This is a genomic window from Mesorhizobium sp. M8A.F.Ca.ET.207.01.1.1 (genome assembly GCF_004794715.1).
Lineage (GTDB): Bacteria > Pseudomonadota > Alphaproteobacteria > Rhizobiales > Rhizobiaceae > Mesorhizobium.
On sequence record NZ_SRUS01000001.1, the window covers coordinates 450,667 to 506,246 of the forward strand.

A 55,580-nucleotide genomic window follows, 5' to 3' on the forward strand; every position below is an offset into this window, starting at 1 on the left:
GGCGGCGCGGCAGGCGGAGCGGACTTAACCTTCTCCACAAGGGAAGCTACGCCATTTCAAGCAGCGGGTTTTCGGTGGCAGCTCGGCGAATTCGTTTTCCTATGCTGCGCTGGTCGACCCCCCACTCCGTCGAGCTTCGCTCGACACCTCTCCCCCGATCGACGGGGTAGAGGAAAGGCGCCAAGCCTTTTTTTGTCAACGCTCGTCGAGCAAGGCTCCCTTCCTTTCCCTCCGGAGGGGGGAAAGGTGGCGCTGCGAAGCAGCGACGGATTGGGGGAACCACGTGGCAATCAGCATCGCGCCGATCAGTCACGCCAGTCGCACAAGATCTGTGTCTAGCTTGGCAGGTGGAAAGGGAAGGCCGCTCACCCCATCCGCCCCCTTGCCGCGACCGGCAGCGTTTCCAGCACTTTGTCGCCGTCGATGAGATGCACCTGGTCGAACAGGTTCGTCACCACGCAGCAATGGTCCGGCAGCACGCGGACGCGCTCGCCGATGCGCAGCTTGCCGTCGCCGGAAAGCGTGACCGTGCCGTGCTCCTCGCTCAGTCCCGTCACCAGCGCTCCCGGGACGCCCATCAACTCTCCGAAATCCTTTAGCCCCAGCGTATCGCTGGACAGGGCCTTGCTGCCGCTATCGAGGATCGCGCGCGTCGCTGTCGGATGGCTGACCACGGTTGCCAGCACGGTCAGCGCGCAATCGTCGAGGCCGCCGACGCCTTTGGCGACCTGGTAGCGGTCGAGATAGATATAGGTGCCGGGCCGGTATTCGGTGACGACGGAGGCATCGGCGGAACGCCACATATCGGGCGTGCCGCCGCTGGAGACACGCTCACAGGCGAGCCCTGAAGCGGCCAGCGCCTGTTTGGCGTCGGCAAGCCAGGTCTCGGCCTCCGCTGCCCGGCCGGCTGCCGGATAGGTCATCAGCCCGCCAAAGACAAGGCCGCCCGCCTTGTCGATCATCCTCGCCAGCGCAACCGCTTCATTGGCCGTCTGCACGCCGCAGCGCCCCATGCCGGTGTCGCATTCGACCAGCACCGACAGCGGATGCCCGGCATCGGTGAAGGTCGCAGCGAGCCCTTCCAGCGTCTGCGCGCTGTCGGCCGTCACCGACAGCGTCACGCGGCCGTGCAGCGCCTTCAGCCGGGCGAGCTTGGCGCGGCCAAGGATGTTGTAGGGAAGAAAGATATCCGTCAGCCCGGCGTCGGCCATCACCTCGGCCTCGCCGATCTTCTGGCAAGTGATGCCGACGGCCCCGGCTGCCACCTGCTTCTTCGCCCAATAAGGCAGCTTGTGGGTCTTGATGTGCGGCCTGAGCTTCAGCCCGTTCTTGTTGGCATGGGCCTGCGCGCGGGCGATGTTGGCTTCGGCGCGTGCGGCATCGATCAGGATCGACGGCGTATCGAGATCATGGATGGTCGGCATCGGCTATCTCTTTGAAAATTCGCAGGGGTTATGAGCCGGAAAGCACGCGATGTCACGCCGCACGCCAACCCGATCGGTGGGCCATGGGCGGGAACGCGCAGGGCTCGAACAGGCAGAATGGATCGACACCGCACCGGCGTTCGGCTATGCGATTTGTCGGCAAAATCGACACGAAGGGTCACGATCATGAAACGCTCCGCCATCAACGACATCATCCGCGAAGCCGACGCCTTCATCCGCTCGTTCGGCTATATCATGCCGCCCTTCGCCTACTGGTCGCCGGAAGAGATGAAGGCGCGCCAGGTCGATTCCTCGGCCATTTTCACCTCACGGCTCGGCTGGGACATCACCGACTACGGCCAGGGCAAGTTCGACGATCTCGGCCTGTTCCTGTTCACCGTCCGCAACGGCCGCTACGAGGACATGAAGAAGGGCATGGGCATGCTCTACGCCGAGAAGATCATGATCTCGCGCAAGGAGCAGATGTCGCCGATGCACCGCCACAACATCAAGGCCGAGGACATCATCAACCGCGGCGGCGGCAAGCTGGTGCTGGAACTGTTCATGCATGACCGCGACGGCGGCATCGACCCCAGGGCCGAGGTGTCGGTGCCTGTCGACGGAACCATCCACAGGCTGCCGGCGGGCGGGCTGTTGAAGCTCGACCCGGGCCAAAGCGTCACGCTTTTGCCTGGCGTGTGGCACGCCTTCTGGGCAGAGGGCAAGGACGTGCTGATCGGCGAGGTATCGACTGTCAATGACGATCGCACGGACAACGTCTTCCGTGAGCCGATCGGCCGTTTCGCCGATATCGAGGAAGACACGCCGCCGCTGCACCTGCTGGTGGCCGACTACGACAAATGGCTGGGTTGAGGCTTCCGCCCTTTATGCCGATTCGCCCCCTGATTTGCCGGCCAGCAACCAAGTCCGACGAGGAATAGATCTTGAAATCAGCTCTAGTTCTAGCCATTGCCGCCTTGGCGGCGGTCAGCTTCGGTATGCCGGCCCAGGCGGCCGGCTTCGCCAACATCATCCTTTCCGCGACGAAGGACGGCGCTACACCTCAGAGCAGCTTCCCCGTCGACACACCGGTGATTTACGTGTCGGCTGACTTGGTGGATATCGCGCCCACATCGAAAATCACATTTTCCTGGGTCTCGGTTGATTCCCACGGCGTCGCACCGGAAAACTATACTATCGACAAGGTCGATCTCGACGTCGGAGCGAACAATCAGGCTGATTCTCAGCTCACCAAACCCACGGCGGGATGGCCGGCGGGCACCTATCGTGTTGATTTGGCCATCGACGGAACGGTTGAGGATTCGGTGCCCTTCAGCATTCCATGATGGAAATGAACTGCCCTGGAAGGGCGTAGGCTCAATGACAACAGCTGAGTCCCGATTGCACGCTCGTCCGGCACAGGCAGGACGAGCTGATCGGCACATCCGCCTTTGCCATCGCCGTGGCAAGCCTTGCCTGCAGTGCCGGCAGTTCTTCGGTCTCGCCACGCCGGCTCAAACATTCCACCAGACCGTGCAGCGCCCAGACATTGTCCGGGTGCTGGGCACAGCGCTGCACCGTGGCGCTCAGGCCGAGATCGTCGCGATAGACCTGCTCGGCTTCCGCCGCATGCCCCTGGTCGAGAAGCAGTGCGGCCAGCGCATGGCGCGGCGGGTGCATCCACGCCCACGGCTCGGTGTAGGAAAGATTGTCATCCAGCTCGACCGCGTGCCTGAGATGGCCATAGGCCTCCTCGTGCCGGCCCTGGTGGTAGGCAAGCTCGCCGTCGAGCAAGGCGGCACCGACGGCGAGCGAGGCGCGGGTCGGGTTGCTGAGGAAACGCCGCTCGGGTGCAATGCCTTCGAGGTGCTGGTGAAACAATTCGCGCTCGCGCTCGGCTTCGGCGAATCGCCTCAACGTCGCATGCGCGACGCCCCTGGCGTAGTGCTGCATGGCCGCCGTCAGCACATAGAGGCCGGGCTCGGCGACCCTTGGTTCATCGATGATCTCCTGCCAGCGACCGAAGCGCACCAACACGTGCGATTTCATCGCATGATAGCCTTCCACGGTCTGGGTGAGTTTGGGCCGGTCCTGGATGGCGACCACGTCACGCGTCACCAGGCTGCGCACCTTGTCGGCGGCCCACAGTGCCGGCTGGTACTGGCCTGACAACATGCAGGTGAACATCATCAGGTGCAGATCGTGACAGCAGCCGAGCAGATAATAGGTCGGCTCATCAGCATAGGCGAGATAGAGGTCGTTGGCCCGAACCGCCTTCTCGCTGGCAAGCTTGGCTTTTTCATATTCGCCGCACAGCACATAGATATGCCCCGGCATGTGGTTCATGTGTCCGGCATCGGGGCACATCTCGCCAAGCAGATCGGCTGAGCGCATGCCGCGTTCCGGCATGGTGGACATTTCCAGGAGATGGATGTGCAGATGGACGATCGCCGGGTGCTGCGCGATGCCGGCCTCATCGGCGAGCCGGATCGACCGCTCGCAAACCTCCAGTGCCTCGATCACGTCTGAATTTGACGCCGGTTTACCGGTCTTGAGGTTCCAGAGCCGCCGCACCGTGCGCATCATCAGCGCTTCGACGAACAGCGCCATGACGTCATGGTCGTCGGGAAAGTTTTCATGGACCCGCCGCATCGCAGCGGCATAGGCATCGTCCCACTGCTCGAATTCCTGGGGGCTTACCCGGTGCGGCTTCTGGAAGCGGCAGGCCAGTGCCTCGATCAACCGCCTTTCGACCTCGCTGGCTGACGCCGCATTGGAGCGCGCGAGCTGGACGTGCTCGAAACAACGCTTCGTCGCGCTGTCAGCCTCGGCCTCGCCATGCTCCTTCCAGGTCAGATTGTAGAAAGGCCCAGCCGCATAGGCGATGCCCCAATGAACCATCGGGCAGTCCGGATCGGTCTCCAGAGCCTTCTCAAAGCACTTGATGCCTTCTTCGTGGTTGAAGCCGTAGCACCAGTTCAGGCCAATATCGAACCAGCGCTGGGTTTCTGCCGAGCGGGTAGAGATGGGGCGGCGGTAGACGCCAAGATTGAAGCGGTCCATGTGGTCTCATTCAAGCAGGTTGGCCGCGAGCCTAGCCCTGGCCAGATTCTTCGCCATGAATGTGTGCCAAAATCTGCAGGCATGGCAAACGCGATGAGGGCCATCGTTGTTCTGGCGTCGGTACGATCTGATCGGCGACCGGCGCCGCGTTACTCGCCTTCGAACGGCGCGTCGCTCTGCCAGCCGGCTAGCTCCGGCAGGTCGTCAAGCCAACTTTTCTCGGTCATCACGGCATCGCCGGCCTGCGGTGCAGCCTCCGTGGCGTTTTGAATCAACCAGTCCGCCCACTTCCGATAGGCAGCCGGATCCATCTGAGGCGGCAGCACCTTGCCCTTGAGCAACATCTTCTTGCGGAAACTGGTTTGCCTGCGCAGCTTGGTCGTGGTGAACTTGATTGCCTTGCCTTGGTATTCGACAGTCCAGCGGTCGTCCCCATGGCTGACAAGCCTGTCGATGGCGAAACCGGCATCGACCGGTCTGTCCCGCCAGGGAAGCTCGATGGCGTTCTTCCGCAGATCGATAGCCCATCGCCTGTAGTTGGCCCCGGGACGCTGGGGCGGCAGCACGCCGGCCTGCTCGAGCATCTTCCTCCGGAAGGTAGGCTGCTTCTTGAGCTGGCCGGTCGTGAACTCGATTCGATGTCCACGAAACTCGACGTGCCACCGGACTCGCCCGTTGCCGACATACTTCACCAGCCGGTCGATCAAAAACTCGCTATCGGCAAGCATCGCGCAGCCTTGGCTGATGCTTTCGCGGATGAACTCGGTGTCAGTGACCATCAGGCGGCCTTATGCAGGATTTCGTGGACGAAGCCGGGAGCGATGTGCCGGACTGCATCGGAAAGCGTTCCAATTCCGATTTCTTGTTTAGCTGGGTGCTCTCATTGAGAGGTGCTGGCTGGGGAACCTGGATTCGAACCAGGACTAACGGAGTCAGAGTCCGTGGGTCTACCGTTAACCTATTCCCCAGCAAGCGCGGTCATGGACCGCGCGGGCCGAACGGCTGAGCCGCTTGAGCGCTGCCTTGTAGCCGCCAGCGGAAAATAGTCAAGCCTGCTCCGCGGTTCAATCGCCAGCTTTTATCACCGGTTTCAAACGCCACCTTTTTCCAGCGGCGTGAGAACTCCGGGCTCAGCTCTCCTTGCGGCTGAATTGCGAGCGTTCGAAGAACAGCACGATGCCCAGGCCCAGAAACAGCGGGATGATCAGATAAAACAGCCGGAACACCAGCAGCGCGGCCAGCACGCCGACCGGGTCCATGTCCGAAAGCCCGGCCAGGAACACCACCTCGAATACGCCCAGCCCACCCGGCGCGTGCGAGATCTGGGCGACGGAAAAGGAGACGAGGAAGACGCCGAGCACGACGAAATAACCGGGATTGTGCATCTCGGGCAGGGCGAAGAAGATGATCGCGGCCGCCGCCAGCAACTCGATCGGACCGATCAGCAACTGCCTGGCGACGATCGGCAGCGCCGGATAGTGCAACTGGAAGCTGCCGATCTTCAGCGGGCGCAGATGCAGCCAGCTGCCGAATATATAGGCCGCGACGAGGACCAGCATCGCAATGCCCGCAGCCTCCGACAGGCCGTGATGGGCGATGCCGGAGAAGCGGTCGATAATCTGCGGCTCGAACACCAGCACGAGGCCTGCGGCGAGAATCGTCGACAGCACGAAGGTTATCCAGCAGACCGCCACCAGCACGCCGACCTCCTGGCCGGTCAGGCCCCTGGTGCCGTAGGCGCGGTAGCGGATGACGGCGCCGGAAAACACCGAGCCGCCGATATTGTGCGACAGCGCATAGGTGGTGAAGGAGCAGAGCGTCACGAACAGCCACGACACGCGCCTGCCGATATGCAGCAGCGCGATGTGGTCGTAGCCGGCGAGCGCGGCATAGGCGACGACCGAACTCAGGCCTGCCAGCATCCAGCCGCGAGCCGGAATGGCCGCCAGCCCGTCCCGGACGTCGTCGAGCGAGATGCCACGCAATTCATGCCAGAGCAGGAGCAGCGAGAAAATCACCGCGCCGATGCCGACGACCGGCCAGAAATAGCGTTTCCAGTTCATTGCTCGACTGCCATACGTTGCGTATCCGCTTCCTTTCTGTCGAGAGGCTGACCGCGCCCCGAATTCCCCATTCATTTCAGAAATGCCTCATTGAAGCCGGCTATTCAACCGCGAACACTTGTCGCGCCTGACGCCGGCAGGGCCTGCCTGCACCGGACGCGGCGCAAGAACGCCTGCAAGGGGCGGAGGCATCGGCCTTTACGGGCGCGGTCTCCGCTGGCGTCATGTTATCAATCCAGCCTTGCGAGTACATTACGGCGACGCAGCGAAAAGGCGGTTCGCGCACCCAGCCGGCAAAATTCGGCATGGGCTCTTGGTGATCGGGCGCGGCACTGTTAGTCTGGCGGCAACTTGAAACATGCCAAAGCGCCTGCTGCGTCCGTCACCGGTTCGCGCGGCGCCGGAAGGAACGACAGTGGAAGACCGCGACACCGGCGCAGGCGCGCCGGAGGTGGGCGCGTCCAGCGCTTCTCCGGGGTCATCAGGCCCGGGGACGGCCGGTTGGCAGCAACGCCGCCCGACGGAGCCTCGTTCCGTGAATGGGCAGGTGGGCGACGCAACCCAGAAAGGCAAGCCCAAGAAACGGCGCAAGCGAAGGCGCGGGCGCAAGGTTTTTGCGCGCGACGATGTGCGCCCCGAGGACAATCGATCGCCGCTGCAAGGCAAGGCCGCTACCGCGGCAGTCGACCTGAAGCCTGTTGCCGCTGCGGCGATCTCGCCCGTCGTTCCAGCGCCACGCCCCGAACAAGGCAACCGCAGGCCGCCGGTGCACGAGCTTCCGGTTTTCGCGGCGCTGGATCTCGGCACCAACAATTGCCGGCTGCTGGTCGCCGTTCCCACCCGTCACGGCCAGTTCCGCGTCATCGACGCCTTCTCGCGCATCGTCAGGCTGGGCGAGGGGCTCACCGCCAATGGCCGGCTCGGCCAGCCGGCGATGGACCGCGCGGTCGAGGCGCTGAAGGTCTGCGGTGACAAATTGCGCGGCCGCAAGATCAGGAAGGCAAGGCTGATCGCCACCGAAGCCTGCCGCACCGCCGAAAACGGCGTCGAGTTCCTCGATCGCGTCGAACGCGAAGCCGGCCTGAAGCTCGAGATCATCGATCGCCAGACCGAAGCCCGCCTTGCGGTTTCCGGCTGCGGCTCGCTGGTCGAGCGCGACACGCAAGGCGTCGTCCTGTTCGACATCGGCGGCGGCTCCTCCGAGATCGCGCTGATCGATCTCAGCGGCCGCCGCTCGCCGCGCCTTGCCAACCATATCGTCTCATGGACATCGCTGCCGGTCGGCGTCGTGTCATTGGCGGAACGCTTTGGCGGCCGCACCGTGACGCGCGAGATCTTCACCGCCATGGTCGACGACGTCGCCGGCAGGCTGGCTACTTTCGATGGCCGCGACCGGCTGAGCCATCTCAAGGCCAGCCCGAATTTCCATCTGCTCGGCACTTCGGGCACGGTGACGACGCTGGCCGGCGTCCATCTCGATCTCGAGCGCTACGACCGCCGGCGGGTCGACGGCCTGTGGATGGACCGCGACAGCGTCGACCGAATGGTGGAGAGACTGGTCGGCTGGGATTTCCAGCAGCGCTGCGCCAACCCCTGCATCGGCGCCGACCGCGCCGATCTGGTGCTTGCCGGCTGTGCGATCCTCGAAGCGATCCGCGCCGTCTGGCCGTCGGAGCGGCTGCGCGTCGCCGACCGTGGCCTGCGCGAAGGCATATTGAGCGAACTGATGGCCGATGACGGCGTCTGGCGCAACGATGGGCGTGCTAGGGCATGATCATGCTCAAACAAGAAATCAGGCAATGACCAAGAAACCGGAAAAACCAGGTTCGGCGAGCATTCGCGTGCTGAAGACGCGGATCAAGAAGAAAAGCGGCCTGAAGGAATCGTCACGCCGCTGGCTGCAGCGCCACATCAACGATCCCTATGTCCAACGCTCGAAAGCCGACGGCTATCGTTCCCGCGCGGCCTACAAGCTGATCGAGATCGACGACAAGCACCATCTCTTGAAGCCCGGCATGAAGGTGATCGACCTGGGTGCCGCCCCCGGCGGCTGGTGCCAGGTCGCGGCCGCGCGCACGAAATCGACGGCCGAAAACCCGCATGTCATCGGCATCGATTATCTGGAAATGGACGCCGTGCCCGGTGCGCCGGTGCTGCTGATGGATTTTCTCGATCCGCAGGCTCCGCAAAAGCTGGCCGAGGCGCTGGGCGGAGACCCGGATGTCGTGCTGTCCGACATGGCGGCACCGACAACCGGCCACAAGCGGACCGACCATATCCGTACCATGCATCTGTGCGAGGTGGCGGCCGATTTCGCGCTGTCGATCCTGAAGCCCGGCGGCCATTTCCTGGCCAAGACCTTCCAGGGCGGCGCCGAAAACGAACTGCTCTCGATGCTCAAGAAGAATTTCCGCTCCGTCCACCACGTCAAGCCACCAGCCTCGCGCGATGAGTCGGTGGAGCTTTATCTCTTGGCCAAGGATTTTAAGGGGCGAGAGGCTGGTCCGCCGTCAGGCGGATCGGAACGTCCAGTGGACGTTCCGAAGGGCTCGAGCGCCCGGAGCCATGGCGAAGGGCCGGGGGACGCAGACGGCTGAGTTGGCCGCTTCACTCTCCCGGCGATCTCACCGGTTCCAGCGTCTTGGGCGTCGTCAGCCGGCCATGGCCCGACACGGCGTTGCCGGCATCGGGTGCCAGCCGCATGAACGACAGTGACGCCGCCGCCGATACCGCCGCCACGATGAAGAAGGCGGTATGGAAATCGCCCAGCGTCAGCGGGCCGCCATGGATCGAGGTCGAGACTTCCAGAACACCGCCGGCGAGCGCCACGCCGAGCGCGATCGAGAGCTGCTGGAACACCGCCGTGATCGGCGTCGCCTTGCTGGTATCCTCGGCCGAAACCTCGGCATAGGACAGTGCGTTGACACCGGTGAAGAACATCGAACGGATAAAGCCGCCGACCAGCAAAATGGCCAGCATCAGCGCGTAAGGCGTTTCGGGGGTGAAGAGGCCGTAGATGGCGATCGATGCGGCGGCGACCAGCGAGCCGGCGATCAGCACGCGGCGGAAGCCGACGACACGGAAGATCAGCGCGGTGACGAATTTCATGCCGATGGCGCCGATCGCGGAGACGAAGGTGATCATGCCGGACTGGAATGGGGTCAGCCCGAAACCGATCTGGAACATCAGCGGCAACAGGAACGGCACCGCGCCGATGCCGATGCGAAACAGGCTGCCGCCAAGCACCGACGAGCGGAACACCTGGTTGCGGAACAGCTCAAGCGCCAGCAGCGGATTTCTGGCGCGGCGCGCATGCATCAGGTAGAGCGCGCCCGACAGCAGCCCCACCGCGACCGTGATGAAGCCGGTGGCCGGCGGCAGATAAGGCAGGCTGACCACCGACAGGCCGAACACGACGCCGGATGCGGCAAGCCCGCTCAACACGAAGCCGATGAAATCGAGCGGCGGCGTCTCGGTTGCTTCGGTTTCCGGCAGGAAGCGTGTGGCCAGCCAGATGCCGATCAGGCCGATCGGCACGTTGATCAGGAAGATCCAGTGCCACGTAAAATAGGTGGTGATAAAGCCACCGATCGGCGGACCGACCAGCGGGCCGACGAGTGCTGGAACGGTCAGCCAGGACATGGCGGCGACCAGGTCGCTCTTGGGCGTGGCGCGCACCAGCACCAGGCGCCCGACCGGGGTCATCATGGCGCCGCCAATGCCTTGCAGGAAGCGCGACACCACGAAGGCCGGCAGCGAACCGGACAGCGCGCAGGCAACCGAACCGGCAATGAACACCGCGATCGCCGCACGAAAGATGTTCTTGGCGCCGAAGCGGTCGGCCATCCAGCCGCTGATCGGAATGAAGATCGCCAGCGACACCAGATAGGCGGTCAGCGCCAGTTTGAGCGCGATCGGGCTGGTATGGATGTCGATGGCGATCGCCGGCAGCGATGTCGCGATGACGGTCGAATCCATGTTTTCCATGAAAAGAGCGACCGCCAGTATGAGCGGAATGGTGCGGTTCACAAAAACGCGTCCGGGCTTGATTCCAGATGTTGCCGACCTTGCCGGCACGCAGGGCGGGTATCACGGCTGGACACCGATGTCGCATTAATTTGCTTTCACTTTTGTGCGATCGCAACCAGGGGTGGCGTTGCCGGGCTCGTCGTGATCCTGTTGTGCAACGCAATGATCGGCTTTTCATCCGTCCCGGGACGTGTTACCAGCCACCGCCAATCCTGAAAGGGAATAACGAGTCGGCGCTGCCCATTCCGGTCCAGCGCTTTTTCGCATTCAAAGGGCTGGCTATGGCAAAAATCATCGAAACGTCCACCGGCGCACTGGCGCTGACCTTTGACGACGTGCTTTTACAGCCCGGTCATTCCGAAGTGATGCCCGGCCAGACCGACATCCGCACCCGCATCGCCGGCGACATCGACCTCAACGTGCCGATCCTGTCGGCGGCGATGGACACGGTCACCGAGGCAAGGCTTGCCATCGCCATGGCGCAGGCCGGCGGCATCGGCGTCATCCACCGCAATTTCTCGCCCGCCGAACAGGCGGAGCAGGTGCGGCAGGTCAAGAAATTCGAATCCGGCATGGTGGTGAACCCGGTCACCATCGGTCCCGACGCCACGCTCGCCGACGCGCTGTCACTGATGCGCACCTACTCGATCTCGGGCATTCCGGTGGTCGAGAATGGCGGCGCCGGCGGCCACAAGACCGGCCGGCTGGTGGGCATCCTGACCAACCGCGACGTGCGCTTCGCTTCCGATCCTGCGCAAAAGGTCTACGAATTGATGACCCGGGAGAACCTGATCACGGTCAAGGAGAATGTCGACCAGGACGAGGCCAAGCGGCTCCTGCACCAGCACCGCATCGAGAAGCTGGTCGTGGTCGACAAGGCGGGCAATTGCGTTGGGCTGATCACCGTCAAGGACATCGAGAAGTCGCAGCTCAACCCGCATGCCACCAAGGATGCGCAGGGGCGACTGCGCGCCGCGGCCGCCACCAGCGTCGGCGATGACGGCTTCGAACGCGCCGAGCGTCTTATCGAGGCGGGCGTCGACCTTTTGGTGATCGACACCGCGCATGGCCACTCGCAGCGCGTGCTGGACGCGGTGACGCGGGCCAAGAAGCTTTCCAATTCCGTGCGCATCCTGGCCGGCAACGTCGCCACCGCCGAAGGCACGCAGGCGCTGATCGACGCCGGCGCCGACGCCGTCAAGGTCGGCATCGGTCCGGGCTCCATCTGCACCACCCGCATCGTGGCCGGGGTCGGCGTTCCCCAGCTTTCGGCCATCATGTCGGCGGTCGAGACGGCGCATAAATCCGGCGCCTCGGTGATTGCCGACGGCGGTATCAAATATTCCGGCGATCTCGCCAAGGCACTCGCCGCCGGCGCCAGCGCCGCCATGATCGGCTCGCTGCTTGCCGGGACCGACGAAAGTCCGGGCGAGGTGTATCTGCACCAGGGCCGCTCCTTCAAGGCCTATCGCGGCATGGGCTCGGTCGGCGCAATGGCGCGGGGCTCCGCCGATCGCTACTTCCAGGCCGAGGTGCGCGACACGCTGAAACTGGTGCCGGAAGGCATTGAAGGGCAGGTTCCCTACAAAGGACCTGTGTCTGGCGTGCTGCACCAGCTTGCAGGCGGGCTGAAAGCCGCTATGGGTTATGTTGGTGGCCGCGACCTTGCCGATTTCCGCGACCGCGCCACCTTTGTGCGCATATCCAACGCCGGACTTCGTGAGAGCCACGCCCATGACGTCACGATTACCCGCGAAAGCCCCAACTATCCCGGCGGAGCCTGATTCTTCCGGGCTTTGGCGCAACTTGGCCGCCATGGTGCTGCGCCTGTCGCGCCATGTCGGAGCGCTCTGCTTTCTCTCGGCAGCGGTTTTCATCGCCATGACCGGGATGGAGTTCTTCTATTTCCGCCAGTTGAGCGGGGGCTTGGCCTCGCTCGACATGCGCTATTTCGGATTCACGCCCGACGAAGGCATGGCCTGGCTGACGGCGCTTGGCCGGCGCGGCAGCGAGATCATCCTGGTCTGGCATTACCTGACCTTCGATCTTTTGTTTCCTGCGCTGTTGTCGCTGACGCTAGTCAGCCTGATCGTGGTAACTGGCCGGCGCTTGAAGGCTTTCCGTGTGCTGCCGGGGCAGATGCAGGCGATCTTCGCCTTGGTCCTGGTGCTGCCCTACACGCTCGCCGACTATGTCCAGAATATCGCCGTGGCGCGGCTTCTGTCCGATTTCCTCTATGCCAACCCGGACTCGCTGTCTTTCGCCTCGGCGCTGATCGTCACCAAATTCGCGCTTCTCGCCCTCCCGGTCATCGTCATTGCCGCTTTCTGGCTGGCGGGCCAAAGACGTCAGAACTGAAGCCGAAAAGGGCAGGGGCCACTTCATGAACCAGACCACCATCTTCTGGCCGGTCCTGGCGCATGTGCTGCTGATCTACATCGTCTACTGCGTCCTAGGCCGTCGCCGAGACGGTGCGGTCAAGTCAGGCGAAGCCAAGACCGGCCAATACAAAGTGCGTTCGACCGAGCCGGCGTCCAGCGTCACGGTCGCCGCCAATCTCAACAACCAGTTCGAATTGCCGGTTCTTTTCTACGTGCTGTGCCTGGCGCTGCACGTCACCAACGGCGTCAATTACCTGACCCTGGCGCTGATGTGGATCTTTGTCGCCTCGCGCTACTTCCACGCCTGGGTTCACCTGACCAGCAACGAACTGCGCCTGCGCAGGCGGTCTTTCTTTCTCGGTGCGGTCATTATCCTGTTGGGCTGGATCTGGTTCGCTCTTCACCTGCTCCAGGTGGTTTGAGCAGAAGCGGCGTTGGCGCTCTTTTCCCGAGGCGGAAGAAGAGAGGCCGATTTCTACAGATCGAACACGGCTATCTTGCGCTTGTCGAACTTGATGCCGATCTCACCGCGCACCAGCTTCAGCGCCTGTTCGCCGAACACGGCGCGCCGCCATCCCTGCAGTGCCGGCACATCGGCGTCCTCGCCCTCGGCGGCGATGCGATCGATATCGTCGCTGGACGCCAATACTTTCGAGGCCACGCCCTGTTTTTCGGCGACGATCCTGAGCAGCACTTTCAAGAGTTCCGCGGCCGCATTCGAGCCTTCGGGCGGCTGGAAGTTTTTCGGCAGTTTCGGCATCTGCTCCTTGGGCAAGGCGAGCGCCGTGTTGACCGCGCCGAGCAGTGCGGTCGCCGTCGAGGAGCGTTCCCAGCCCTTTGGCGTGGTACGGAGTTTGGCAAGGGCTGCCGCATCGCGCGGCCCTTGTTGCGCGATCTCGTAGATCGCGTCGTCCTTGAGCACGCGGCCGCGCGGCACGTCGCGCTCGCGCGCTTCGCGTTCGCGCCATGCCGCCACGGTCTGCACGATCGCCAGCTCCTGTGGTTTGCGCAGTCGCATCTTCAGCCGCTTCCAGGCATCCTCGGGGTGCGGATCGTAGGTCTCGCGCGAGGTCAGGACGTCCATCTCCTCATTCAGCCAGTGAGCGCGGTTTTCCCGCGCCAGCTCGGCGTTGAGGTGCTGATAGACCTCGATCAGATGGGTAACGTCGGCCAGCGCATAGTCGAGCTGCTTGTCGGACAGCGGCCGATGGCGCCAGTCGGTGAAGCGCGACGACTTGTCGAGCCGCGCCCCGGTGATGCGCTGCACGAGTTGATCGTAGGAAACGCTGTCTCCGAAGCCGCAGACCATCGCCGCCACCTGGGTGTCGAACACCGGGTGCGGAACGAGATCGCCGAGATGGACGATGATTTCGATGTCTTGCCGGGCGGCGTGGAAGACTTTGACCACCGCCTCGTTGGCCATCAACTTGAAGAACGGAGCCAGGTCGATGTCTGATGACAGCGGATCGATCAGCGCCGTCACGCCGGGCGCGGCCATCTGGATCAGGCACAGGATTGGCCAGAAGGTCGTTTCGCGGATGAATTCGGTGTCGACGGTGACGAAATCCGACTTTTCGAAAGCGGCGAGAACGGTCTCGAGTTCTTTCTGGGTGGTGATGACGTGCATCAAATCGCTTTTGGCAGGAGTAGGGTCTTCCTAGATTTCAGCCGGGAAGGCTTTCGTCAAGCTGTGCTGCCACCGTCACGGCCCTTCCGGACTGTCTGGATCACTATTTCTCCTGGCCAGACGCGCGAAAATGGTCGAGGTGCGCAACAGCGCGGTGAAGCGGCTGCGCTTGCCGGCCGGCACGCCGGACCGGGCCTGCATGCGGTAGAGGATAACGGCGATGAACACCGCGTAGACCACGGCACTGAAGACAAACAGCGCGCTTGGCCCGAAATACTGCATCGCCGTCGAGGCCGCGAAAGGGCCGCCAATAGCGCCGAAGGAATAGAACAGCATCAGGGCTGCATTGATCAGCACGAACTCGCCGGCATCCGCGCGATCATTGGAATGCGCCGCCGACAGTGAATAGAGCGGCATGGCGAAACAGCCGAAGATGAAGACGGCGATGAAGTTGAGCAGCGGATTGCTGCCGGCAATGAACACCAGCGCCAGTGCCGAAAGCATCGCGCAGCAAGTCGTCATCAGCAGCACCCGCCGCCGGTCCCAGCGGTCGGAGAGATAACCGAGTGGATACTGGATGATCGCGCCGCCGAAAATGCCGACGCTGACGAAAGTGACGACGTCGGCGACCGACATGCCGATCTGCTCGGCATAGACCGGCGACAAGGTGCGAAAGGCGCTGTTGGTGACGCCGACGGCGATGCAGCCGAAGCAGCCAAGCGGCGAAATCCGCCAGACGCGTGCCAGATCGAGCTTGACCTCTTCCGGCGGCGTCGGGTTGGAACGGTCGCCAAGCGAGACCGGCACCAGCGACAGTGTGATCATGATCGACATGATGGCGAAGATGCTGAAGCCGCCGGCACCGAAGACCGGAATCAGGAACTGGGCTGATGTCACCGATCCGGTATCTACCATCCGGTAGATGGCCAGCACACGGGCGCGGTCGCGGTTGGTGACGCCTGAATTCAGCCAGCTTTCGACGATGGTGAACAATCCGGCGAAACAGAAGCCGCCGGCAAAGCGCACCGCGCACCACATCACCGGATCGAGGACCAGTACCAGGAGCAAGGTGCCGACCGAGGCGATCGCCGCCAGCGCCGAGAACGCCCTGATATGGCCGACCGCCTTCATGATGCGGGTGATGGCCAGGCAGCCGAGCAGGAAGCCGGCGAAATAGAAGGTGCCCATAAGACCGATGTCGGACGCCGAAAACCCTTCCTGCGCGCCGCGCAGCGCGATCAGCGTGCTCTGCAGCCCATTGCCGCCGAGCAGGATGCCTGCGGCGAGAAGGAGCGGAATCAGCGGGCGGATGGAGGACATGAAGCGGCGATCACGTATCGGTGATCCCTTCTTGAACCAAAGCGACCGTCAATGCCAGCGGACAATCCTTAGTTCTTGCGGGGCGACTCCCTTGGGCAGGCCGCGCCAGCCGTCCGGTGGACGGGTAGGCGAGCCGCCTATGCCTCGTTGGCCCGCGCCAATGCCTCCTCCCTCGTCCCGTTGGGGCCTGCGCTTGCGGAGGTGGCGGAAGAAGATCGCCTGGCGCCAAGCGAGCCGACGGTCAGCAGGCTGAGTATGACGAATGGGATGCCGATGCCGAAGGCCGAGCGGATGCCCCAATGGTCCGAGACGAAGCCAAGCAGCGGCGGGCCGAGCAGGAAGGCAGTGAAGGAGATCTGTGACAATGCCGCTACGTTGATCGCCGCGGGGCGATCGCTTCGCTGAGCGGCGGCCGAGATCGCCAGCGGGAAGATGGCGCTGCTGCCAACGCCCAGAAGCGCGAAGCCGAGCATCGAGATAAATGGCGCGGGCGAGAAGAAGACCAGGAAAACGCCGGCAGCCATCATCGCCAGGAGGACGCGCGCCACGCCGCTTGGCGAATGGCGGTCGACGAAGCTGTCGGCGAAGAAACGCGTCGTCGCCTGCGAGAATGCAAACAGCGCCACTGTGAAGCCGGCGACAAAGGGGCCGGATTCGAACACGGTGCGCATGTAGATTGCCGACCAGTCGATGCTGGCGCCTTCCAGCAGCATCGCCGAAAGCGTCACCGCGACGAGAACGAGAATCGGCAATGTCGGACGGGCGAACATGGGCGCCTTGTCGCCGGTAGCGGCGAAGCGGGCAGGGGCCGGCTCGTAGCCGCCGAGAAAAATCGCCATCGAGATAGCCACTATAGGCACGACCAGCGCCAGATGGAGTTGCGGCGACAGGCCAAGATGCGCCATCGCGCCGCCGAACAGTCCGGCACCGAAGAAGCCCGCGCTCCAGAACGAATGAGCGCGGTTCATGATCCGGCGTTTGAGTTGGAATTCCGTCCTGTCGGCTTCGACATTCAGGATGATTTCGACGCTGCCGATCATCAGGCCGATGGGAAACAGCATCAGGAACAGTGCGACGGGTTCCGGCGCATGTACGGCGATGGCGTAGAGAAGCGCCAGCAGCGGAACCAGCGTGAGCAGCGCGCGGCGAAAGCCGATGCGCTCCAGGAGGGGCGTGGCCAGCGTCAGTGCGGTCAGGGTGCCGATCGGTGTCCCGATCAGGCTGAGCCCCAGCGTGCCGTCCGCGATGCCCATGGCATGCTTGATGTCGGGCAGTCGCGGGAAGATGTTGCCCATGGCGAACGAATAGGTCGCAAACCCAGCATAGACCCGGTGTTGAGGGGCAAGGTTGAGGCCAAAGCTCATCGCGGTGCTTTCAATGAAAAACGGGCGGCTGCCTTGTCCAGCAGCCAGACATGTCGACTTCTTGCATAAACGTGCAAAACATGCAAGAACGTGCAGAACAAGAAAACAGGGTTCGGCAATGCTCACCGATCAACGGCACCAGCTCATCCGTGACCGCCTTGCGGCGGAGGGGAGTGTCCTGGCCGGCGAACTGGCAAGCCGCTTCGGTGTTTCGGAAGACACCGTACGCCGCGACCTGAGGGAGCTGGCTAAGGCCGGTGAATGCCGTCGCGTTTACGGCGGTGCGGTCGCTTCCGCGCCCCTTGCAGCGGCAACGATCAGCCAGCGGGGCGGTCATGCGATCGAGGAGAAGGCGCGTCTGGCAAATGCGGCGGTGGCGGTGCTCTCCGCTGGACAAAGCCTGTTCATCGATGGCGGCACGACCAATGAGGCGATCGCCAGGGCCATCCCGCGCGACATCGAGCTGACCGTAGCCACCAATTCGCTTGGCGTCGCCTCGGTCCTGTCGGATCACCCCTTGGTCGAACTGATCGTGCTCGGCGGCAGGTATGTCCGCGACCTTGGCACCTGTGTCGGCGCCGATACGCTGGCTGCCGTGGCACAGCTTGGCGCCGACCTGTTTTTCCTGGGATCCTGCGGCCTTGATGCCACGCGAGGCGTGACCGCCTTCGATTCGTCCGAGGCCGAGGTGAAGCGGGCCATGGCGGGGAATAGCGCCGGCATCCTCATTGCCGTCACCAATGACAAGCTGGCCACCGCGGCGCCCTATCGCGTCGCTGCTGCCGGGTCGATCAGCCATCTCGTCGTCGAGAAGACCGCGCCCGCTGCCATCCTTGCCGATTTCGAACGTCAGGGCGCCCAAATCCACTTCGCGTGAACGGTCGAAGCCGCGAGCCTGTATGACCGCTTGCCTTGACAAATCCGGCCTCCCATGCGCTTTTCGCGCAAATTTTGAGGCCGGGCCGTAATGCTTCGGTCTGCCACCCAGCACCCCGGACTTTATCCATGACAATGCATCGTTACCGCAGCCATACCTGTGCCCAGTTGAGAAAGAGCGACGTCGGCAATTCCGTCCGGCTGTCGGGCTGGGTGCATCGCGTGCGCGACCATGGCGGCCTGCTCTTCATCGACCTGCGCGACCACTACGGCCTGACCCAGATCGTCGCCGATCCCGATTCGCCTGCCTTCAAGGTCGCCGAGACCGTGCGCGGCGAATGGGTGATCCGCGTCGACGGCGAGGTCAAGGCGCGCCTGCCGGAGACCACGAACGCCAATTTGCCGACCGGCGAGATCGAGATTTTCGCCCGCGAGATTGAGGTGCTGTCCGCCGCCAAGGAGTTGCCGCTGCCGGTGTTCGGCGAACCGGACTATCCCGAGGACATCCGTCTGAAATACCGCTTCCTCGATCTGCGCCGTGAGACGTTGCATCGGAACATCGTGGCGCGCACGAAAATCATCGCAGAGATGCGCAAGCGCATGGGCGAGGTCGGCTTCACCGAATTCTCGACGCCGATCCTCACTGCGTCGTCGCCGGAAGGTGCGCGCGACTTCCTGGTGCCGTCGCGCATCCATCCCGGCACGTTCTACGCGCTGCCGCAGGCGCCGCAGCAGTACAAGCAATTGATTATGGTGTCGGGCTTCGACCGCTATTTCCAGATCGCGCCCTGCTTCCGCGACGAGGATCCGCGCGCCGACCGTCTGCCCGGCGAATTCTACCAACTCGACCTCGAAATGAGCTTCGTCGAGCAGGACGACGTGCTGTCGACCATGGAACCTGTGATGCGCGGCGTCTTCGAGACCTTCGCCAACGGCAAGCCGGTAACGCAGAAGTTCCAGCGCATCCCTTATGATGTCGCCATGCGCAAATACGGCTCCGACAAGCCCGATTTGCGCAACCCGATCGAGATGCAGGCCGTCTCGGATCATTTCCGCGATTCCGGCTTCAAGGTATTCGCCAACATCTTGGCCAACGACCCGAAGGCGGAGGTTTGGGGCATTCCCGCCAAGACCGGCGGCAGCCGCGCCTTCTGCGACCGCATGAATAGCTGGGCGCAAGGCGAGGGCCAGCCGGGGCTGGGCTACATCTTCTGGCGCAAGGAGGGCGACAAGCTCGAAGGCGCCGGCCCGCTCGCCAAGAACATCGGCGAGGAACGCACGGAAGCGATCCGCCTGCAGCTCGGCCTTGCCGACGGCGACGCCGCCTTCTTCGTCGCCGGCGATCCGAAGAAGTTCGTTTCTTTCGCGGGCGCTGCGCGCACCCGTGCCGGCGAGGAACTCAATCTTGTCGATCGCGAACGCTTCGAATTGTGCTGGATCGTCGACTTCCCGTTCTTCGAATGGAATGAGGAGGAGAAGAAGATCGACTTCGCCCACAATCCGTTCTCCATGCCGCAAGGTGGCATCGATGCGCTCAACGGCGAGGACCTGCTCGGCATCAAGGCGTTCCAGTACGACATGGTCTGCAACGGTTTCGAGATCGCCAGCGGCGGTATCCGCAACCATTTGCCCGAAACCATGGTCAAGGCGTTCGAGACGGTCGGGTTGGACCGCGCCACGGTCGAGGAACGCTTTGGCGGCCTCTATCGCGCCTTCCAGTATGGCGCGCCGCCGCATGGCGGCATGGCGGCCGGTGTCGATCGCGTCGTCATGCTCCTGGTCGGTGCCAAGAACCTGCGCGAAATCACCATGTTCCCGATGAACCAGCAGGCCTATGATTTGTTGATGAGCGCGCCGTCGGAAGCCTCTCCGCAGCAGCTTCGCGAACTGGCGCTACGCGTCGCGCCGACCAAGAAGGACGCCTGACCGGAGCTTCGGGCTTCACTTCAGGAACTTGCTCGAACCGGTTCTTTCGATTCGGCAATCCAACAAAAAAGCCCGGCATCGCTGCCGGGCTTTTTTCGTCTTGAGGCCGTTTCGATCAGTCCTCGTTCGCCTTGACGCTGACGCCGAGTGTCTTCGGCAGATCGAGCGGGTTGGACATGGCGCCCGCCATGATCAGCGCGAAGGGCACCGATGCCGGCGGCTCGGCCGAGATTTCGAGGCTCTTCGGATCGTCGAGATATTTGCTGACCGCCGCGGTCACCTGAGCCGTCAGTTCCGGATTGTTGAGCTGTGCCATGCCGAACGGCACGATCGCCTTGGCCTGGTTGGCGATGTCCTTGGCCGACATGCCCTGCTGCTTGCCGACATAGTCCAGCACCTTGCCGGTCAGCGAATCGTCGTCGAAGCGGATCGAGGCGCTGTTGAACGAAAGCTGCTGCAACAGGCCGAGCATGGCCATGCCTTGTGCCGAATTGTCGGCACCTTCGGGCTGTGCCGCCATCTTCTTCTGCATTTCCTGCAGCGACTTGATGAAATCGATCGTGTAGCCGCCAAGGTCGAAGGTCATGCCGAGCGTGCCGGCGTTCTCGACGGAGATGTCGTATTTCGACAGTTCCATCTTGCCGTCCGATGGCTGCCATGTGCCGGCCATTTCGAGATTGCCCGAGATGTTCTGGTAGCCCAGCGCGTCGATGACTTCCTTGGACTTGGGGTCGTCGACCAGCGACAGATCGGCGGTGAACTTCTCGGTATTGGCGGTGAATTCCATCGCCTTGCCGTCGGCGGGCGGCGTGATCTCGATGGCAAGGCCGTCCATCGAGAAGGCGGTCTTGTCGGCGACCTTGACCGTCATGTTCGACAGTTCGGCGGATTTGTACATCATCAGCGAACCAAGCGGGCTGGTGGAGCCGTCGGCCGGTACCGTCATGTCGTGGATGACGAAGGGACTGAGATCGAGGGTGACGCCGTCCTTGCTGTGTTCGAAGGCCGAGGTCGACACGGTGCCGATATCATAGCCGCCATTGGCTTCGGTGACGTTCTCGAGCTTGACGTCGCCGATCGCCAGCGCTTCCTTTTCCGCGGCCGGTTTCACCGACACGCCCTGCAGCACCATGCTGGTGTTGTCGCCGGTCACGCCGGTCCAGGAGATGTCGACACCCTGTGCGGAGAGCGCTGCCTTCAGCCGGTCCGCGACCGCGGCGTCCTGGGCAAGGGCCGCATTCAGCGGCAGTGTGAGCAAGAAAGTCGAAAGAGCGAATTTCCGGAGAGTTGAGCGTTTGATTGTCATCGCAAGGTCCCTGAGAGTGTCCTGAAATTGTTTTTCAATTCTTTGCGCCATCACCATTCCGTGACGAACTGGACGGGAAAAAGGCGTGTTCCATTACAATGGTCAAAAATCGCGGTGAAAGGCAAACCCGATCCGAGCGCTATTGGAGAATGCAGTGAATTTGGCATGAAGGTCGGGCCGCCAGCGTGCATCGCAATAGATGCGGCATGTAACAGATTGATGTTGGGCGGCAGGCTCGACCTTGCGGGTTCCTGTTGCGGAAACGAGCGCAAATCGATTGGTCGGGTGCGCGCCTCTTGCCGCGAATCACCCGCTCGGCTAGTCCCAGCCCATGGGAAAAAGGCTTTTGCCGCCTGACAATGGCGGTGGCGATCATATCGAACCGGTCGATCTGAAGAAGGCGCTGGAAGAGCGCTATCTGGCCTATGCGCTGTCGACCATCATGCACCGGGCGCTGCCGGACGTGCGTGACGGGCTGAAGCCGGTCCATCGCCGCATCATGCACGCCATGCGCCTGCTGCGCCTCAATCCCGACCAGGGTTTTGCCAAATGCGCCCGGATCGTCGGCGAGGTGATGGGCAAGTTCCACCCGCATGGCGACCAGTCGATCTATGACGCGCTGGTGCGGCTGGCGCAGGATTTTTCGATGCGCTACCCCCTGGTCGACGGCCAGGGCAATTTCGGCAACATCGACGGCGATAACGCGGCCGCCATGCGCTACACCGAAGCGCGCATGACCGACGTGGCGACCGAATTGCTTGCCGGCATCACCGAGGACGCGGTCGACTATCGGCCGACCTACAATGAAGAGGACGAGGAGCCGGTCGTGCTCCCCGGTGCCTTCCCCAATCTCTTGGCCAACGGCTCGTCCGGCATCGCGGTCGGCATGGCGACGTCGATCCCGCCGCACAACGCGGCCGAGCTTTGCGACGCCGCACTGCATCTGATCGAGCATCGCGATGCGCCGGTGGCGAAGCTGATGGATTTCGTCCAGGGCCCGGATTTCCCGACCGGCGGCATCATCGTCGACAGCCGCGCCTCCATCCTCGAAGCCTACGAGACAGGTCGCGGCGGCTTTCGCGTGCGGTCGAAGTGGAGCCAGGAAGACCAGGGCAGGGGCACCTGGAGCATCGTTGTCACCGAAATCCCCTATGGCGTGCAGAAGGCGCGGCTGATCGAGAAGATCGCCGAGCTGTTGATGGCTCGCAAGCTGCCGCTGCTCGAGGATATCAGGGACGAAAGTGCCGAGGACATCCGCGTCGTGCTGGTGCCCAAGAGCCGTTCCGTCGACCCAGGCATCCTGATGGAATCGCTGTTCAAGCTGACCGAGCTCGAAAGCCGTTTCCCGCTCAACATGAATGTGCTGTCGCGCGGCAAGGTGCCCAATGTGCTCTCGCTGAAAGGCGTGCTGCAGGAATGGCTGGATCACCGCCGCGATGTCCTCATCCGTCGCTCGAAACATCGCCTTGGCGAGATCGAGAGGCGGCTGGAAATCCTCGCCGGCTACCTGATCGCCTATCTCAACATCGATGAGGTGATCAAGATCATTCGCGAGGAGGATGAGCCCAAACAGGTCATGATGGCCCGCTGGTCGCTCACCGACACCCAGGCCGAAGCGATCCTCAACATGCGGCTGCGCGCTTTGCGCAAGCTGGAGGAATTCGAGATCCGCAAGGAATTCGATGGCCTGACCGCCGAGAAGAAGCAGATCGAGGCGCTGCTGGCGTCCGACGCCAAGCAGTGGTCGACGATCAAGTGGGAAGTCACCCAGGTTCGCGACAAATTCGGCCCGGAGACCGAGCTCGGCAAGCGCCGCACCCAGTTCGCCGATGCGCCAGAGCACGACCTGACCGACATCGCCCACGCCATGATCGAGCGCGAGCCGGTCACCGTGGTGGTTTCGGAAAAGGGCTGGCTGCGGGCGATGAAGGGGCATCTGGCCGATCTCTCGACGCTGACCTTCAAGGAGGGCGACAGCCTCAAGCTCGCCTTCCATGCCCAGACGACCGACAAGGTGCTGGTCTTCACCACGGGCGGCAAGTTCTACACGATCGGCGCCGACCGGCTGCCGGGCGGCCGTGGCCATGGCGAGCCGATCCGCATCGTCGTCGACATGGACAATGACCAGGACATCGTCACCGCCTTCGTCCACGATCCCAAACGCAAGCTGCTGCTCGCCTCGTTCGACGCCAACGGCTTCATCGTTCCGGAGGAAGAGGTGGTCGCCAACACCCGCAAGGGCAAGCAGGTGATGAACGTCAAGGCCCCCGACGAAGCCAAGCGCTGCGTGCCGGTCGTCGGCGATCATCTCGCTATCGTCGGCGAGAACCGCAAGATGCTGGTGTTCGCGCTCTCGGAAATTCCGGAGATGGGCCGCGGCAAGGGTGTGCGGCTGCAGAAATACAAGGACGGCGGCCTTCTCGACCTCAAGCCGTTCTCGATGGAGACCGGTCTTTCCTGGCAGGATTCAGCCGACCGTACTTTCACCCGGTCGCGCGAGGAACTGGCCGAGTGGATCGGCGCGAGGGCATCGGCAGGGCGTATGGTGCCGAAAGGTTTCCCGAGGACTGGGAAGTTCGGGTGAAGCTGCCGATCTCCCCCCTCGTGGGGAGATTGGCAGCTTCACCATCACCATTTGGACTATCGTCACGATTGCTGCACTATATCGGCGCATAACTGACCGGATGGTCGGGGAGAACAGCGCGTTTGAAGGAAGCAAAGATCCAGAAACCGGAACGGCAGCAGCGCCTGTTCGGGCTGTCGACGCCGCTCCGTTCGGCTGTCATCCCGCCGCTGTCGGCGGCGCGCTGGTTGTTGGTGCTGATCGTCGCCGCCGGCGTCTATTTCTTCCACGGTTTCCTGTTCCCGGTGCTGGCGGCGCTCGTCATCGCCTTCGCCAGCTGGCCGCTCTACCGTCGCCTGCTGGTCGGCGTTGGCGGCAACCGCACCATCGCCGCCACATTTGCCATCCTGTTCATCCTCGCCTTCCTGGTCATACCGATCGCGCTCGCCGGCACCTATGCCATCAACGAGGTGCGCGAATGGGTCGGCTGGGCGATCGAGACCAACCGCCATGGTGCGGTGACGCCGCACTGGATCGCCACCATGCCTGTCGTGGGTGAGTGGCTCAACGAGCAGTGGACGACCAATCTCGGCCATCCCGGCGGCATCGGCGAACTGATCCAGCTGGTCAGCGGCGCCAATATCGGCAGCATCTACCGAGGCGCGCTCGCCGCCGGCGGCAGCGCTTTCAGCCTCTTTCTGACGCTGCTGTTCATGATGATCGCCCTGTTTTTCGCCTATCGTGATGGCGAGAATTTCGCCGGCCAGATCGACCGCCTCGGCGAACGCATCCTGCCGACCCGCTGGGAGCGGATCTCGCGCGTCGTGCCGGCGACCATTTCCTCGACCGTGACCGGCATGACCGTGATTGCCATCGGCGAGGGCCTGGTGCTGGGTGTCGCCTACTGGCTGGCCGGGGTGCCGTCACCTGTGACGCTGGGCGCGCTGACCGGCGTGATGGCGCTCATCCCCGGCGGGGCGCCGCTGTCCTTCACGCTGGTGTCGATCTACCTCGCGGCCAGCGGCTCGCCGATGGCCGGCCTGGCGCTGTTCATATGGGGGACGGTCGAGCTGTTCATCGTCGACAAGACCTTGCGACCGAAGCTCGTCGGCGGACCGATAAAACTGCCCTTCCTGCCGACCTTTTTCGGCCTGATCGGCGGCGTCAAGACCATGGGTTTTCTCGGCCTGTTCATCGGTCCGGTGCTGATGGCGCTGCTGGTCGCGATCTGGCGCGAGTGGCTGCGCGAGGTGGAACTGGCCGATGAGACGGCGGCCGGATCGGTCGCCGAGATCGAGGCCGGTCGGCGGATCGAGGTCCTGCCCGAACCAGGCACCGCGAAGAAGGCCAGCGCCTGACCTCGAACCCTACGCCGGATGATGCACCGCAAGGTCGCCGCGACGCTTACGTCCATCATGCAGCTGCCAGAGCGAATGGGCGACCAGCGTGACGATCAGGATGCCGCCGCCGATCAGGCTGTTGCGGGTCGGCGTCTCGGCGAAGATCATCCACACCCAGATCGGCGCCAGCACCGTTTCGAGCAGGTAGAACATCGCCACTTCCGGTCCTGAAATGTACTTCGGCCCGGCGGCGAGGCAGAAGAACGAGATCGGCATGATGACGGCGCCGTTGAAGATGATCCACCATGGCGCGTTCACGTGGAAGCCTTCGCCTGTCACCATGAAGGCGGCCAGCCCAAGCGGCAGAAGGACGCCGATGAGCGAGGTGAATCCCATATCCTTGCCGCTGGCGCGCGAGATGGTGATGGCGACCGCGATGAAGAAGGCCGAGCAGAGCGCCATGAAGTCGCCGAACAGCTTGCCGGTGCCGACCGAACCGCCGACGATGACCAGCACGCCGAGGATCATCACCAGCATGGCCACGATGGTCACCGTCCGCGGTCTTTCCCGCAGGAATATCCACGACAGAAGCGCCGCGAACACGGTGTTGAAGGCGAGGATGAACACCAGATCGGCGGTCGAGGTGTGGAAGACCGCAGTGACGAAGGTGATCGAGGTCAGCCCATAGCATATCGCCACGATCAGCCCGTCCCAACCGGGGATGAGCGGCGGTGCATTGCGGCTCAGCGCACGCCAGACCGACCAGATGATCATCGCGGCGATGAAAGTGGTTCCGGTGCGCAGCAAAAGGATCGTCCACGCGCCGCCATCCGCAAGGCGGATCAACGGTATGTCGACAGTCAGTATCAGTCCGCCGATGGCGGTTATCAAAAGGCCCTTCTGGTGATCGTGGTGAGAGGACATGCAGGAACTTTCGCAATTGAATTGCAGGCGGTGGCCGATCGGCGCAAGCGCGCACTCTCTCCAACCGAGCGGCTGAAAGACCAGCATCCCCTGCCTTGAAACAGTTTAAGCGTGGATCGTGGGAAAACTCAGCGTCAGACCGCTTCGTTTGTATAGCGCTCCCAGCCTTTCGGGCCGAGATGCTCCTGCGGCATGAAGCGCATCTTATAGTTCATCTTGCGCGAACCATTGACCCAGTAGCCAAGGTAGACATGGGGCAGTCCCATCGCCTTGGCACGGGCGATATGGTCGAGGATCATGAACGTGCCGAGTGAGCGGCTTTCGAAATCGGGATTGAAATAGGAATAGACCATCGACAGGCCGTCGGCCATCTTGTCGGTGAGCGCCACCGCGATGAGTTCGCCCTGACCCTTGCCGGTGATGAAGGTATCGGGGCCGCGCCGCCGGTATTCGATCACCTTGGTGTCGACATGCGTATCCTCGACCATCATGGCGTAGTCGAGCACCGTCATGTCGGACATGCCGCCGCGGCGGTGGCGGGCATCGAGATAGCCGCGAAACAGCGAATATTGTTCGGTCGAGGGCTCGGCATTGTGCATGGCGCCGACGAGATCGGAATTGTGCTGCAGCACGCGCTTCATGTTGCGGCTGGCGGTGAACTCCTGGGCCAGGATGCGCACGGATACACAGGCGCGGCAGGTCTCGCAGGCTGGCCTGTAGGCGATGTTCTGCGAGCGCCGGAAGCCGCCTTGGGTGAGCAGGTCGTTCATTTCCGAGGCCTTGTCGCCGACCAGATGTGTGAACACCTTCCGCTCGAACTGGCCGTCGAGGTAGGGGCACGGCGACGGCGCGGTCAGGAAGAACTGCGGCGACTGGGTCGGATGCTGCGTCATCGAGCCTTGGAAACACTCCTTCGAATCGCTCTACCTTTGGCTCGGGCGGCGAAAAATTCAACAGGATTGTGAAGGTGTGGTTGCCTGAACACCTTCACATTTGCGCTCAAGGGGCTGCGACTTCTCTTGAGGGCCGGTTTTTAGCGGCCGGTGCGGCTGACCACGGTGCCGAGCAAAAGATCGTGCAGCGTGCGCTTGCGGTCCGAGAATAGCGTCACCAGCAGGACCAGCGGCGACAGGATGACGTTGCCGGCCCAGAACAATACGGAATGGACGACCGCGGTGAGGCCGTCGATCGGCCTGCCGTCGAGACGATCGAGGCGGATGCCCATCATCTTCATGCCCGTGGTGGCCTGGTCGGCGCTGCCCAGCGTGTTCCAGATGTAGAGGATGGCGACTGCCGGCACCAGGACGCCGAACAGCATCCAGCCAAGACCGAGGGTCAAAAGCCCGAGGAAGAACACCAGGATGGCGAACGGAATGGTGAGCAGGGCAACCATGATATAGTCGAGCACGAAGGCCAGGATGCGCCTTGTGCGCACGCCTTCATAAGCCCTGACATCGTCGAGCCGGGTGTTGATGATTTCGCCGTCGAGAACGCGAGCGTTCATGTCATTTCCTCGTAACAGGGTCCGACATAGGGTGCGGACCGCTCGATGATGAAATGGTGAAGGCTCGCCGCGGAATCAAGATTGGGCCTTTCGCCGGCTCGCACGGCGGAGCCAGACGGCCGACAGTCCGAATCGGTTGAATTCGCGGCTCGGATGGCGTTAGCTTGTTGCGGCGCAACAAAATGGGCGCCGAGGGACGGGGACATATGGATTACGACATGCTGGTCATCGGCAGCGGCCCCTCGGGCCGCCGCGCGGCGGTGCAATCGGCCAAACTCGGCAAATCGGTGCTGGTGGTCGACCGCGGCCGGCGTCTTGGCGGCGTCTCGGTGCACACCGGCACCATTCCCTCGAAAACGCTGCGCGAAACGGTGCTCAATCTCTCGGGCTGGCGCGAGCGCGGCTTTTATGGACGCGGCTACCGGGTCAAGCAGGACATCTCGGTCGGCGACCTGATCGAGCGCCTGCACAAGACGCTCGACCACGAGGTCGAGGTGCTGCAACACCAGTTCATGCGCAACACGGTCAAAAGTGCGCGCGCGGCGGTGAAATTTCTCGGCCCCAACAAGGTCAGCCTGACATCGGACAATGGCGACTATAGCGAAGTCGGCTTCGCCAATGCGCTGATCGCCGTCGGCACCAGGCCGCATCGGCCGCGCGACGTGCCCTTCGACAAGACCCGTGTCTTCGACAGCGACGAGATGCTTGAACTCGACCGACTGCCGCGCACACTGACGGTGATCGGCGCCGGCGTCATCGGCGTCGAATACGCCACGATCTTTTCCGCGCTCGACGTACCGGTGACGCTGGTCGAGCCGCGCAACTCCATCCTCGATTTCGTCGACCGCGAGATCGTCGACGATTTCATCCACCAGATGCGCGACCGTGGCATGACGATAAGGCTGGGCAGCGCGGTCAAGGAAATACGCTCCAAGCCGGAAGCCGCCGAGGTGGAACTGGCCGACGGCCGTACCATTCGTTCGGAGGTCCTGCTCTACGCCGCTGGCCGCACAGGCAATGTCGGCAGCCTTGGCCTCGACGTGGTCGGCATCGAGGCCGACTCCAGGGGCCGCATCAAGGTCGATCCGCAGACGTTTCAGACCAGCGTGCCCAATATCTACGCCGCCGGCGACGTCATCGGCTTTCCGAGCCTTGCCTCCACCTCGATGGAGCAGGGCCGGGTGGCTGCCTGTCATGCCTTCGGCGTGTCATTGCCGCCGCCGCCGGAGACGTTCCCCTATGGCATCTACGCGGTGCCGGAGATTTCCACCGTCGGCCAGTCCGAGGAGCAAGTGCGCGAGAGCGGCGCCGCCTATGAGGTCGGCGTCGCGCGCTTTCGCGAGACATCGCGCGGCCACATCATGGGCGTCAACACCGGCTTCCTGAAGCTGCTGTTCTCGATCGAGACGCGGCGCCTGCTCGGCGCGCACATCGTCGGCGAGGGCGCCACCGAACTCATTCACATCGGCCAGGCGGTGATCAATCTCGGCGGCACGGTCGACTTCTTCGTCAACAACACCTTCAACTACCCAACGCTGGCCGAGGCCTACAAGATCGCCGGGCTGGATGCCTGGAACCGGATGGGGCGGGGGTAAGCTACCCCTCCATCTGGGCGAGCAAAGCCAGCATCACGTCGGCTGATGGCATCGGCAGCACCGCCTGCCCTGATTGCCTATCGTGATGGCGCGCGCGTCCACGCCAATCCCGGCAGCCATTGCCCGACGATCGCGGCGTCCGGCTCGCCGATTTCGTGGCCCGATGGAACAATCCGGGCGTCGATCTCGGTGCCGTGCCGGCTGAGCAGCGTCACCAGCGCCGGCGCGAAAGACCCGTAGGTCTCGTCGGCGGCGCCGGCAATGATCAGCGTTCGTGTTCCCGCAAGGTCCGTCGCCGGGACCTTGTCGAGCACCGGCATCGGTCTCAACAGCGCAGCGCTGCGGACGATGCCGGGATGGAGCAGCATCAGGCTCGAAACCAGATTGGCGCCGTTCGAATAGCCAAGGAATGTCGCGTGATCGAGATCAAGCCCATGGCGCGCGACGGCTTCGTTTGCGAAGGCCGCGAAGGCGGTGGTTTCGACATGGATGCTTTCCTGGTCGAAAGTGGTCGGCGTGATTCGCTCGAACCAGCGAAAACCGTCCTCCTGGGGGACACGGCCACGCACCGCGATCAGGACGGCATCGGGCGCCATGCGTCTCGCCAGCGGCACCATGCTTGTCTCGTCGACGCCCGATCCATGCAGCAGGAACAGGCACTCACGGCTCTTTTCGCCGGCGCGGAGGAGACGATACGGAAAGGCTAGGTCCAGCGTTAGCCGGCCGCCTTCGACATTATCGCCAGTCATCTCGCATCCCTTTGATTATATGAGGTTCCGCTCAATTTGCCGGCTTCAAAACGCAATATTTTCATGCTCCGCGAAAGTTGATTGAACCAGGCGCATTCCAGCCCGTTTCTGCGCCGATACACTCCTGTGGGAGGAATCGAAGCGGTGCGTCGGGGGTCGCATTGCTGGACATGAACAACCAGCTTTGAGGCCTTTTGTCGATGACTACCCCTGTTTTGCCGGATCGCAATTTGCGTATCCCCGAACGCGACACGCGTATCGATGTACTGCGCGCGCTGGCCCTGCTCACGATCTTCATCGACCATGTGCCGGGCACGGCTTTCGAGGCGCTGACCTACAAGAATTTCGGTTTCTCGGACGCGGCCGAGGCATTCGTGCTGATTTCCGGCATCTCGGTCGCGCTCGCCTACGGCACGAAGTTCCGCCCGGGTGGCCGGCTTCTCGCGACCTTGAAGATGTGGCGGCGGGCGGGCGTGCTCTATGTCGCCCATATCGTCACGACGATGGTGGTGATGGCCCTGTTCTGCGCCGTGGCGGTGTTTGCCAAGCGGCCGGAACTGGTGAAGCTGATCAACATAGAGCCGCTGATGAAGAACCCGCCGCAAGTGCTGGTCGGCATCGTCACGCTCGGCCACCAGCTCGGCTACAACAACATCCTGCCGGTCTATGCAGCACTACTATTGATGGCGCCGGCCTTCGTCCTGTTCGTCAGCTACCGGCCCGTCGCGGCCCTTGTCGCATCCGGCACGTTGTGGCTCGTTGCAGGAATCTGGCAGATCGCGCCGCCCAATTATCCCGAGCCCGGTTTCTGGTTCCTCAACCCGCTGTCCTGGCAGTTCCTGTTCAACATCGGTCTTGTCGCCATGCTGCATGTCAGGCGCGGTGGTGTCATTCCGGTCAACCGCTGGCTGGTCGGCGCGGCCGCCGCCTATGTGCTGGCGGCGCTGGTCTGGGTGCACAGCCCGCTCTGGGGGCAGATAACCTGGTTCAACCTGCCGGTGGTGATCGGCGGCTTCGACAAGACCTTCCTGTCGCTGCCGCGGCTGCTGCACATCCTGGCGGTCAGCTACCTCGTCGTCGCTCTGCCGGCGCTCTCCAGCCTGTTCCGCACCAGCCCTGATCATCCGCTGGCGATACTGGGCAAACGATCGCTGCCGGTCTTCATCGCCGGCACGGTCATCGCCATGGTCGCTCAGGTGATGAAGCTGATCAATCCAGGCGGGTTCGTCTATGACAGCCTGCTGATATCGGCCGGCATCGCCATGCAGTTCGCGCTCGCCTTCTATCTCGAATGGCTGTCGACCATCGGCGGCTCGGCCAAGGCCCGCACGGCCCAAAAGGATCCCGCGCCGGTCCGTGCGCCTTTGGGCCTCTCCGCCATGGCAAGAGCCAACCGATAGGCGGTTCGGCGGCGATTCAAGCGCGGGGCGGACCCGACGAGCCCCGCACGATCAGTTCGACCGGCAGTTGATGCCTGCTGACCGGCCCATCGCTCTCCAGGATCGCCCTGACGGCAAGGCGGCCTATCTCGGCAATCGGCTGGGCGATCGTGGTCAATGGCGGCTTGGACACCGCTGCCTCCGGAACATCGTCGAACCCGACGACGGAAACATCGTCGGGCACGTTGAGCCCGCGTGCGCTCAGCCATTCGAGCGCCACCAGGGCCATTCTGTCCGACATGGCAAGGATGGCGGTGGGCGGCGCGTCGGAGGCGAAGATGGTTTCGAGCCCCGCCTTCGTGCTCGCCACGTCGTTGGCGGTCTCGTAGACGGGCACTTTGGATATATCGACGCCAACCCGCGAAAGCTCCCGGAGATAGCCCGTGAGGCGGTTGCGCGTCCCTGCATAGGTAGCGGCCCGGACCTGTTCGGCCGAAACAATGCCCGTTCGGTCGTCGGCGAAGGGCAGCGCCAGGACCGCGAAGCGGCGATGTCCAAGATCGGTGAGATGGCGGGCCGCCATGCCGGCGCCGGCGATGTTGTCGACACCGATCGCGGCGACCGACCCGTCCTCGGAATCGAGGTCGAGCGCGACGAAGGGGAGCTTGCGCTCGCGTGCCAGTTCCACCAGGCGCGAACCGCCCTCGATGCAGAAGACGATGAAGCCGTCGACCAGCGCGCTCTGGATGTTCCAGGCAAGCTGTTCGTTGTTGGCGGCCGAAACCAGTGAGATGCCGGCTCCGGTCGCATCGCAAGCCTGTGAGATGCCCGCCATCATGACGCGCGCAAACGGATCGTCGAAGAAATAGGAGAGGGGCTCGGCGGTGGCAACGCCAATGGCGTTGACCTTGCCGGCCCGTAGCAGCCGGCCCTTTGGGTCGGGCCCGCCATACCCCATGGCCTCGGCGGCTGCGCGAACCCGTTCGCGGACTTCCTGGCGCACGATCTCGGGCCGGCTGAATACATTGGACGCGGTGCCGTGCGAAACCCCGGCGGCCTTGGCGATATCGGCCAGCCGGACGGGTCGTCGATTGCCTGCGGTAAGTGACGCCATTTGCGCGGGTCTCCTGACATGCATTTAGCACGTTCTTGGGCCGCATCTAGCACTTTCGTTGGATCGATTCAAATTTTGCTTGACCGTCGCCAATGAAAGGCCTATCTTTGAATCGATCCAAAGTGGCGGATTTGGCCTGTTAATTGACCTCGGAGGGAATGATGCATCCCATCAACTATCTGTTCGAAGACATCTACCGCAACGACTGGAATATCGGGTCGGCGACCAACAGCCAGAAGCGCCGCGACAGAACCAGTCCGTGGATTCGCGACTTGCGCTTCCTCGTAGGGCGCAAGCGGAGCTGATCGGCATTGCCCTTTTTGTGCTTGCGATTGGATCGATTCAATTGGAAAGAGAAAAACATGCACCCCATCCAGCATCTGTTCGAAGACATTTACCGCAACTACTGGGGTATCTCGCCCGCCGCCGAGCGGCCAGAGTCCAGACGCCTGAAGAGGCCGGCCGCGCGCAATCGTGATCTGCTGATCCGACCCGAACGTCGGCGCTAATCCTGCTGGCTTGAACCTCAGGAACGTGGGCGAGCCAGCGCAGAAATTGCTATTGCCAGCCAGCCGACGATGAGCAAGGTGCCGCCGATTGGCGCCGACATCGGAAACAGTCTCGATCCCAGGAAATCGCGGGCGAGAAGATCGCCCGCGAAAAGCACGAGACCGACGAGCAGGACCAGGATGGCCATTCGCAGCCAGCGGTTCGCGCCGACAAGGCCAATGGCGAGAAACACCGGCGCATGCATCAGGAGGAACGAGGCGGCCGTGCCGGTGAAAGCGCCGCCACGGTGCGCCGCCGCTGCCGACAGCGCCACGCCCGCGGCGCCGACGAGGCCGCCGGCAAGCACGAGGAGGCGGCTGCCGTTTGGATCGGCGAGGTTCATGGTCGGCGTGCTCCTTCTTTTTGCAGGTCGGCCAAGCGTCAGGGCTTGCCCGCTTCCAGCGCCATATGCCGCGTCCGCCGGGACTGGACAATCCAGTTGTAGACGGCACCGAGGGCCATCAGCACCGATGTGCCGAGAAACACCGACGGCATGCCGAAATGGCCGCCGACAAAACCGCCGGCCAGCGGTCCCGCGACCTGCCCGACATACTGCGCCGAGATCGCCAGGCCAAGCACGTTGCCGCCAACGCCGTCGGGGATATTGTGCCTGATGACACTGGTGATGCAGGGCAGGAGACCGCCCAACGCCAGGCCCATCAGGAAACGCAGGCCGATAAGCTGCCAGCTGTTGGTGACAAAAGCCTGCGGGATGAGCAGCAGCGCCGAGACGGCCAGCGCTCCCACGACAACGTTCCAGTGTCCGATCCGGTCCGCGAGCTTGCCGAGCCAGGATGCCGACAGGATGGTGCCGAGCGCGGCCACCGACATCACGACGCCGGCGACGAGCGTCACCCGGCCCTGGTCCTCGATGAGCTGCTGCACATAGACGGTGATGATCGGCTCGATCGACATTGTGGCGAAGGCGAGCAGCATGCCGGTGGTCAGCATGGCCACGACCGGGCGCTTGTCCGGGATCTGAGACCAACCGCTTTTCGGCTTTGCCGCCGGCGCGGCCTCGGCCGGCCTTGGGCGCGGGCTCTCCTTGATGAGGAACGTCGTCGCCAGGAAGGCGAGGAAGATCACGCCGCCCGACAACAGGAAGGTGGCGCGAATGCCGATTACCGGCGGCAGCACGCCGCCGAGCAGCGGGCCGACCAGCGAGCCCGCCGTGATACCCGCCGACAGGACGCCAAGCGCCCAGCCGGAGCGCTCCTTCGGCGTCTGCATGGCCACCAATATGGTTGAACCCGAGGAATAGCCGCCGGCGAAGCCGATCAGCAGGCGCAGCAGAACCAATTGCCAGACCGTCTCGACCATGCCCGTCAGCGACATGCAGATCGCCATGCCGAAGGAGGCGCGGACCAGCATCACCTTGCGGCCGTAGCGGTCGCCCAGGCGTCCCCACAGCGGCGCGACCATTGCCGCGGCGAAGAAGGTGGCCCCATAGGCGATGCCGGACCACTGCACGATGGCCGCATGACCCTGTGCGCCGAGCTGTTCGACATAGAGTGGCAGGAAGGGCAAGAGCAGGGTCATGGCGATGAGCGTGCTGAACGAGCCCGCGAAACAGACGGCAAGATTGCGCCGCCAGTGAATGTTGTAGCCGCTCTGCCGCGTGTCTTCCTGTGTCATGTCCTGCCTGCCCGGTGTCGGCGCTTGTTGCGGATACCATTTTGGGATACCAATCTGGTATCCGTCATGAACTTCAAGCCCGCCGCTGTCAATGCGGCTTCGGAAAGGACGCGCGATGTCGCAGATGCAGAATGTCGAACGGCAGCTTCGCGAGATGATCCTGGCTCTCGAGGTCGGGCCGGGAGAGCGGCTGACCGAACGCTGGATCGAAGGCCGTTTCGGCGCCTCGCGCACGCCGGTCAGGGCGGCACTTCTGCGGCTGGAGACCGAGGGGCTGGTCGGCAGGGACGGGCGCGGCTGGACGGTCTCGCCCATCAACCTGGCCGAGCTCGAGCAGATCGCGGTCTATCGCGAGGCGGTCGAGGTAGCCGCGCTGCGGCTGACGTGCGGGCAAGCCGACAAGAGCGCGATCGATGTCATCGAGGCGATGCTCGATTCCTGCGACGAAAATACCCCGCGCGAGGAATGGCATCGTGTCGGCATGGATTTTCACATCGAGCTGGCGCGGCTCTCCGGCAACGAATTCCTGTTCCGGGCGGTTCGTGACGCCATGACGCGGCTGTCGCGCGCCCGCTGGCTGGAAGTGCGTGACGAAACGGCCCTTGGCCGTGCCTGGCTCGAACATCGCGCCATCCTTGCCGCGACACGCCTTGGCCAGGCCGATGAAGCCACGCGGCTGCTGTCGGCCCACATCGTCGGCAGCCGTGACCGGTTGGTGACGTCGCTTGCCAACGACCGACGTGGCCTTCGCGCCAGGGGATTTGCTGTCGTCGCCGCCTAGTGCGGTCGATGCAGGGCAGCATTCGCCGGAAAACAGGCCGCATCTGACGTGAAGAGCACTTTCGGCCTCGCTTCAAGCAAGCCGATGGCGTAAGAGCGGCAATGGAAAACAATCGGTTTGAAACACCCGTGACCGTCAAGTCCGTCACGGCGGGAAGCACTCAGCTCTTGCGTTCGGCAAGGGAAGCTTCCGATTACCTGCTCAACAGCTGGCCCGGCAAGCGCAGCGCCAAGCATCGTGCGGCGCTGCAGGCCTGCCACGACGCACTCGCCGGCGACAAGCCGGCCATGAATGCCCGACGCGCTTTCATCGCCGCGGCGCGGGAGGTGGATGTTTTCATCAGTGACAAGGCGCCAGCCTGACCTAGGCTGATACCGACAATTCGGATTGAGGCACGGCCCGCATTCGCGGGCCGCATGCCGTTACTCCTCGGTTTTGGTCTCCGTCTCGGTCTCGGTCTCGGGCTTCGAACGTTCGCGGGCGGCAACCTTGGCGGCCAGCTTTTCAGCCTTCTTGGCCGCTTTCTGGCGGTCACGCTCCTTGCGTTCCTGATCGTAGTTGGGTGCTCGCGCCATATCGGCTCCTTTTATCACTGCCTTGCGGCCCTGAACCTGCCTAGGAGCATTAGCCGTCAAACACAACAGCTGAAGCGACAATGCCTGGGTGCTTGCTGGAAGAGATGCGGGGGCTTGCCAGATGGGCGCCACAATGATGTAGGAAATGCGGGGCGCCAATGAATTGAGAGCTGCCTGTTTGTTTTGATCAAGTGACCGATGGCCACAATTTCGCGGACCGCCGCAAGAGTTTTCTATTATGCGAGAAACGTCGTGCGCGATGTCGCTCCGCAAACGCTGTTTCGCGCAAGGCTGGCCGGCCGGCTCGAAAGGGCGAGGCTTTCCGGTGAGGCGGCGCGCCGCAGGCTGAATTACTACAACAAGCTGCAGGATTGTTTCGCGCCAAGCGCCAATGCCAAGCGCATCAGCAAGCTGCCGTTCACGCCCACCATGTACTATTACGACCTGAAGGAATTCGCCCGCTATTTCGATCCGGATTTGTTCATCGACCTCGAATTCGGCGACGTCAGGAACGTGCCTAAGGTGCCCGCTATCGTCAAGGATCGGCCAATCTGCGATGACGACCGGAACGCCGTCATCATGAAGCTCGACAAGTTTCGTCACTTCCAGATGCCGGCTGACGCTATTGCGTTCGCCGACAAGCTGCCGACCGTGGTCTGGCGCGGCGATCTCAACAACCCGATCAGGACAAGATTCCTCAAGGCAGTGCGCGACCTGCCGTTCTGCGATGCCGGCTCGCACAAGCCGAACGCGCCGGCCGAATACGCCAAGCCTTTTCTCAGCATCAGCCAGCACCAGCGCTACCGCTACATCGTCTCGCTCGAAGGCAATGATGTAGCGACCAACCTCAAATGGATCATGAACTCGAAGTCGCTTTGCCTGATGCCACCGCCGACTTATGAGACATGGTTCGCGGAGCGGCAGCTCGAAGCCAATGTGCACTATGTGCCGCTCGAGGCGGATTTCTCGAACCTTGCGGACCATGTGGCCTATTTCGAGCGGAATCCGGCCAAGGCGGAGCGCATCATCGCCGCCGCGAATGCCTATTGCCGGACATTCGACGACGAGCGGACCGAACAGGCGATCTCTCTGCTGGTGCTCTACAAATACTTCGTGCTCTCGGGCCAGATCAAACCTGATGCCGAGGTGTGGCGCTACATAACGGGCTAGTTGCCGGGCACCTCGTCTCGGCCGGCTGCCACGTGTTCGGGCAGCGCTGGATTGCGTGGCCCAATCATGCGATCATGCCGAGGGAACCGTCCCGGCCGTCATTTGTTTAATCGCGTTTATCTCTGATCAAAAGAACGATGGCCACCATAAAACGAACGACCGCAAAGGTCTTTTACTACGCGCGAAACGTGATCCGCGATATCGCACCCCAGGCGATCTTCCGACGACGGTTGGCGGGCCGCCTGGAACAGGCCAGGCTCTCGGATGAGGCCGTGCGCCGACGGCTGAATCACTACAACAAGCTGCAGGACGCTTTTACGCCAAGCGCGGATGCCGTGCGTATCGACCAGCTGCCTTTTGAACCGAGCATGTACTATTACGACTTGAAGGAATTTGCCCGCTATTTCGATCCGTCACTGCTCATCGACCTGAAGTTCGGCGACGTAAAAGGCGTGCCCGAGCTGCCGACGCTCGTCAAGGACCGGCCGATCCGCGCCGACAACGGCAACGCCGTCGTCATGAAGTTCAATAAGTTCCGCCATTTTCACATGCCCACCGACGCCGTCGTCTTCACCGACAAACGCCCGGCTGTGGTCTGGCGCGGCGACCTCAACAATCCGATCCGGACACGGTTCCTGGATGTCGCGCGCGACTTGCCGTTCTGCGACGTCGGTTCGCACAAGCGCAATGCACCGGTTGCGTACAGCAAGCCCTTCCTCAGCATCAGCCAGCACCTGCGCTATCGCTACATCGTCTCGTTGGAGGGCAATGACGTGGCGACCAACCTCAAATGGATCATGAACTCCAACTCGCTCTGTCTGATGCCGCCGCCGACCTACGAGACATGGTTTGGCGAGAGCCAGCTCGAGGCTGGAGTCCACTATGCGCCGCTCGACCCGGACTTCTCCGATCTCCGTGAAAAGGTAGGTTATTTCGAACGGCATCCGGCCGCGGCGGAGCGCATCATCGCCACGGCCAATGCCTACTGCCGCAAATTTTCCAATGAACTGGACGAGCAGGCGATCTCCCTGCTCGTCCTCTACAAATATTTCGTGCTCGGCGGCCAGATCGAACCCGATCCCGAACTCTGGCGGTTCATCGAGAGCTAGCTCTCGCTCTCGACCTGACGCTGATCAGATATCGCTGCGGTCGAGAACCAGATCGGCGGGGCCGAAGCGATCCTTCGCTGTCAGTTGCTGATGCCAGTAGGGGTAGAGCAGGGGCGGCCGGCTTACGGCGTCGAGACGCTGGCGTTCCTCGGTGCCGAGCTCCAGGGCGGCGGCCGCGAGATTGTCCTTCAGCTGGACGTCATTGCGGGCGCCGATCACCAGCGAGGAGACGGCAGGGCGGCCGAGCAGCCAGGCGAGCGCCACCTGTGCCGCCGAAACACCACGATCCCTGCCGATCTCGACCAGCACATCGACGATCCGCCAGAGCCGGTCCTCGTCGCGGATCGGCGGCTCGGACCAGCCGGCAAGCTGGCGCGCGGTCGGGCTGTCGCGGCGGTATTTACCCGACAGCAGGCCGCCGGCGAGCGGGCTCCAGACCAGCACGCCCAGCCCCTGGTCGACCGAGATCGGCAGCAGTTCGTACTCGGCCTCGCGCGCTTCCAGCGTATAGTGGATCTGCTGGGTGACGAAGCGTTGCTGGTGGCGGCTGTCGCTGATGGAAAGCGCCTTCATCACTTGCCAGCCCGAATAGTTGGAGCAGCCGATGTAGCGCACCTTGCCCTGGCTGACCAAAGTGTCGAGCGCGGCAACGGTTTCCTCGAGCGGGGTGAGGCCGTCCCACTGGTGGACGAAATAGATGTCGATGACATCGGTCTTCAATCGCTTCAGGCTTCTCTCGCATTCACGGATCAGATGATGGCGCGACAGGCCCTCGTCGTTCGGGCCCTTGCCGATCCGCATCCGGGCCTTGGACCCGATCAGCACGTCGTTCTTGCGCTTGCCGCCGAGCGCTTCGCCTATGATCTCTTCCGACAGGCCGTTCGAATAGACATTCGCGGTGTCGATGAGGTTGATGCCGGCGTCGATGCACATGTCGATCATCCGCTTTGCTTCGGCGAGATCGCTGTTGCCGACCGCGGCGAAAGGCCCGGCGCCGCCGAAGGTCATTGTGCCAAGCGTCAGTGTCGAAACCTTCAGGCCGGAACGGCCAAGGGTGCGGTATTCCATGTCAGATCCTCACGATTTTGTTGAAGAGGCGTGCCCCCAAGGGCAGGCCTGGAACGCGACCGGGGATTTGTAGGACAATTCGGTCGGCTTGTCGCCATGCGATGACGCCGATCGATCATGCGTCGCGAAATTTGCACCGGCGGCAAATCGCGCCCGGGCTGCAATAAAACCGTCACCGCCGGCCTATATTGAAGTCGGCTCAGGTGTTTCCATTCCCGGCGGCTGGCAGCAATTTGGGGACACCCCAGGGAACCGACAGGCTTGCAAGCGGAGCAGTTGATATGACCGAGCTAAGACAGAATTCCCCTGCCAAGGACTGGCTTGAAGCCGAACTCGCCGACACGCTCGACGAAGATTATGAACTCGAATTGTCGGAACCGGCGCTGTCGATGGAGATCGCCAAGATCTACAAGAACTCGCATCCGCCTTCGATCGATCGCATGCAGTATTTTCGCGACTTGATCACCCTTCAGTCCGAATTGATCAAGCTGCAATCCTGGGTCGCCTATCACAAGAAGAAACTGGTGGTGATTTTCGAGGGCCGCGATTCCGCCGGCAAGGGTGGCGTCATCAAGCGTATCACCCAGCGGCTCAATCCGCGTATCTGTCGCGTCGTGGCGCTTCCGGCGCCGACCGAACGCGAGAAGTCGCAATGGTATTTCCAGCGCTATGTCCCGCATTTGCCCGCAGGCGGCGAGATCGTGCTGTTCGACCGCTCCTGGTATAACCGCTCCGGCGTCGAGCGGGTGATGGGCTTCGCCAGCCCCGATCAGGTCGAGGAGTTTTTCCACGACGTGCCGGAGTTCGAGCGCATGCTGGTGCGCTCCGGCGTCACCGTGGTCAAATACTGGTTCTCGATCACCGATGAGGAACAGCAGATGCGCTTCCTGATGCGCATCCACGATCCGATGAAGCAGTGGAAACTGTCGCCGATGGACCTACAGTCGCGGGTGCGCTGGGAGCAGTACACCAAGGCCAAGGAAGAAACCTTCGCCCGCACCAACATTCCCGAAGCGCCATGGTACATCGTCGAGGGCAACGACAAGAAGCGGGCACGCCTGAACTGCATCGACCATCTGCTCAAGCAGCTGCCATATGAAGAGGTGCCGCACGAGGAGATCACGCTGCCGGAGCGCGTTTTCAACCCGGAATACGAACGCCAGGTCCTGCCGCGCGAGCTTTACGTGCCGGAGAAATATTGAGTGACCCTTCCGTCTCCCCGTCACTATACGGGGAGAAGGTGCCGGCAGGCGGATGAGGGGCGGCGCCGAGCTTAAGCCCGCTTGATAACCACGTGCGTGGCCAGCGCTGTCGCCACCTGTTCGGTGCACGTGTAGCCAAGCTTGGGCATGTCGAGGCCAGCAAAAAGGTTCTCGCCCCGGCCAAGCAGCACCGGCGAAATCGCCAGGTGCATCTCGTCGATCAGCCTCTCCTGGAGATATTGGCGGATCGTATCGACGCCGCCGCCGACCCGCACGTCCTTGCCGCCAGCCGCCGATCTCGCCTGCTCGAGCGCCGAATGGATGCCGTCGGTGACGAAATGGAAAATCGTGCCCCCTTCCATGGTGATAGACGCCCGCTTGTGGTGCGTCAGCACGAAAACCGGCACATGGTAGGGCGGGTTGTCGCCCCACCAGCCCTTCCACTTGTCGTCAGGCCATTCTCCGCGGATCGGCCCGAACATGTTGCGACCCAGGATCCAGGCGCCGACATTCTCGAAGCTGCGCGCCGCGAACGCCTCGTTGGTATCGGTGGTGCCGCCATCTTGTCCGAGCACCATCTTGCGGAAGGTGCGGGTGTCGACAAACCACTTGTGCAAGGATCCTCCGCCGATGCCGAGCGGATTTTGCAGATCCTGATCAGGACCGGCGCCATAGCCGTCGAGCGAGAGGGTAAACGCGTTAACACGAAGTTTTGACATGAAGACCTCCTCGATAACCAGTTGTAATTTGCAAGTGGTTTTCTTTTAGCAAACTGATTGCGAATTGCAAGCGGTATTTTCGGATCGAAAGTATGTATCCGGACCTTTGCCGCCAGGCGATGTCGGGACTGTTTTTAGCGATCGGCCCGGACGGCCAGTGACGGCCGCCCAGGCCGCCGCGATATCAGCTCATTCGCCCGTCAGTTCCATGAAGCGGATGTGGTTGCTGAACGGGTCGATGACCTCCACCGTCAGCCGGCCGTCTTCATGCTCCAGGCCGGGATTCATGTAGCGGTACTCCTTGCCGGCAAGCTCTTTGTGGAAGTCGCGGATGCCTGCCATATAAACGACCATGTTGCCGCCAGGCGTCGCGTCGCCCGCATGTTCGGACAGGTGCAGTGCAAGGTTGCCACGCGAGACTTGGGTATAGAGAGGGGAACTTTCCCCATAGCGGTGCTCCCAGTCCACGGTGAAGCCGAGGAAGCCTAGGTAGAATTCGTGCGCCTTGGCGACGTCGAAGATGCGAACGATCGGCGCAGTTCGCTCAAAGACGATCTTGTCTTGGCCGGCAGGCGGCGCTTCGATCTTCGCCGACAGAATATTCCAGCTCGCCAGTCCAAACTGGCGCGCGACGATCTCCAGGGCGTCACTGTGGCTGATCGTCAGGTCGCGGGCGGCAAGCGCCTCCCGCATGGCTTTCGCCATGGTCTTGGCATCGCGATAGGCAAGCATGTCCGTTTCCTCGGGTCACGGCGAAGCCTTCGTCAGTGCCCGCATTGCCGACGCCTTCGCCCGACGGTGAAACGGGTCAGGGAGCATCCTCTGGAGGCGTTCGCCATACCTCTTTGTCCGAGGTGCGGGCTGCCGGCCGCCTCCGGCCGTGCGACTATCATAGCCGCGGCTGCCGGTTTTTGTCAGCGGGAATTCGAAGGAACCGCCGACCGATCGAAAGAGTGGTGACACCTACTGAAAGGCATTGCCCGGGAAGTCGGGGCTAGCCCTTCAGCATCACAGCCACTTCGGGCGCGAAATAGGTCAGGATGCCATCGCAGCCGGCACGCTTGAAGGCGAGCAGCGATTCCAGCATCGCCTTCTCGCCATCGATCCAGCCATTTGCACCCGCCGCCTTGATCATCGAATATTCGCCCGACACCTGGTAGGCGAAGGTCGGCATCTGGAATTCGTCCTTCAGCCGGCGGATGATGTCGAGATAGGGCAGGCCGGGCTTGACCATCAGCATGTCGGCGCCCTCGGCGATGTCCTGTTCGGCCTCGCGCACCGCCTCGTCCGAATTCGCGTGGTCGATATAGTAGGTCTTCTTGTCGCCCTTGAGCAGGCCGGCGGTGCCGACCGCCTCGCGATAGGGGCCGTAGAAGGCCGAGGCGAATTTGGTGGCGTAGGACATGATCGCCACGTCCTGAAAACCGTTGGCGTCGAGCGCGTCGCGGATGGCGCCGATACGGCCGTCCATCATGTCCGAAGGCGCGATGATGTCGGCACCGGCCGCCGCCTGGATGACGGCAGCCGCCGCGACCTGTTCCACGGTTTCGTCATTGACGATGATGCCGTCGCGCAGGATGCCGTCATGGCCATGGCTGGTGAACGGGTCGAGCGCGGCATCGGTGATGATGCCGATCTCGGGCACCGCGTCCTTTATCGCGCGGGTGGCGCGGTTGATGATGTTTTCCGGGTCGAGGATGTGCGAGCCTGTCTGGTCGCGCAGGCCGAGATCGACATTGGGGAAAGTGGCTAGTGCCGGAATGCCGAGCTTGGCAGCGCGTTCGGCTTCCTTGACGGCAAGGTCGACCGAAAGGCGGAAAACGCCGGGCATGGCGGCGATCGGTTCGCGGACATTTCTGCCCTCGACGACGAAGATCGGCCAGATCAGGTCGTCGACCGAAAGCCGGTTCTCCTGCACGAGCCTGCGCGACCAGTCGGCCTTGCGCATGCGGCGCAGGCGGCGGCTGCCGGTGACGTCGTCGACGCTGCGCGCGCCGGCAGGTTTTGCTGGGGTGAATTTGTTCATGGCCAAAACTCCGGATTGACGGCTTTTACCACGAGCCCCTGGTGCTGACCAATGCGACACGTTTGTGCCAGGGGTCAAAGCTGCCACAGCGCTGTCCCACCACGCCTATTGGGTCAGGGCTGCCCATTACCCGAAAGGATCTGCGCCGAGCCTCCGATGGCGACACGGAACGCCTCGTCGAAGCTGACCCCACGCACCTGCCAACGATAGGTCTTGCCGTGATCGGCCAGCCGCCAATCGGCGATCCAGCCGAATTCCTTGTCGCTCCATACGATGCTGCCGGCGAGCGCTCTGGCGCCACCGGCCTGTTTGGCCAGCCGATCGAGCCTTGCCATGTCGGCCGCGCGCAACGCTTCTTCGCTCAGGTCCCCAAGCTGCGCGGCCTTCGGAAAGACGACATGCATCAGTGTTGGACCGGTGGCATTGACGAAGGATTCGCGCATCGTCTCGCCACGCTTTTCCTCGGCCGTCAGTGCGAAATGCCGAGCGCCCTGTTCGGTCGTGAGAAAGACGGTGAGCGTCGGCCGCTCGCCAAGCCAGGGTTTGCTGCCGAGCGACGCCAGCACCTTGTCGATCACATCAGGCTTGTAGAGGCAGGTGAGGTCATGCGGCCGGTCGTGCGTGCCTTGCTCGTCATGGATCGGAATGCCCTCCAGCCGGTCATGGTAGCGAAAGCTGTCGACAAAGCTGCCGGCCTTGTCGCGCAGCGCGTCCATTTCGCGTCTGGCAAGCAGCCGCCGATCGCCCGAAACACGGACGAGGACCTTGTCGAGGCAAGTCTTGAAGCCGAGCTGGCGGTTTACCTCGCCCTGGCCGGTGACGATGGTCTGCGACTGGTAAAGCTCGTCGACCGTCGCGGCGACGGCGTCGCGAGACATGACGCAGATAACCATCAGGCCGATCGTTGCGAGACGGGAAAGTCCGGCCATGTCTTGCCGTCCGGTTGAAGGTGGCCATCTTCTAGCACTGGGCGCCAGCTTCGGCCAAGACGGAACGCGTTGCACCGAATGGCGCGGCCGGCATTGCGAGGAGCAGCCATGACCGTCGTGTGGTTCATCTATGCCGCCTGGATACTGCTCATTGTCTACCTGACTGTCCAAGCGATCGGAGTGAAACGGGATACGGAGCCGCATTTGCTGCAGAGCTTCGGCCTGATGTTGGCCATGATCGCGGCTTTCCTGCTTCCGCGTCTGCCATTCTTCGCCTTCGTCAACTTCGCGCCCGTGAACGGGATGGTCAGCAGCGTCGGCATGCTGATGACGGTTGCCGGCATGCTTTTCCTGGTCTGGGCGCGGCAAAGCCTCGGGCGTAACTGGAGCCAGACCGTTTCAGCCAAGCAGGGACATGAGCTGGTGACGTCAGGCCCGTACCGCTACGTGCGCCATCCCATGTATACGGGCGGCCTGCTCGCGGGCATCGGCTCCGCGGTCGCGCTCGGTGGCCCGTTCGTCTTTCTGCTCATTCTGCTGGGGGCGATCTTTGTGTGGCGGGTCGGCGCCGAGGACCGGCTTATGGCGCGGCAATTTCCCGATGAGTTCCCCACCTATGTGGAGCGGACCAAGGCGCTGATCCCGTTCGTATGGTAGCGCGCTTGCCGCAATTCGACCTGACTGACCTGCCTCTCTTCGCGCCCGGCAATTGACGTTCCCCTGGTCGCCGCTTAGCACTTCAGTCCCGCAGGCGCGGGGACAAGGATTCTCTGGCGATGGATTTTGGTGGAGGCGACGAAATTCGCTTCGAAAGGATGGGCAGGGCCGGCGTCGTCACGCTGACGCGGCCGCAGGCACTCAATGCCGTCACCCATCGCATGGTCAAGGCGCTGGACAAGGCCCTGCGTTCCTGGGAGCGCGACGACGGCGTGGACGTCGTCGCCGTCAAGGCCGAGGGCAGGGCGTTTTCGGCTGGGGGCGACATCCTGCACATCTACGAAGCCGGCCGCGCCGGAAAGCCGCCGGTCGAGTTCTTCGCCGACGAGTATCGGCTCAACGCCTATATCGCGCGTTTCAAGAAACCCTATGTCGCCCTCATCGACGGCATCGTCATGGGCGGCGGAGTCGGCATTTCCTTTCACGGCTCGCATCGGGTGATGACCGAAAATGCGCAGTTCGCGATGCCTGAGGTCGGCATCGGCTTTTTCCCCGATGTCGGCGCCAGTCATCTGCTGCCCGATCTCGGCGGTTCCTTCGGCATGTACCTGGCGCTGACAGGCAACCGCATCCGCTATGGCGATGCCCTGTGGTCGGGGCTGGCCACCCACACCATCAAGACCGAAGACCAGGCAAGCTTCCTCGACCGGCTGGCGCTGACGGGCGATCCGGAAGCGGTGCTGCGCGGTTTCTTTGTCCCAGCCAAGCGGGAGACGGACAGGCCGATCCTGGAGGCGATCGCCCGTCATTTCGCCCAGCCGTCGCTGCCGGATCTCATCGACAGCCTGGATCGCGCCGGCAAGGACGAGTTCGCAGCCAAAACTCTGGCGACGATCCGCATGCGCTCGCCGACCAGCCTTCGCGTCGCCTGGCGGCAGATCAGCGCCGGGCAGACACTGTCGATGGACGACTGCATGAGGATGGAGTTCCGCATCCTGAACCGCATGCTGGCCGGCCACGATTTCTACGAAGGCATCCGTGCCGCCATCATCGACAAGGGCTCGAAGCCGCAATGGCGGCCGGCAAAGATCGATGCGGTCGCCGAGGCGGACGTCGAAGCCTATTTCGCTCCGCTCGGTGATTGGGAGCTTGGGCTGTGAGCGAGGTGACATCGAGACGCGTCGTCCTGCAGCCCTCGACGGTCGAGGTGATCTTCGCCTGGTTCCAGCGCGTCATCGCGGGCTACTGTCTGATGTTCGGCGTCCTGTACTGGATCAAGCTGATCGGATTCTACCCGGGCTCGCTGTGGCGCTTCGACCTTATGCCGGTGCATTGGCAGGTGGCGGCGGTGTTGCTCGCCGTATTCTTTCCCTTTGCCGCAGCCGGCTTGTGGATGCTGGCGTCCTGGGGGCCGGTGATCTGGTTCATATGCGCGGTCACCGAGACGGTCATGTATGCCGGCTTTCCCGAGCTTTTCGGTCATCGTCTCCTGATCCTCGTCTCGCATGCCTGCGTGGCGCTGCTCTACATCGTCTTTCGCGTCGTCATCTACCTGCAAAAGCGGCCGGCACGGCACTAAGCCCTTGCGCGCGTTGACGACTTGGCGATCGCCTGAATCCAGCCCCGCGATCATTGCCTAAATCTTTAGGTTAATCATCCTTGCTCGGGTGACCGTTCGTTAAGCCTCTTCCGAAACCTCTTACCGGTAAGCTCTTGTTAGCCCTAGCGTTTAAGTCGAATTTTATGAGTATTCGATAGTGTCGCGATCAAGGTGAAAAACAAAAAATCACCAGGGCGACAAACGAGAGGCAAAGACAATGATCAATTCGCGTCCGGCGGCGAAGACCGCCAACGTTTCCGACGATCGCCGTGAGGCTATCCGTTCCCTGTACATGGAATCGCTGCAGCTGGTAGAGCGTCTGCACCGCCGTCTGCTTGATGTGATCAAGGACGAATTCGACCGCAACGGCCGTTCCGACATCAACGCCATCCAGGCGCTGCTGCTCTTCAACATCGGCAATTCCGAGCTGACCGCCGGCGAGCTGCGTTCGCGTGGCTACTATCTCGGCTCGAACGTCTCCTACAACCTGAAGAAGCTGGTCGATCTCGGCTTCATCAACCACCAGCGCTCGCGCATCGACCGCCGTTCGGTCCGCGTCTCGCTGACGCCGAAGGGCAATGAAGTGGCTGATGTAGTCGCCGGTCTCTATGAGCGTCATGTCGGCTCGATCGAGCAGGTCGGCGGCATCAACACCGACGAGTTCAAGCAGATGAACCGCGCCCTGCAGCGCCTCGACCGCTTCTGGAACGACACGATTGCATATCGGATGTAAAACCATCCAGGAAACGGAGCGCGCCGCAGAAGCGTGGCCGAAATAGCGACCTCCAGTCAGGGCCGGTGCCGAAAAGCACCGGTCTTTTCTTTCTTTCGTCCGGCCGAAGCAAATTGCGGGCCAAGGCCACGTTGCCGCCATATTCCAATGGAACCGAGAGTGGCAGTGATGCTGTGGTGAAGACCATGCGTCCACCCGCAACCGTGTCGCGCCTCTGCCTTTGTCGCCGATGTGATACGGACCATGGTTGGCTAATTGTTAAGATTGCCGATTTTAGAGTGCGGGCGAGATCGCGCGATGATCGACGCAGCAAGTGATCGAACGCTACAAGAATGTCTGGAACGTCCATGAGAACCAGCCGCCGTTTTTTCCTTTCCGGAGCCTCCGTGCTCGCAGCCGCCATGGTGGCCGGCCGTGCGAATGCGCAGGATGTGATCGGGGATATCCTGAAATCCTCGGCCCGCGGCAACTGGGATGATCAGTTCGATGCCCGCGCCAGCGAAGGCGGCAAGGTGGCCTCGACGCTGCCGATCTTCAGCCCGCAGACCGTCGCCTTCACCGAGCAGGCGGTCGCGCAGTACCAGAACATCGTCTCGCAGGGCGGCTGGACAGACGTTCCCGCCACCAAGAAGCTTCAGCTCGGCGTCGACGATCCGGACGTGGTGCCGCTGCGCAAGCGCCTGATGGTTGCTGGCGACCTGTCGCAGAGTGCCGGCATTTCGACGGCCTTCGATTCCTATGTCGATTCGGCGGTCAAGCGCTTCCAATTGCGCCATGGCCTGCCGGCTGACGGCTCGATGGGCAAATACACCTACGCCGCGATGAACGTGTCGGCGCAGATCCGGCTTGGCCAGCTGCAGACCAATCTGCAGCGCCTGAAGGAGAAGGCCGGTACGCTGGGCAGCCGCTACGTGCTGGTCGACATTCCGGCCGCGCAGATCGAGGCGGTCGAGAACGACCGCGTCGTGCTTCGCCACACCGCGATCGTCGGCAAGATCGATCGCCAGACGCCGATCGTCAATTCCAAGATCAACGAGATCATCGTCAATCCGTACTGGAACGCACCGGTCTCGATCGTGCGCAAGGACATCATTCCGCTGATGCGGAAGAATCCCGATTATCTCAAGAACAGTCACATCCGCCTGTTCGCGCCCGATGGCAGCGAAGTCGATCCGATGAATGTCGACTGGTCGACGGACGATGCTGAAAAGTACCGTTTCCGCCAGGATCCCGGTTCGGAAAACGCCATGGCGTCGGTCAAGATCAATTTCCCGAGCCCGGACGGCGTCTACATGCACGACACGCCGCAGCAGAGCCTGTTCGGCAAGATGATGCGTTTCGATTCCTCGGGCTGCGTGCGCGTCCAGAACGTGCGCGATCTCGTCACCTGGATTCTGCGCGACACGCCCGGCTGGGATCGCCAGCATTTCGAGGCGGCCATCAAGACCGGCCAGAACACACCGATCCAGGTCACCAATCCGGTGCCGGTGCATTTCCTCTATCTCTCGGCATGGTCGACGGGACCTGGCGTCGTCCAGTTCCGCGACGACGTCTACGCACTCGACGGCGCCAGCGAGCTGCAGATCACGTCTTCACTATAACAAGCTGATATCTTTGAAAAAAAGCCGCTCTGAGAGCGGCTTTTTTGTTGCGGACGCCGTCAGATCCTGCCTTCGACCGGCTGGACGAAGTTTCGGCAATTGGCCATGGTCGGCAACAGCCGGAATCGTGCCATGGACGTCGCCATCTTCATTCTCGTCGTGCTCGTCTTCGTGGCGCTGTCCGGCGCGCTCGTCCGGCTGGTTCGGGTGCCGCTGCCGGTGCTGCAGATCACCATCGGCGCGGCCCTTGCCTGGCCGGCCAAAGGCCTGCATGTCGAGATCGATCCCGAACTGTTCCTACTGGTGTTCATCCCGCCGCTCCTGTTCGGTGACGCCTTCGCCGCGCCCAAACGTGAGCTCATTGGTTTGCGCGGACCCATCCTCGACCTCGCCATCGGGCTCGTCTTCTTCACCATTGTCGGCTTCGGCTATGCCTTGCACTGGCTGGTGCCGAGCATTCCGCTCGTCGTCGCTTTCGCGCTGGCCGCCGTGCTGTCGCCGACCGACGCCGTGGCGGTGTCCTCGATCGTCGACAGGAATGTGGTTCCGTCCCGGCTGATGCACATATTGGAGGGCGAGTCGCTGCTCAACGATGCGTCGGGCCTGGTCATGTTCCGCTTTGCGGTGGCGGCGGCATTGACCGGCAGCTTCTCCTTCGCGGGAGCCTCGCTCAGCTTCCTCTATGCCGTCGCCGCCGGCATCCTGGCCGGTGTCGCGGCCCTGTTCATCGCCGCCAAGGCGCTACAACTGCTCAACCGCATCGGCGGCGTGCCGGCCGAGGCGCAGGTTCTCGTCATGATCCTGCTGCCTTTCGTCGCCTATCTCGGCGCCGAACATGTCGGCGCCTCGGGCATCCTGGCGGCGGTGACCGCCGGCCTGCTGACCGGGGTCTCCGGCATGTATCGCCATCTCGGCGTGTCGGCGCGCATGCAGACCCTGTCGCTGTGGGCGACGCTCACTTTCGTCTTCAATGGCGCTCTGTTCATTCTGCTCGGCCTGCAGCTTCCCGACATCATCCGCAAGGTCCCACCGGAATTGTCCAGCCGGCATTGGCTGATCGAGCCGGTGGCGACGGTGCTGATCCTGACGCTCTGCCTGATCGGGCTGCGCTTCCTGTGGATCTGGGTCGGCGACATTGCCCAGGCGATCGCGGCGCGCTTTGGCAAGCGCGAGGCGGCGCCGTTCGGATTTCGCGTCCAGCTCGCCGGCTCGGTCGCCGGCGTGCGCGGCGCCATCACATTGGCTGGCATCCTGTCATTGCCGCTGGCTTTGCAGGACGGCTCGCCCTTTCCGGCACGCGATGTGGTGATCTTCCTCGCCGCCGGCGTCATCATCTGCTCGCTCGTCATTGCCAGCTTTGCCTTGCCCAGGATCGCGCGGGGGCTGGTCGAGCCCGGCGAGGATCCGGCCGCCGCGGAGGAACGCCGGGCGCGCGTCGGCGCCGCCAATGCGGCGATCGCCCGGATCGAGAGCATCGCCAACGAGCCAGGCGAGGGCGAGGCGGTCGAGGCCCGGCTGGCTGTCGCCGACAGCATCGTGGCAGGTTACCGTAGACGCATCGCGGCTTCCGACGAAGCCGCCGAGGCCCGCGCCGAGGCCCGCGAGGCCGGCAGGCTGGAGCTGGAACTCAGGGCGGCGGGCATCGAAGCCGAACGCTCCGCGCTGCGCGACATGTTCCGGAGCCAAGAGATCAATGATCACACGATGCGCGCGCTATTTTCCGAAATCACCTTGACCGAGGCCTTGCTGAAGCAGCGGCGGGACAGGAAATAGCGGTCCGCCCGATCGTTTGCCGCAAACCGGCCAGCAAATTTCGCGCCGCAAACGTGGCGAGGCTAAAACAACTGTGTTAATGGCCCGGCGAACGCAATGCATGTCGCCCGGAACCGTCCAGTGGTTTGGGACGACGGCATGCACGAATTTGCCCTTCCAACCCCAGGGGAACTCAGGCCATGGCAACAGCAGCGGCGGCGTCGAACAAATTCGAATCCTTCTTCGAAACCACTTTGGAAGATGCCGATCCGGAGATCTTCGGCGCCATCCGCAACGAACTCGGTCGCCAGCGCCACGAGATCGAACTGATCGCCTCGGAAAACATCGTCTCGCGCGCCGTGCTCGAGGCGCAGGGCTCGATCATGACCAACAAATATGCCGAGGGCTATCCTGGCAAGCGCTACTATGGCGGCTGCCAGTTCGTCGACGTGGCTGAGGAACTGGCCATTGAGCGCGCCAAAAAGCTGTTTGGCTGCAACTTCGCCAACGTCCAGCCGAATTCCGGCAGCCAGATGAACCAGGCGGTGTTCCTGGCGCTGCTGCAGCCCGGCGATACCTTCATGGGCCTCGACCTTAATTCCGGTGGCCATCTGACCCACGGCTCGCCCGTCAACATGAGCGGCAAGTGGTTCAAGGTCGTCTCCTATGGTGTGCGCAAGGACGACCACCTGCTCGACATGGACGCGATCGAAAAGACCGCGCACGAGACCAAGCCGAAGCTGATCCTGGCCGGCGGCACCGCCTATTCGCGTGTCTGGGATTGGAAGCGTTTTCGCGAGATCGCGGACGCCGTCGGCGCCTATCTCATGGTCGACATGGCGCACATAGCGGGCCTCGTCGCTGGCGGTGTGCATCCCTCGCCCTTGCCGCACGCCCATGTGGTGACGACCACCACGCACAAATCGTTGCGTGGTCCGCGTGGCGGCATGATCCTGTGCAATGACGAGGATATCGCCAAGAAGATGAACTCGGCGGTGTTCCCCGGGCTGCAGGGCGGCCCGCTGATGCATGTCATCGCCGCCAAGGCAGTGGCCTTCGGCGAAGCGTTGAAGCCGAGCTTCAAGGTCTATGCCGAAAGCGTCGCCGCCAATGCCAAGGCGCTGGCTTCCAGCCTCAAGGAAACGGGTCTCGACATCGTCTCCGGCGGCACCGACAACCACCTGATGCTGGTTGACCTCAGGCCCAAGAACGCCACCGGCAAGCGCGCCGAGGCGGCCCTTGGCCGCGCTAACATCACCTGCAACAAGAACGGCATCCCCTTCGACCCGGAAAAGCCCTTCGTCACTTCGGGCGTGCGGCTGGGTACGCCGGCCGGCACCACGCGCGGCTTCGGCCAGGCCGAATTCCGTGAGATCGGCAAGCTGATCGCCGAGGTGCTGGATGGGCTCAAGGTCGCCAATTCCGACGAAGGCAATGCGGCGGTCGAAGCGGCGGTCAAGGCCAAGGTCGTGGCATTGACCGATCGGTTCCCGCTCTATCCCTATCTCGGTTGACCATCCTTATCTCGGTTGACCGGGCGCGAAGCGTCATCTTTTATCCACCGGCGGTGCGTCACCCCTGATCGGGTGGCGCATGGAACTGGAGATTGATGATGCGCGATTTTTGTCTTGCCTCACTCGGCGCCTTCGGCTGGCTGGCTGCTTGCGGGCCTGCCTTGGCGCAGACGCAGCCCGCTCCGGACATGCCCGCCACCAGCACTTTCGGCCGTTGGACGACTATGGTCGATACGCTCGACACCGGCCAGGACGCGCACAAGACATGCGCGGCCTCCACGGCATTCTTCGATGCGAGCGGCAATTCGGCCACGCTGACACTGTCGATCTCGACCGGCGATGCGCTGCCGCCCGATGCTTATCCGGCGATCTTGATCACCATCGACAACAAGACCCTGCCAACCGGCAAGAAGATCGCGGCGACTTTCGGCGATCCCGGTGTCAAGGTTTCGGCCACGGTCTACTCCAACGATGGCGTCATCGGCCGCCCCAGCTGGACGGTCGACAATCAGGCTAAGACCAGTCTCGCGCTGCTGCGTGCCATGCGCCAGGCCACCTCGCTCGACGTGACCTTCGGCAAGCAGGCTGTCGCCAGCATTCCGATGGACGGCTTCACCAAGGCCTACCGCAATCTCGGAACGTCCTGCGGCTTCCCAACCAAGGATGTGGCGCCGTGAAGCGGACGACCGGATCGGCATAGGCGCTGCTCATGGATATCGTCTGGAAAGGCGTGGTCGGCGGACTGGTGACGGCCTGATCGTCTGGGCGTCCAAGCGGGGCAATGTCCTGCCCGGCATCCTGCCGCTGGCGCCGACCTTTGCCGTCATCGCGTTGCTCGCCGTCGGCGCCAAGGGTGATCCGGGCGGGTTCCGCGTTGCCTGCCTTGCCGGAATGAAGACGATTCCGGCCTATCTCGCCTTCCTCGGCGCCTGCTGGCTGTTCATCGACAAGGTCGACTATCGCCTGGCTGTTGCCGGCGGCATTGCCGTCTGGCTGCTTGCCGCGCTGGCAATCTTCCTCGCGCCTCGCTATCTCTGAGGCGCGGCAGGCGATCGAAGAAACGGAACTGCTTCAATCCGCACCGGAAAGGCTCTAAGCCTTTCACCTCACCAGATTCGCGAACCCAAGGCTCTCCATGCGCTGTCCCTATTGCCAGTCCGAAGATACGCAGGTGAAGGATTCGCGTCCCGCCGAGGACGGCGCGGCGATCCGCCGGCGGCGTGTCTGCCCCGATTGCGGCGGCCGTTTCACCACGTTCGAGCGCGTGCAGTTGCGCGATCTCGTGGTGGTCAAGAAATCGGGGCGAAAAGTGCCGTTCGACCGCGACAAGCTGTTGCGCTCCGTCGAGATCGCGGTGCGCAAGCGCAACGTCGACCCCGAACGCATCGATCGCGCCGTGACCGGCATCGTGCGCCAGCTCGAAAGCTCGGGCGAGACGGAAGTGGCCTCGGGTGAGGTCGGCCGGCTGGTCATGGATGCACTGAAGTCGCTCGACGATGTCGCCTATGTGCGCTTCGCCTCGGTCTACCGCAATTTCCGTGAGGCCAAGGATTTCCACGAACTGCTCGGCGAGTTGAAGGGGGACGAGGACAAGAGCGAAGAGGACGCCGGTTGAGCATGGCAGCACCGCAACGCAGCGAGGCCGAACAAGCGGCCCTTGACCGCCGTTTCATGGCCGCGGCCTTGCGGCTGTCGCGCAAGCACGCCGGCCGCACCTCGACCAATCCATCCGTCGGCACGATCATCGTGCGTGACGACGGCTCAGGCCCGATGATCGTCGGGACCGGCGTGACCGCGATTGGTGGCCGGCCGCACGCCGAGACCGAGGCGCTGGCGGAGGCCGGCGAACTCGCGCGCGGCGCCACCGCCTATGTCACGCTGGAGCCTTGCGCCCATCACGGCCGCACGCCGCCTTGCGCCAATGCGCTGGTCAACGCCGGCGTTGCGCGCGTCGTGGGAGCTGCGAGCGATCCCGATCCGCGGGTCTCCGGCCAGGGCTATGCCATTCTGCGCGCCGCCGGCGTCGAAGTGGTTGAAAAGGTCCTGGCCGGCGAAGCGGCCGAACAAATGGCGGGCTATTTGATTCGCTCTCTGAAAAAACGCCCGGAAGTGATTCTGAAGATTGCGCTTTCCAGCGACGGCAAGATCGGCAGGGAAGGCGCCGGCCAAGTCGCGATAACAGGCGACATGGCGCGCCGCGAAGTCTACCTGATGCGCGCCGAGGCGGACGCCATTCTGGTCGGCATCGGCACGGCGCTGGAAGATGATCCGGCGCTGACAGTGCGTTTGCCCGGGCTGGAGAACCGTTCACCGGCGCGCATCGTCCTCGACCGCCAGATCAGGCTGCCGGAGGGCTCGAAGCTGGTGTCGGGCGTCGATCGCGTACCGCTTTACGTTGCGGCTTGCCTGGAGGCCGATCCGCAGCGCCGGGCGGCGCTCGAGCGCGCCGGCGTGCGCTTCATCGGCACGGAGACGCACGACGGCGGCGTGGCATTGCCGGAACTGCTCGAGGATCTGGCGGCGCTCGGCATGGCAAGCGTGCTGGTCGAGGGCGGCGCCAAGGTGGCGAGCGCTTTCCTGGCCGACGGGCTGGTCGACCGCATCGTCCTGTTCCAGGGACCGGAAGCGATCGGCGGTGACGGCATTGCGTCGCCCATCGACGCCGACCATATCCCGGCAGGTTTTCGCAAGCTGCGCGAGATGCGGTTCGGCGAAGACGGCTACGCCGAATGGATCAGGGATTTTCAGGGATAGAGATCGATGTTTACCGGGATTGTCACCGATATCGGCACCGTGGCCGCCGTCAAGCCGCTGCGGGAAGGGGTGGGACTGCGCATCGACTCCGCCTATGATCCCAAGACCATCGCCATTGGCGCCTCGATTTCCTGCGGTGGCGTCTGCCTGACGGTCACTGCCTTGCCCGACAGCGGGTCGAACGCGCGCTGGTTCGAGGTCGAGGCCTGGGAGGAGGCGCTCAGGCTGACGACGGCGGCGGGTTGGAAATCGGGCACCAGGATCAATCTGGAGCGGGCGCTGAAGATCGGCGACGAGCTCGGCGGCCACATCGTTTCCGGCCATGTCGACGGTACCGCCGAGATCGTCGAGCGCAAGGATGAGGGCGACGCGGTGCGCTTCACGCTGGAAGCGCCGCGCGATCTGGCGAAATTCATCGCGCCGAAAGGCTCCGTTGCGCTCGACGGCACCTCGCTCACCGTCAACAGGGTCGAGGGAACCCGTTTCGACGTGCTGTTGATCCACCACTCGCTGACCGTCACCACCTGGGGCGAGCGCAAGGCCGGCGACCGCGTCAATCTCGAGATCGACACCATGGCGCGGTACGCGGCGCGCCTGGCGGAGGCCGCGAAAGAGGGGCTTTGAGCGGCAAATCTACGACGAGCTTGGGATCTCGTCAG

54 protein-coding genes and 1 tRNA gene (1 of these 55 running past the window's edge) are annotated in these 55,580 nt (G+C 63.0%); 32 read left to right on the top strand and 23 right to left on the bottom strand.

The features are described 5' to 3' along the window. Positions 1-28, top strand: the 3' portion of a protein-coding gene (locus tag EN850_RS02185) for a heme ABC transporter permease (RefSeq protein WP_136090508.1). The gene continues 731 nt to the left of window position 1, outside the view; the window shows 28 of its 759 coding nt (coding positions 732-759); its start codon lies off the left edge, out of view; it ends in the stop codon at positions 26-28. Positions 29-365: 337 nt separating this feature from the next. Here the strand turns inward: EN850_RS02185 and EN850_RS02190 are convergent, their stop codons facing one another. Beyond that, positions 366-1,424: a D-TA family PLP-dependent enzyme gene (locus EN850_RS02190; protein WP_136090509.1), complete on the bottom strand. Its 1,059-nt coding sequence runs from the start codon at positions 1,422-1,424 to the stop codon at positions 366-368. Between the two features lie 186 nt (positions 1,425-1,610). Here EN850_RS02190 and EN850_RS02195 point away from each other — a divergent pair, with 186 nt between their 5' ends. Continuing rightward, positions 1,611-2,297, top strand: a complete 687-nt coding sequence (locus EN850_RS02195; protein ID WP_127278655.1) for a D-lyxose/D-mannose family sugar isomerase — start codon at positions 1,611-1,613, stop codon at positions 2,295-2,297. A 71-nt stretch (positions 2,298-2,368) separates the two neighbouring features. After that, positions 2,369-2,770 (top strand): hypothetical protein, encoded by a 402-nt coding sequence (locus EN850_RS02200; protein ID WP_127278656.1) that lies wholly within the window; start codon positions 2,369-2,371, stop codon positions 2,768-2,770. 31 nt (positions 2,771-2,801) lie between these two features. Here the strand turns inward: EN850_RS02200 and EN850_RS02205 are convergent, their stop codons facing one another. The 4 genes from EN850_RS02205 to EN850_RS02220 all read right to left on the bottom strand — a co-directional run bounded on the left by EN850_RS02205 (position 2,802) and on the right by EN850_RS02220 (position 6,550). Next, a complete protein-coding gene (locus EN850_RS02205) occupies positions 2,802-4,487 on the bottom strand; it encodes a hypothetical protein (protein WP_136090510.1) in 1,686 nt (561 codons plus the stop codon). A gap of 149 nt (positions 4,488-4,636) precedes the next feature. Beyond that, positions 4,637-5,266 (bottom strand): hypothetical protein, encoded by a 630-nt coding sequence (locus EN850_RS02210; protein ID WP_136090511.1) that lies wholly within the window; start codon positions 5,264-5,266, stop codon positions 4,637-4,639. Between the two features lie 115 nt (positions 5,267-5,381). Then, positions 5,382-5,455: transfer RNA gene (locus EN850_RS02215), tRNA-Gln, on the bottom strand. A gap of 162 nt (positions 5,456-5,617) precedes the next feature. Beyond that, complete coding sequence (locus EN850_RS02220; protein WP_136090512.1) at positions 5,618-6,550, bottom strand: lysylphosphatidylglycerol synthase domain-containing protein; 933 nt, start codon at positions 6,548-6,550, stop codon at positions 5,618-5,620. A 415-nt stretch (positions 6,551-6,965) separates the two neighbouring features. Between EN850_RS02220 and EN850_RS02225 the strand changes: the two genes are divergently transcribed. Together EN850_RS02225 and EN850_RS02230 are read left to right on the top strand one after the other, a co-directional pair. After that, positions 6,966-8,324 (top strand): Ppx/GppA phosphatase family protein, encoded by a 1,359-nt coding sequence (locus tag EN850_RS02225; RefSeq protein WP_127280525.1) that lies wholly within the window; start codon positions 6,966-6,968, stop codon positions 8,322-8,324. A gap of 25 nt (positions 8,325-8,349) precedes the next feature. Beyond that, the gene (locus EN850_RS02230) at positions 8,350-9,147 is read left to right on the top strand and encodes an RlmE family RNA methyltransferase (RefSeq protein WP_136090513.1); all 798 of its coding nucleotides are present in this window, start codon (positions 8,350-8,352) and stop codon (positions 9,145-9,147) included. A 10-nt stretch (positions 9,148-9,157) separates the two neighbouring features. Here the strand turns inward: EN850_RS02230 and EN850_RS02235 are convergent, their stop codons facing one another. Next, positions 9,158-10,579 (bottom strand): MFS transporter, encoded by a 1,422-nt coding sequence (locus tag EN850_RS02235; RefSeq protein ID WP_135883644.1) that lies wholly within the window; start codon positions 10,577-10,579, stop codon positions 9,158-9,160. 281 nt (positions 10,580-10,860) lie between these two features. Between EN850_RS02235 and guaB the strand changes: the two genes are divergently transcribed. The 3 genes from guaB to EN850_RS02250 are packed head-to-tail and all read left to right on the top strand — an operon-like array spanning position 10,861 to position 13,382. Further along, positions 10,861-12,363 (top strand): IMP dehydrogenase, encoded by a 1,503-nt coding sequence (guaB, locus tag EN850_RS02240; protein WP_127279866.1) that lies wholly within the window; start codon positions 10,861-10,863, stop codon positions 12,361-12,363. Positions 12,364-12,394: 31 nt separating this feature from the next. Beyond that, on the top strand, positions 12,395-12,937 hold the full coding sequence (locus EN850_RS02245; protein WP_167531211.1) for a hypothetical protein: 543 nt from the start codon (positions 12,395-12,397) through the stop codon (positions 12,935-12,937). Between the two features lie 25 nt (positions 12,938-12,962). After that, complete coding sequence (locus tag EN850_RS02250; RefSeq protein ID WP_127279864.1) at positions 12,963-13,382, top strand: MAPEG family protein; 420 nt, start codon at positions 12,963-12,965, stop codon at positions 13,380-13,382. Positions 13,383-13,435: 53 nt separating this feature from the next. Here EN850_RS02250 and rnd read toward each other — a convergent pair whose 3' ends face one another. The 3 genes from rnd to EN850_RS02265 all read right to left on the bottom strand — a co-directional run bounded on the left by rnd (position 13,436) and on the right by EN850_RS02265 (position 17,271). Next, entirely contained in the window at positions 13,436-14,587 is a 1,152-nt protein-coding gene (rnd, locus tag EN850_RS02255) for a ribonuclease D (RefSeq protein WP_127279863.1), read from the bottom strand. A gap of 75 nt (positions 14,588-14,662) precedes the next feature. Next, complete coding sequence (locus tag EN850_RS02260) at positions 14,663-15,907, bottom strand: MFS transporter (RefSeq protein WP_127279862.1); 1,245 nt, start codon at positions 15,905-15,907, stop codon at positions 14,663-14,665. A 137-nt stretch (positions 15,908-16,044) separates the two neighbouring features. Next, on the bottom strand, positions 16,045-17,271 hold the full coding sequence (locus EN850_RS02265) for an MFS transporter (protein WP_136090514.1): 1,227 nt from the start codon (positions 17,269-17,271) through the stop codon (positions 16,045-16,047). Positions 17,272-17,389: 118 nt separating this feature from the next. Here EN850_RS02265 and EN850_RS02270 point away from each other — a divergent pair, with 118 nt between their 5' ends. Together EN850_RS02270 and aspS are read left to right on the top strand one after the other, a co-directional pair. Then, entirely contained in the window at positions 17,390-18,148 is a 759-nt protein-coding gene (locus EN850_RS02270) for a DeoR/GlpR family DNA-binding transcription regulator (protein WP_135883647.1), read from the top strand. Between the two features lie 134 nt (positions 18,149-18,282). Next, positions 18,283-20,073 carry an aspartate--tRNA ligase gene (gene aspS / locus EN850_RS02275; RefSeq protein WP_189590995.1) on the top strand — a complete coding sequence of 597 codons (1,791 nt, stop codon included), beginning with the start codon at positions 18,283-18,285 and terminating at the stop codon, positions 20,071-20,073. Positions 20,074-20,188: 115 nt separating this feature from the next. On the opposite strand, the gene EN850_RS02280 is transcribed toward aspS, so the two are convergent. Then, on the bottom strand, positions 20,189-21,379 hold the full coding sequence (locus EN850_RS02280; protein WP_127279453.1) for a hypothetical protein: 1,191 nt from the start codon (positions 21,377-21,379) through the stop codon (positions 20,189-20,191). A 331-nt stretch (positions 21,380-21,710) separates the two neighbouring features. Here EN850_RS02280 and parC point away from each other — a divergent pair, with 331 nt between their 5' ends. Together parC and EN850_RS02290 are read left to right on the top strand one after the other, a co-directional pair. Continuing rightward, positions 21,711-23,963, top strand: a complete 2,253-nt coding sequence (parC, locus tag EN850_RS02285; protein WP_136090516.1) for a DNA topoisomerase IV subunit A — start codon at positions 21,711-21,713, stop codon at positions 23,961-23,963. A 122-nt stretch (positions 23,964-24,085) separates the two neighbouring features. Then, positions 24,086-25,300 (top strand): AI-2E family transporter, encoded by a 1,215-nt coding sequence (locus tag EN850_RS02290; protein WP_136090517.1) that lies wholly within the window; start codon positions 24,086-24,088, stop codon positions 25,298-25,300. A 9-nt stretch (positions 25,301-25,309) separates the two neighbouring features. Here the strand turns inward: EN850_RS02290 and EN850_RS02295 are convergent, their stop codons facing one another. The 3 genes from EN850_RS02295 to EN850_RS02305 form a co-directional block, all read right to left on the bottom strand. Then, positions 25,310-26,206 carry a DMT family transporter gene (locus EN850_RS02295; protein WP_136090518.1) on the bottom strand — a complete coding sequence of 299 codons (897 nt, stop codon included), beginning with the start codon at positions 26,204-26,206 and terminating at the stop codon, positions 25,310-25,312. A 134-nt stretch (positions 26,207-26,340) separates the two neighbouring features. After that, the gene (locus EN850_RS02300) at positions 26,341-27,099 is read right to left on the bottom strand and encodes an arginyltransferase (protein ID WP_015318275.1); all 759 of its coding nucleotides are present in this window, start codon (positions 27,097-27,099) and stop codon (positions 26,341-26,343) included. Positions 27,100-27,239: 140 nt separating this feature from the next. After that, positions 27,240-27,710: an RDD family protein gene (locus EN850_RS02305; protein ID WP_127280407.1), complete on the bottom strand. Its 471-nt coding sequence runs from the start codon at positions 27,708-27,710 to the stop codon at positions 27,240-27,242. Between the two features lie 206 nt (positions 27,711-27,916). Between EN850_RS02305 and sthA the strand changes: the two genes are divergently transcribed. After that, positions 27,917-29,305, top strand: a complete 1,389-nt coding sequence (gene sthA / locus EN850_RS02310; protein ID WP_136090519.1) for a Si-specific NAD(P)(+) transhydrogenase — start codon at positions 27,917-27,919, stop codon at positions 29,303-29,305. A 77-nt stretch (positions 29,306-29,382) separates the two neighbouring features. Here the strand turns inward: sthA and EN850_RS02315 are convergent, their stop codons facing one another. After that, on the bottom strand, positions 29,383-30,054 hold the full coding sequence (locus EN850_RS02315; RefSeq protein ID WP_136090520.1) for an alpha/beta hydrolase: 672 nt from the start codon (positions 30,052-30,054) through the stop codon (positions 29,383-29,385). A 200-nt stretch (positions 30,055-30,254) separates the two neighbouring features. Between EN850_RS02315 and EN850_RS02320 the strand changes: the two genes are divergently transcribed. Continuing rightward, positions 30,255-31,454 carry an OpgC family protein gene (locus EN850_RS02320; RefSeq protein ID WP_135863994.1) on the top strand — a complete coding sequence of 400 codons (1,200 nt, stop codon included), beginning with the start codon at positions 30,255-30,257 and terminating at the stop codon, positions 31,452-31,454. Between the two features lie 16 nt (positions 31,455-31,470). On the opposite strand, the gene EN850_RS02325 is transcribed toward EN850_RS02320, so the two are convergent. Next, positions 31,471-32,547 carry a substrate-binding domain-containing protein gene (locus EN850_RS02325; protein ID WP_136090521.1) on the bottom strand — a complete coding sequence of 359 codons (1,077 nt, stop codon included), beginning with the start codon at positions 32,545-32,547 and terminating at the stop codon, positions 31,471-31,473. 161 nt (positions 32,548-32,708) lie between these two features. Between EN850_RS02325 and EN850_RS36195 the strand changes: the two genes are divergently transcribed. Beyond that, positions 32,709-32,852, top strand: coding sequence for a hypothetical protein (locus tag EN850_RS36195; protein WP_189343628.1), 144 nt, complete (start codon positions 32,709-32,711; stop codon positions 32,850-32,852). Between the two features lie 221 nt (positions 32,853-33,073). Here the strand turns inward: EN850_RS36195 and EN850_RS02330 are convergent, their stop codons facing one another. Further along, the gene (locus tag EN850_RS02330) at positions 33,074-33,439 is read right to left on the bottom strand and encodes a DUF423 domain-containing protein (RefSeq protein WP_136090522.1); all 366 of its coding nucleotides are present in this window, start codon (positions 33,437-33,439) and stop codon (positions 33,074-33,076) included. A gap of 38 nt (positions 33,440-33,477) precedes the next feature. Then, positions 33,478-34,731 carry an MFS transporter gene (locus EN850_RS02335; RefSeq protein ID WP_136090523.1) on the bottom strand — a complete coding sequence of 418 codons (1,254 nt, stop codon included), beginning with the start codon at positions 34,729-34,731 and terminating at the stop codon, positions 33,478-33,480. Between the two features lie 115 nt (positions 34,732-34,846). Between EN850_RS02335 and EN850_RS02340 the strand changes: the two genes are divergently transcribed. Together EN850_RS02340 and EN850_RS02345 are read left to right on the top strand one after the other, a co-directional pair. Beyond that, the gene (locus EN850_RS02340) at positions 34,847-35,512 is read left to right on the top strand and encodes a GntR family transcriptional regulator (protein ID WP_127869643.1); all 666 of its coding nucleotides are present in this window, start codon (positions 34,847-34,849) and stop codon (positions 35,510-35,512) included. A 101-nt stretch (positions 35,513-35,613) separates the two neighbouring features. Continuing rightward, a complete protein-coding gene (locus tag EN850_RS02345; protein WP_027146689.1) occupies positions 35,614-35,874 on the top strand; it encodes a DUF982 domain-containing protein in 261 nt (86 codons plus the stop codon). 60 nt (positions 35,875-35,934) lie between these two features. Here EN850_RS02345 and EN850_RS02350 read toward each other — a convergent pair whose 3' ends face one another. Continuing rightward, entirely contained in the window at positions 35,935-36,087 is a 153-nt protein-coding gene (locus EN850_RS02350; protein WP_127281008.1) for a hypothetical protein, read from the bottom strand. Between the two features lie 198 nt (positions 36,088-36,285). Here EN850_RS02350 and EN850_RS02355 point away from each other — a divergent pair, with 198 nt between their 5' ends. Then, complete coding sequence (locus EN850_RS02355) at positions 36,286-37,257, top strand: glycosyl transferase family 90 (protein ID WP_136090524.1); 972 nt, start codon at positions 36,286-36,288, stop codon at positions 37,255-37,257. A gap of 137 nt (positions 37,258-37,394) precedes the next feature. Further along, entirely contained in the window at positions 37,395-38,366 is a 972-nt protein-coding gene (locus tag EN850_RS02360; protein WP_136090525.1) for a glycosyl transferase family 90, read from the top strand. Between the two features lie 24 nt (positions 38,367-38,390). Here the strand turns inward: EN850_RS02360 and EN850_RS02365 are convergent, their stop codons facing one another. Beyond that, positions 38,391-39,434 (bottom strand): aldo/keto reductase, encoded by a 1,044-nt coding sequence (locus EN850_RS02365; RefSeq protein WP_136090526.1) that lies wholly within the window; start codon positions 39,432-39,434, stop codon positions 38,391-38,393. A gap of 281 nt (positions 39,435-39,715) precedes the next feature. On the opposite strand from EN850_RS02365, the gene ppk2 reads away from it, so the two are divergent. Continuing rightward, a complete protein-coding gene (ppk2, locus tag EN850_RS02370; protein ID WP_127280737.1) occupies positions 39,716-40,636 on the top strand; it encodes a polyphosphate kinase 2 in 921 nt (306 codons plus the stop codon). Positions 40,637-40,707: 71 nt separating this feature from the next. On the opposite strand, the gene EN850_RS02375 is transcribed toward ppk2, so the two are convergent. From EN850_RS02375 to EN850_RS02390, 4 genes are all read right to left on the bottom strand, one after another. Further along, entirely contained in the window at positions 40,708-41,355 is a 648-nt protein-coding gene (locus EN850_RS02375) for a dihydrofolate reductase family protein (protein WP_136090527.1), read from the bottom strand. 189 nt (positions 41,356-41,544) lie between these two features. Beyond that, positions 41,545-42,087, bottom strand: coding sequence for a glyoxalase superfamily protein (locus tag EN850_RS02380; RefSeq protein WP_135918741.1), 543 nt, complete (start codon positions 42,085-42,087; stop codon positions 41,545-41,547). A gap of 262 nt (positions 42,088-42,349) precedes the next feature. After that, the gene (gene hemB, locus EN850_RS02385; RefSeq protein WP_127280910.1) at positions 42,350-43,381 is read right to left on the bottom strand and encodes a porphobilinogen synthase; all 1,032 of its coding nucleotides are present in this window, start codon (positions 43,379-43,381) and stop codon (positions 42,350-42,352) included. A 113-nt stretch (positions 43,382-43,494) separates the two neighbouring features. Next, positions 43,495-44,310 carry a DUF2066 domain-containing protein gene (locus EN850_RS02390; protein WP_136090528.1) on the bottom strand — a complete coding sequence of 272 codons (816 nt, stop codon included), beginning with the start codon at positions 44,308-44,310 and terminating at the stop codon, positions 43,495-43,497. 78 nt (positions 44,311-44,388) lie between these two features. Between EN850_RS02390 and EN850_RS02395 the strand changes: the two genes are divergently transcribed. The 12 genes from EN850_RS02395 (at position 44,389) to EN850_RS02450 (ending at position 55,545) form a co-directional block, all read left to right on the top strand. Continuing rightward, positions 44,389-44,967 (top strand): isoprenylcysteine carboxylmethyltransferase family protein, encoded by a 579-nt coding sequence (locus EN850_RS02395; protein WP_210237983.1) that lies wholly within the window; start codon positions 44,389-44,391, stop codon positions 44,965-44,967. Positions 44,968-45,086: 119 nt separating this feature from the next. Further along, complete coding sequence (locus EN850_RS02400) at positions 45,087-46,127, top strand: enoyl-CoA hydratase/isomerase family protein (RefSeq protein WP_136090529.1); 1,041 nt, start codon at positions 45,087-45,089, stop codon at positions 46,125-46,127. After that, positions 46,124-46,546 (top strand): DUF6163 family protein, encoded by a 423-nt coding sequence (locus EN850_RS02405; protein WP_127869636.1) that lies wholly within the window; start codon positions 46,124-46,126, stop codon positions 46,544-46,546. The genes EN850_RS02400 and EN850_RS02405 overlap by 4 nt, the downstream gene beginning before the upstream one ends. Before the next feature lie 238 nt (positions 46,547-46,784). Further along, positions 46,785-47,300, top strand: coding sequence for a winged helix DNA-binding protein (locus EN850_RS02410; protein WP_013896002.1), 516 nt, complete (start codon positions 46,785-46,787; stop codon positions 47,298-47,300). A gap of 347 nt (positions 47,301-47,647) precedes the next feature. Continuing rightward, positions 47,648-48,901, top strand: a complete 1,254-nt coding sequence (locus EN850_RS02415) for a murein L,D-transpeptidase (RefSeq protein ID WP_127869635.1) — start codon at positions 47,648-47,650, stop codon at positions 48,899-48,901. Positions 48,902-49,033: 132 nt separating this feature from the next. Further along, positions 49,034-50,674 carry a Na+/H+ antiporter gene (locus tag EN850_RS02420; protein ID WP_136090530.1) on the top strand — a complete coding sequence of 547 codons (1,641 nt, stop codon included), beginning with the start codon at positions 49,034-49,036 and terminating at the stop codon, positions 50,672-50,674. A 179-nt stretch (positions 50,675-50,853) separates the two neighbouring features. Next, positions 50,854-52,167 (top strand): serine hydroxymethyltransferase, encoded by a 1,314-nt coding sequence (gene glyA, locus EN850_RS02425; protein WP_135928946.1) that lies wholly within the window; start codon positions 50,854-50,856, stop codon positions 52,165-52,167. Positions 52,168-52,265: 98 nt separating this feature from the next. Beyond that, positions 52,266-52,844, top strand: a complete 579-nt coding sequence (locus EN850_RS02430; protein ID WP_127869634.1) for a hypothetical protein — start codon at positions 52,266-52,268, stop codon at positions 52,842-52,844. Next, positions 52,831-53,205 carry a GlpM family protein gene (locus tag EN850_RS02435; protein ID WP_246689132.1) on the top strand — a complete coding sequence of 125 codons (375 nt, stop codon included), beginning with the start codon at positions 52,831-52,833 and terminating at the stop codon, positions 53,203-53,205. Before EN850_RS02430 ends, EN850_RS02435 begins: the two co-directional genes overlap by 14 nt. A gap of 97 nt (positions 53,206-53,302) precedes the next feature. Beyond that, on the top strand, positions 53,303-53,782 hold the full coding sequence (gene nrdR / locus EN850_RS02440) for a transcriptional regulator NrdR (protein ID WP_127281280.1): 480 nt from the start codon (positions 53,303-53,305) through the stop codon (positions 53,780-53,782). 2 nt (positions 53,783-53,784) lie between these two features. Further along, the gene (gene ribD / locus EN850_RS02445) at positions 53,785-54,921 is read left to right on the top strand and encodes a bifunctional diaminohydroxyphosphoribosylaminopyrimidine deaminase/5-amino-6-(5-phosphoribosylamino)uracil reductase RibD (RefSeq protein ID WP_127869633.1); all 1,137 of its coding nucleotides are present in this window, start codon (positions 53,785-53,787) and stop codon (positions 54,919-54,921) included. Between the two features lie 6 nt (positions 54,922-54,927). Then, a complete protein-coding gene (locus EN850_RS02450; RefSeq protein ID WP_127869632.1) occupies positions 54,928-55,545 on the top strand; it encodes a riboflavin synthase in 618 nt (205 codons plus the stop codon). Positions 55,546-55,580 lie beyond the last annotated feature (35 nt).

Excerpts from the sequence above, each read along its gene's own strand:
- EN850_RS02190 (WP_136090509.1), bottom strand. The coding sequence starts at position 1,424 with ATGCCGACCATCCATGATCTCGATACGCCGTCGATCCTGATCGATGCC.
- EN850_RS02195 (WP_127278655.1), top strand. The coding sequence starts at position 1,611 with ATGAAACGCTCCGCCATCAACGACATCATCCGCGAAGCCGACGCCTTC.
- EN850_RS02205 (WP_136090510.1), bottom strand. The coding sequence starts at position 4,487 with ATGGACCGCTTCAATCTTGGCGTCTACCGCCGCCCCATCTCTACCCGC.
- EN850_RS02210 (WP_136090511.1), bottom strand. The coding sequence starts at position 5,266 with ATGGTCACTGACACCGAGTTCATCCGCGAAAGCATCAGCCAAGGCTGC.
- EN850_RS02220 (WP_136090512.1), bottom strand. The coding sequence starts at position 6,550 with ATGAACTGGAAACGCTATTTCTGGCCGGTCGTCGGCATCGGCGCGGTG.
- EN850_RS02230 (WP_136090513.1), top strand. The coding sequence starts at position 8,350 with ATGACCAAGAAACCGGAAAAACCAGGTTCGGCGAGCATTCGCGTGCTG.
- guaB (WP_127279866.1), top strand. The coding sequence starts at position 10,861 with ATGGCAAAAATCATCGAAACGTCCACCGGCGCACTGGCGCTGACCTTT.
- EN850_RS02245 (WP_167531211.1), top strand. The coding sequence starts at position 12,395 with ATGGTGCTGCGCCTGTCGCGCCATGTCGGAGCGCTCTGCTTTCTCTCG.
- EN850_RS02250 (WP_127279864.1), top strand. The coding sequence starts at position 12,963 with ATGAACCAGACCACCATCTTCTGGCCGGTCCTGGCGCATGTGCTGCTG.
- rnd (WP_127279863.1), bottom strand. The coding sequence starts at position 14,587 with ATGCACGTCATCACCACCCAGAAAGAACTCGAGACCGTTCTCGCCGCT.
- EN850_RS02260 (WP_127279862.1), bottom strand. The coding sequence starts at position 15,907 with ATGTCCTCCATCCGCCCGCTGATTCCGCTCCTTCTCGCCGCAGGCATC.
- EN850_RS02265 (WP_136090514.1), bottom strand. The coding sequence starts at position 17,271 with ATGAGCTTTGGCCTCAACCTTGCCCCTCAACACCGGGTCTATGCTGGG.
- EN850_RS02270 (WP_135883647.1), top strand. The coding sequence starts at position 17,390 with ATGCTCACCGATCAACGGCACCAGCTCATCCGTGACCGCCTTGCGGCG.
- aspS (WP_189590995.1), top strand. The coding sequence starts at position 18,283 with ATGCATCGTTACCGCAGCCATACCTGTGCCCAGTTGAGAAAGAGCGAC.
- EN850_RS02280 (WP_127279453.1), bottom strand. The coding sequence starts at position 21,379 with ATGACAATCAAACGCTCAACTCTCCGGAAATTCGCTCTTTCGACTTTC.
- parC (WP_136090516.1), top strand. The coding sequence starts at position 21,711 with ATGGGAAAAAGGCTTTTGCCGCCTGACAATGGCGGTGGCGATCATATC.
- EN850_RS02295 (WP_136090518.1), bottom strand. The coding sequence starts at position 26,206 with ATGTCCTCTCACCACGATCACCAGAAGGGCCTTTTGATAACCGCCATC.
- EN850_RS02300 (WP_015318275.1), bottom strand. The coding sequence starts at position 27,099 with ATGACGCAGCATCCGACCCAGTCGCCGCAGTTCTTCCTGACCGCGCCG.
- EN850_RS02305 (WP_127280407.1), bottom strand. The coding sequence starts at position 27,710 with ATGAACGCTCGCGTTCTCGACGGCGAAATCATCAACACCCGGCTCGAC.
- sthA (WP_136090519.1), top strand. The coding sequence starts at position 27,917 with ATGGATTACGACATGCTGGTCATCGGCAGCGGCCCCTCGGGCCGCCGC.
- EN850_RS02315 (WP_136090520.1), bottom strand. The coding sequence starts at position 30,054 with ATGACTGGCGATAATGTCGAAGGCGGCCGGCTAACGCTGGACCTAGCC.
- EN850_RS02320 (WP_135863994.1), top strand. The coding sequence starts at position 30,255 with ATGACTACCCCTGTTTTGCCGGATCGCAATTTGCGTATCCCCGAACGC.
- EN850_RS02325 (WP_136090521.1), bottom strand. The coding sequence starts at position 32,547 with ATGGCGTCACTTACCGCAGGCAATCGACGACCCGTCCGGCTGGCCGAT.
- EN850_RS36195 (WP_189343628.1), top strand. The coding sequence starts at position 32,709 with ATGCATCCCATCAACTATCTGTTCGAAGACATCTACCGCAACGACTGG.
- EN850_RS02330 (WP_136090522.1), bottom strand. The coding sequence starts at position 33,439 with ATGAACCTCGCCGATCCAAACGGCAGCCGCCTCCTCGTGCTTGCCGGC.
- EN850_RS02335 (WP_136090523.1), bottom strand. The coding sequence starts at position 34,731 with ATGACACAGGAAGACACGCGGCAGAGCGGCTACAACATTCACTGGCGG.
- EN850_RS02340 (WP_127869643.1), top strand. The coding sequence starts at position 34,847 with ATGTCGCAGATGCAGAATGTCGAACGGCAGCTTCGCGAGATGATCCTG.
- EN850_RS02345 (WP_027146689.1), top strand. The coding sequence starts at position 35,614 with ATGGAAAACAATCGGTTTGAAACACCCGTGACCGTCAAGTCCGTCACG.
- EN850_RS02350 (WP_127281008.1), bottom strand. The coding sequence starts at position 36,087 with ATGGCGCGAGCACCCAACTACGATCAGGAACGCAAGGAGCGTGACCGC.
- EN850_RS02355 (WP_136090524.1), top strand. The coding sequence starts at position 36,286 with ATGGCCACAATTTCGCGGACCGCCGCAAGAGTTTTCTATTATGCGAGA.
- EN850_RS02360 (WP_136090525.1), top strand. The coding sequence starts at position 37,395 with ATGGCCACCATAAAACGAACGACCGCAAAGGTCTTTTACTACGCGCGA.
- EN850_RS02365 (WP_136090526.1), bottom strand. The coding sequence starts at position 39,434 with ATGGAATACCGCACCCTTGGCCGTTCCGGCCTGAAGGTTTCGACACTG.
- ppk2 (WP_127280737.1), top strand. The coding sequence starts at position 39,716 with ATGACCGAGCTAAGACAGAATTCCCCTGCCAAGGACTGGCTTGAAGCC.
- EN850_RS02375 (WP_136090527.1), bottom strand. The coding sequence starts at position 41,355 with ATGTCAAAACTTCGTGTTAACGCGTTTACCCTCTCGCTCGACGGCTAT.
- EN850_RS02380 (WP_135918741.1), bottom strand. The coding sequence starts at position 42,087 with ATGCTTGCCTATCGCGATGCCAAGACCATGGCGAAAGCCATGCGGGAG.
- hemB (WP_127280910.1), bottom strand. The coding sequence starts at position 43,381 with ATGAACAAATTCACCCCAGCAAAACCTGCCGGCGCGCGCAGCGTCGAC.
- EN850_RS02390 (WP_136090528.1), bottom strand. The coding sequence starts at position 44,310 with ATGGCCGGACTTTCCCGTCTCGCAACGATCGGCCTGATGGTTATCTGC.
- EN850_RS02395 (WP_210237983.1), top strand. The coding sequence starts at position 44,389 with ATGGCGCGGCCGGCATTGCGAGGAGCAGCCATGACCGTCGTGTGGTTC.
- EN850_RS02400 (WP_136090529.1), top strand. The coding sequence starts at position 45,087 with ATGGATTTTGGTGGAGGCGACGAAATTCGCTTCGAAAGGATGGGCAGG.
- EN850_RS02410 (WP_013896002.1), top strand. The coding sequence starts at position 46,785 with ATGATCAATTCGCGTCCGGCGGCGAAGACCGCCAACGTTTCCGACGAT.
- EN850_RS02415 (WP_127869635.1), top strand. The coding sequence starts at position 47,648 with ATGAGAACCAGCCGCCGTTTTTTCCTTTCCGGAGCCTCCGTGCTCGCA.
- EN850_RS02420 (WP_136090530.1), top strand. The coding sequence starts at position 49,034 with ATGGACGTCGCCATCTTCATTCTCGTCGTGCTCGTCTTCGTGGCGCTG.
- glyA (WP_135928946.1), top strand. The coding sequence starts at position 50,854 with ATGGCAACAGCAGCGGCGGCGTCGAACAAATTCGAATCCTTCTTCGAA.
- EN850_RS02430 (WP_127869634.1), top strand. The coding sequence starts at position 52,266 with ATGCGCGATTTTTGTCTTGCCTCACTCGGCGCCTTCGGCTGGCTGGCT.
- EN850_RS02435 (WP_246689132.1), top strand. The coding sequence starts at position 52,831 with ATGTGGCGCCGTGAAGCGGACGACCGGATCGGCATAGGCGCTGCTCAT.
- nrdR (WP_127281280.1), top strand. The coding sequence starts at position 53,303 with ATGCGCTGTCCCTATTGCCAGTCCGAAGATACGCAGGTGAAGGATTCG.
- ribD (WP_127869633.1), top strand. The coding sequence starts at position 53,785 with ATGGCAGCACCGCAACGCAGCGAGGCCGAACAAGCGGCCCTTGACCGC.
- EN850_RS02450 (WP_127869632.1), top strand. The coding sequence starts at position 54,928 with ATGTTTACCGGGATTGTCACCGATATCGGCACCGTGGCCGCCGTCAAG.